The 57671-nt window shown below is 56.1% G+C and carries 52 protein-coding genes and 1 riboswitch (2 of these 53 cut by a window edge); of the genes, 19 read left to right on the top strand and 33 right to left on the bottom strand.

The window, feature by feature from the left end:
- A protein-coding gene (locus tag ACI1P1_RS19430; protein ID WP_416218229.1) for a sensor histidine kinase crosses the window boundary here: on the top strand, window positions 1-396 show its end. The gene continues 945 nt to the left of window position 1, outside the view; only the last 396 of its 1341 coding nucleotides appear in the window; its start codon lies off the left edge, out of view; it ends in the stop codon at window positions 394-396.
- A gap of 65 nt (window positions 397-461) precedes the next feature.
- On the opposite strand, the gene ACI1P1_RS19425 is transcribed toward ACI1P1_RS19430, so the two are convergent.
- The 13 genes from ACI1P1_RS19425 to ACI1P1_RS19365 form a co-directional block, all read right to left on the bottom strand.
- Window positions 462-866 (bottom strand): DUF3054 domain-containing protein, encoded by a 405-nt coding sequence (locus tag ACI1P1_RS19425; protein WP_416218106.1) that lies wholly within the window; start codon window positions 864-866, stop codon window positions 462-464.
- Between the two features lie 85 nt (window positions 867-951).
- Window positions 952-2298 (bottom strand): sensor histidine kinase, encoded by a 1347-nt coding sequence (locus ACI1P1_RS19420; RefSeq protein WP_416218105.1) that lies wholly within the window; start codon window positions 2296-2298, stop codon window positions 952-954.
- Window positions 2295-2975, bottom strand: coding sequence for a response regulator transcription factor (locus ACI1P1_RS19415; RefSeq protein ID WP_416218104.1), 681 nt, complete (start codon window positions 2973-2975; stop codon window positions 2295-2297). Before ACI1P1_RS19415 ends, ACI1P1_RS19420 begins: the two co-directional genes overlap by 4 nt.
- Before the next feature lie 159 nt (window positions 2976-3134).
- Window positions 3135-3809 (bottom strand): hypothetical protein, encoded by a 675-nt coding sequence (locus tag ACI1P1_RS19410; protein WP_416218103.1) that lies wholly within the window; start codon window positions 3807-3809, stop codon window positions 3135-3137.
- A gap of 127 nt (window positions 3810-3936) precedes the next feature.
- Window positions 3937-7068, bottom strand: a complete 3132-nt coding sequence (locus ACI1P1_RS19405) for an MMPL family transporter (RefSeq protein WP_416218102.1) — start codon at window positions 7066-7068, stop codon at window positions 3937-3939.
- Window positions 7065-7520, bottom strand: coding sequence for a MarR family winged helix-turn-helix transcriptional regulator (locus ACI1P1_RS19400; RefSeq protein WP_416218101.1), 456 nt, complete (start codon window positions 7518-7520; stop codon window positions 7065-7067). Before ACI1P1_RS19400 ends, ACI1P1_RS19405 begins: the two co-directional genes overlap by 4 nt.
- A 529-nt stretch (window positions 7521-8049) precedes the next feature.
- A complete protein-coding gene (locus tag ACI1P1_RS19395) occupies window positions 8050-8517 on the bottom strand; it encodes a GNAT family N-acetyltransferase (RefSeq protein WP_416218100.1) in 468 nt (155 codons plus the stop codon).
- Between the two features lie 35 nt (window positions 8518-8552).
- The gene (locus ACI1P1_RS19390; RefSeq protein WP_416218099.1) at window positions 8553-9653 is read right to left on the bottom strand and encodes an AI-2E family transporter; all 1101 of its coding nucleotides are present in this window, start codon (window positions 9651-9653) and stop codon (window positions 8553-8555) included.
- Between the two features lie 72 nt (window positions 9654-9725).
- Window positions 9726-10091, bottom strand: coding sequence for a winged helix-turn-helix transcriptional regulator (locus ACI1P1_RS19385; protein WP_416218098.1), 366 nt, complete (start codon window positions 10089-10091; stop codon window positions 9726-9728).
- 136 nt (window positions 10092-10227) lie between these two features.
- The gene (gene thiH / locus ACI1P1_RS19380; protein WP_416218097.1) at window positions 10228-11355 is read right to left on the bottom strand and encodes a 2-iminoacetate synthase ThiH; all 1128 of its coding nucleotides are present in this window, start codon (window positions 11353-11355) and stop codon (window positions 10228-10230) included.
- 37 nt (window positions 11356-11392) lie between these two features.
- Complete coding sequence (locus ACI1P1_RS19375; protein WP_416218096.1) at window positions 11393-12163, bottom strand: thiazole synthase; 771 nt, start codon at window positions 12161-12163, stop codon at window positions 11393-11395.
- Window positions 12164-12215: 52 nt separating this feature from the next.
- Window positions 12216-12419, bottom strand: coding sequence for a sulfur carrier protein ThiS (thiS, locus tag ACI1P1_RS19370; protein WP_416218095.1), 204 nt, complete (start codon window positions 12417-12419; stop codon window positions 12216-12218).
- Window positions 12416-13036 carry a thiamine phosphate synthase gene (locus ACI1P1_RS19365; protein ID WP_416218094.1) on the bottom strand — a complete coding sequence of 207 codons (621 nt, stop codon included), beginning with the start codon at window positions 13034-13036 and terminating at the stop codon, window positions 12416-12418. Before ACI1P1_RS19365 ends, thiS begins: the two co-directional genes overlap by 4 nt.
- Before the next feature lie 162 nt (window positions 13037-13198).
- Window positions 13199-13299, bottom strand: a riboswitch (TPP riboswitch).
- Between the two features lie 143 nt (window positions 13300-13442).
- Between ACI1P1_RS19365 and ACI1P1_RS19360 the strand changes: the two genes are divergently transcribed.
- From ACI1P1_RS19360 to ACI1P1_RS19340, 5 genes are all read left to right on the top strand, one after another.
- The gene (locus ACI1P1_RS19360; RefSeq protein WP_416218093.1) at window positions 13443-13745 is read left to right on the top strand and encodes an iron-sulfur cluster assembly accessory protein; all 303 of its coding nucleotides are present in this window, start codon (window positions 13443-13445) and stop codon (window positions 13743-13745) included.
- On the top strand, window positions 13745-13969 hold the full coding sequence (locus ACI1P1_RS19355; protein ID WP_416218092.1) for a YuzB family protein: 225 nt from the start codon (window positions 13745-13747) through the stop codon (window positions 13967-13969). Before ACI1P1_RS19360 ends, ACI1P1_RS19355 begins: the two co-directional genes overlap by 1 nt.
- A 736-nt stretch (window positions 13970-14705) precedes the next feature.
- On the top strand, window positions 14706-15494 hold the full coding sequence (locus tag ACI1P1_RS19350) for a hypothetical protein (RefSeq protein WP_416218091.1): 789 nt from the start codon (window positions 14706-14708) through the stop codon (window positions 15492-15494).
- A 50-nt stretch (window positions 15495-15544) separates the two neighbouring features.
- A complete protein-coding gene (locus ACI1P1_RS19345; protein WP_416218090.1) occupies window positions 15545-16573 on the top strand; it encodes an ABC transporter substrate-binding protein in 1029 nt (342 codons plus the stop codon).
- On the top strand, window positions 16570-18717 hold the full coding sequence (locus ACI1P1_RS19340) for an iron ABC transporter permease (RefSeq protein ID WP_416218089.1): 2148 nt from the start codon (window positions 16570-16572) through the stop codon (window positions 18715-18717). The genes ACI1P1_RS19345 and ACI1P1_RS19340 overlap by 4 nt, the downstream gene beginning before the upstream one ends.
- A gap of 6 nt (window positions 18718-18723) precedes the next feature.
- Here ACI1P1_RS19340 and ACI1P1_RS19335 read toward each other — a convergent pair whose 3' ends face one another.
- Entirely contained in the window at window positions 18724-19617 is an 894-nt protein-coding gene (locus ACI1P1_RS19335) for a cation diffusion facilitator family transporter (RefSeq protein WP_416218088.1), read from the bottom strand.
- Between the two features lie 213 nt (window positions 19618-19830).
- On the opposite strand from ACI1P1_RS19335, the gene ACI1P1_RS19330 reads away from it, so the two are divergent.
- The 3 genes from ACI1P1_RS19330 (at window position 19831) to ACI1P1_RS19320 (ending at window position 23320) form a co-directional block, all read left to right on the top strand.
- Window positions 19831-20646, top strand: a complete 816-nt coding sequence (locus ACI1P1_RS19330) for a hypothetical protein (protein ID WP_416218087.1) — start codon at window positions 19831-19833, stop codon at window positions 20644-20646.
- Window positions 20647-20789: 143 nt separating this feature from the next.
- The gene (locus tag ACI1P1_RS19325) at window positions 20790-22007 is read left to right on the top strand and encodes an MDR family MFS transporter (RefSeq protein ID WP_416218228.1); all 1218 of its coding nucleotides are present in this window, start codon (window positions 20790-20792) and stop codon (window positions 22005-22007) included.
- A 269-nt stretch (window positions 22008-22276) separates the two neighbouring features.
- Window positions 22277-23320: a potassium channel family protein gene (locus tag ACI1P1_RS19320; protein WP_416218086.1), complete on the top strand. Its 1044-nt coding sequence runs from the start codon at window positions 22277-22279 to the stop codon at window positions 23318-23320.
- An 86-nt stretch (window positions 23321-23406) separates the two neighbouring features.
- On the opposite strand, the gene ACI1P1_RS19315 is transcribed toward ACI1P1_RS19320, so the two are convergent.
- The gene (locus ACI1P1_RS19315) at window positions 23407-25581 is read right to left on the bottom strand and encodes a DNA topoisomerase 3 (protein WP_416218085.1); all 2175 of its coding nucleotides are present in this window, start codon (window positions 25579-25581) and stop codon (window positions 23407-23409) included.
- Window positions 25582-26733: a THUMP domain-containing class I SAM-dependent RNA methyltransferase gene (locus ACI1P1_RS19310; RefSeq protein WP_416218084.1), complete on the bottom strand. Its 1152-nt coding sequence runs from the start codon at window positions 26731-26733 to the stop codon at window positions 25582-25584.
- Window positions 26734-26872: 139 nt separating this feature from the next.
- Here ACI1P1_RS19310 and ACI1P1_RS19305 point away from each other — a divergent pair, with 139 nt between their 5' ends.
- Window positions 26873-27505, top strand: coding sequence for an O-methyltransferase (locus ACI1P1_RS19305; RefSeq protein WP_416218083.1), 633 nt, complete (start codon window positions 26873-26875; stop codon window positions 27503-27505).
- A gap of 39 nt (window positions 27506-27544) precedes the next feature.
- Here ACI1P1_RS19305 and ACI1P1_RS19300 read toward each other — a convergent pair whose 3' ends face one another.
- The 4 genes from ACI1P1_RS19300 to ACI1P1_RS19285 form a co-directional block, all read right to left on the bottom strand.
- Entirely contained in the window at window positions 27545-28891 is a 1347-nt protein-coding gene (locus tag ACI1P1_RS19300) for a hypothetical protein (RefSeq protein WP_416218082.1), read from the bottom strand.
- Complete coding sequence (locus tag ACI1P1_RS19295; RefSeq protein ID WP_416218081.1) at window positions 28878-29456, bottom strand: RNA polymerase sigma factor; 579 nt, start codon at window positions 29454-29456, stop codon at window positions 28878-28880. The genes ACI1P1_RS19300 and ACI1P1_RS19295 overlap by 14 nt, the downstream gene beginning before the upstream one ends.
- 515 nt (window positions 29457-29971) lie before the next feature.
- Window positions 29972-30796, bottom strand: a complete 825-nt coding sequence (locus ACI1P1_RS19290) for a helix-turn-helix domain-containing protein (protein ID WP_416218080.1) — start codon at window positions 30794-30796, stop codon at window positions 29972-29974.
- A 38-nt stretch (window positions 30797-30834) separates the two neighbouring features.
- Window positions 30835-32046: an MFS transporter gene (locus ACI1P1_RS19285; RefSeq protein ID WP_416218079.1), complete on the bottom strand. Its 1212-nt coding sequence runs from the start codon at window positions 32044-32046 to the stop codon at window positions 30835-30837.
- Between the two features lie 171 nt (window positions 32047-32217).
- Here ACI1P1_RS19285 and ACI1P1_RS19280 point away from each other — a divergent pair, with 171 nt between their 5' ends.
- Window positions 32218-33147 (top strand): ABC transporter ATP-binding protein, encoded by a 930-nt coding sequence (locus ACI1P1_RS19280; RefSeq protein ID WP_416218078.1) that lies wholly within the window; start codon window positions 32218-32220, stop codon window positions 33145-33147.
- Window position 33148: 1 nt separating this feature from the next.
- The gene (locus ACI1P1_RS19275; RefSeq protein WP_416218227.1) at window positions 33149-34099 is read left to right on the top strand and encodes an ABC transporter permease; all 951 of its coding nucleotides are present in this window, start codon (window positions 33149-33151) and stop codon (window positions 34097-34099) included.
- A gap of 76 nt (window positions 34100-34175) precedes the next feature.
- Here the strand turns inward: ACI1P1_RS19275 and ACI1P1_RS19270 are convergent, their stop codons facing one another.
- The gene (locus ACI1P1_RS19270) at window positions 34176-35804 is read right to left on the bottom strand and encodes a sensor domain-containing diguanylate cyclase (protein WP_416218077.1); all 1629 of its coding nucleotides are present in this window, start codon (window positions 35802-35804) and stop codon (window positions 34176-34178) included.
- 528 nt (window positions 35805-36332) lie between these two features.
- Between ACI1P1_RS19270 and ACI1P1_RS19265 the strand changes: the two genes are divergently transcribed.
- The 3 genes from ACI1P1_RS19265 (at window position 36333) to ACI1P1_RS19255 (ending at window position 39415) form a co-directional block, all read left to right on the top strand.
- The gene (locus tag ACI1P1_RS19265; RefSeq protein WP_416218076.1) at window positions 36333-37631 is read left to right on the top strand and encodes a CapA family protein; all 1299 of its coding nucleotides are present in this window, start codon (window positions 36333-36335) and stop codon (window positions 37629-37631) included.
- A gap of 111 nt (window positions 37632-37742) precedes the next feature.
- Window positions 37743-38726: a polysaccharide deacetylase family protein gene (locus ACI1P1_RS19260; RefSeq protein ID WP_416218075.1), complete on the top strand. Its 984-nt coding sequence runs from the start codon at window positions 37743-37745 to the stop codon at window positions 38724-38726.
- A 59-nt stretch (window positions 38727-38785) separates the two neighbouring features.
- Entirely contained in the window at window positions 38786-39415 is a 630-nt protein-coding gene (locus ACI1P1_RS19255) for a fumarylacetoacetate hydrolase family protein (RefSeq protein ID WP_416218074.1), read from the top strand.
- Window positions 39416-40348: 933 nt separating this feature from the next.
- Here the strand turns inward: ACI1P1_RS19255 and ACI1P1_RS19250 are convergent.
- The 4 genes from ACI1P1_RS19250 to ACI1P1_RS19235 all read right to left on the bottom strand — a co-directional run bounded on the left by ACI1P1_RS19250 (window position 40349) and on the right by ACI1P1_RS19235 (window position 45989).
- A complete protein-coding gene (locus ACI1P1_RS19250; RefSeq protein ID WP_416218073.1) occupies window positions 40349-42823 on the bottom strand; it encodes a beta-propeller domain-containing protein in 2475 nt (824 codons plus the stop codon).
- 86 nt (window positions 42824-42909) lie between these two features.
- A complete protein-coding gene (locus ACI1P1_RS19245; protein WP_416218072.1) occupies window positions 42910-43638 on the bottom strand; it encodes a DUF362 domain-containing protein in 729 nt (242 codons plus the stop codon).
- A gap of 163 nt (window positions 43639-43801) precedes the next feature.
- Window positions 43802-45595 (bottom strand): oligoendopeptidase F, encoded by a 1794-nt coding sequence (gene pepF, locus ACI1P1_RS19240; RefSeq protein WP_416218226.1) that lies wholly within the window; start codon window positions 45593-45595, stop codon window positions 43802-43804.
- A gap of 211 nt (window positions 45596-45806) precedes the next feature.
- A complete protein-coding gene (locus ACI1P1_RS19235; RefSeq protein ID WP_416218071.1) occupies window positions 45807-45989 on the bottom strand; it encodes a hypothetical protein in 183 nt (60 codons plus the stop codon).
- 364 nt (window positions 45990-46353) lie between these two features.
- Between ACI1P1_RS19235 and ACI1P1_RS19230 the strand changes: the two genes are divergently transcribed.
- The gene (locus ACI1P1_RS19230; protein WP_416218070.1) at window positions 46354-47160 is read left to right on the top strand and encodes a TerC family protein; all 807 of its coding nucleotides are present in this window, start codon (window positions 46354-46356) and stop codon (window positions 47158-47160) included.
- A 211-nt stretch (window positions 47161-47371) separates the two neighbouring features.
- Here ACI1P1_RS19230 and ACI1P1_RS19225 read toward each other — a convergent pair whose 3' ends face one another.
- A complete protein-coding gene (locus tag ACI1P1_RS19225; protein ID WP_416218225.1) occupies window positions 47372-47563 on the bottom strand; it encodes a hypothetical protein in 192 nt (63 codons plus the stop codon).
- Between the two features lie 321 nt (window positions 47564-47884).
- Here ACI1P1_RS19225 and ACI1P1_RS19220 point away from each other — a divergent pair, with 321 nt between their 5' ends.
- The gene (locus ACI1P1_RS19220) at window positions 47885-48853 is read left to right on the top strand and encodes a right-handed parallel beta-helix repeat-containing protein (RefSeq protein ID WP_416218069.1); all 969 of its coding nucleotides are present in this window, start codon (window positions 47885-47887) and stop codon (window positions 48851-48853) included.
- 9 nt (window positions 48854-48862) lie between these two features.
- Here the strand turns inward: ACI1P1_RS19220 and ACI1P1_RS19215 are convergent, their stop codons facing one another.
- The 4 genes from ACI1P1_RS19215 to ACI1P1_RS19200 form a co-directional block, all read right to left on the bottom strand.
- A complete protein-coding gene (locus ACI1P1_RS19215) occupies window positions 48863-49708 on the bottom strand; it encodes a GGDEF domain-containing protein (protein ID WP_416218068.1) in 846 nt (281 codons plus the stop codon).
- Window positions 49709-49890: 182 nt separating this feature from the next.
- Window positions 49891-51090: an ATP-binding protein gene (locus ACI1P1_RS19210; RefSeq protein ID WP_416218067.1), complete on the bottom strand. Its 1200-nt coding sequence runs from the start codon at window positions 51088-51090 to the stop codon at window positions 49891-49893.
- Window positions 51091-51140: 50 nt separating this feature from the next.
- On the bottom strand, window positions 51141-51695 hold the full coding sequence (locus ACI1P1_RS19205; protein WP_416218066.1) for a response regulator: 555 nt from the start codon (window positions 51693-51695) through the stop codon (window positions 51141-51143).
- A gap of 290 nt (window positions 51696-51985) precedes the next feature.
- A complete protein-coding gene (locus tag ACI1P1_RS19200) occupies window positions 51986-52171 on the bottom strand; it encodes a hypothetical protein (protein WP_416218065.1) in 186 nt (61 codons plus the stop codon).
- 1014 nt (window positions 52172-53185) lie between these two features.
- Between ACI1P1_RS19200 and ACI1P1_RS19195 the strand changes: the two genes are divergently transcribed.
- Window positions 53186-54601, top strand: coding sequence for a sensor histidine kinase (locus ACI1P1_RS19195; RefSeq protein WP_416218064.1), 1416 nt, complete (start codon window positions 53186-53188; stop codon window positions 54599-54601).
- Window positions 54602-54731: 130 nt separating this feature from the next.
- Window positions 54732-55442, top strand: coding sequence for a class I SAM-dependent methyltransferase (locus ACI1P1_RS19190; RefSeq protein ID WP_416218063.1), 711 nt, complete (start codon window positions 54732-54734; stop codon window positions 55440-55442).
- 386 nt (window positions 55443-55828) lie between these two features.
- On the opposite strand, the gene ACI1P1_RS19185 is transcribed toward ACI1P1_RS19190, so the two are convergent.
- The 3 genes in view from ACI1P1_RS19185 to ACI1P1_RS19175 are tightly spaced (at most 25 nt apart) and all read right to left on the bottom strand, a layout consistent with a single transcriptional unit that may run on beyond the window.
- Window positions 55829-56332, bottom strand: coding sequence for a CYTH domain-containing protein (locus ACI1P1_RS19185; protein ID WP_416218062.1), 504 nt, complete (start codon window positions 56330-56332; stop codon window positions 55829-55831).
- Window positions 56329-57507, bottom strand: coding sequence for an MFS transporter (locus tag ACI1P1_RS19180; protein ID WP_416218061.1), 1179 nt, complete (start codon window positions 57505-57507; stop codon window positions 56329-56331). Before ACI1P1_RS19180 ends, ACI1P1_RS19185 begins: the two co-directional genes overlap by 4 nt.
- A gap of 25 nt (window positions 57508-57532) precedes the next feature.
- A protein-coding gene (locus ACI1P1_RS19175) for a multi antimicrobial extrusion protein MatE (RefSeq protein WP_416218060.1) crosses the window boundary here: on the bottom strand, window positions 57533-57671 show its final stretch. The gene runs 1220 nt beyond the window's last position; the window shows 139 of its 1359 coding nt (coding positions 1221-1359); the start codon falls outside the window, past its right edge — the gene reads right to left on this strand; it ends in the stop codon at window positions 57533-57535.

Here is a 57671-nt window from a genome sequence, read left to right as displayed (position 1 = left end):
CCCCAATGGAGCCAAAAAAAGCTTAAGGTGGATGCTTTACTGGACAGTATCACGGTCACGGCGGATGAGGATATGATGAGTCAGGTATGGATGAACCTCATTCACAACAGCATCAAGTTCACACCGGAGGGCGGCAGTATTCAGGTGGTTTTACAAGGACACGGGAAGACCGTGGAATGCAGGATTTCCGATACGGGTGTTGGAATTGATGAGGAAACGCTGAAGCATATTTTTGAGCGGTTTTATAAAGCGGATCAAGCAAGGGAACGCTCCAAAAATGGAAGCGGTCTGGGGCTTGCCATCGTAAAGAAAATTGTGGAAGCACACAGCGGCAAAATCACGGTGCAAAGCGGGATGGGAGAGGGAACGGTCTTTACGGTAACCTTGTCCGCATAGTGCAGCGTAAATAAAAGAAAGACATCTCTCCAAAAATGGGAAGATGTCTTCTTTGAGTTTTGGGGTTAAATATTGCGGATCAGCCAGGTATATGCCCAACGCCACAGCGTCATAAACAGCAGGACGAAAAAGAAAGCCACCAGTCCGAAGGTCCAGCTGGGAGGTTTGTCTCCCGCCAGCCAGCGCAGTATCAGAGCCGCGGGTACGGCGATCACGGCGTTCACAAGGGTGTAGCCGAAGGCCTGGAGCATGGTGGAGTATGCTTTGCTGCGGTAAGCTCCTGTCAGAAGCCCTGCCAGAATCCACCCTACAATAAAGGGCAGGGTAATCATCCAAATTTCCGCAAAGCCGGAATCCATCTGGTGCTCCATGGTGCCGAAGAAGGTAAACAAAAGCAGTGCCAGTATATCCCCCACACCCAGCAGTAAGGCGCCGAAGATAAAATACTGGTTTTCAAAACGTTTCGTCATGGTTCTCTGTCTCCTACGCGTTATTACAACTCACTTCGAACCATTATACCATAAATTGCGCCGGGTCCAATACCTTCATCCGAATTCAGGATTCTGAGGCAGACGGGGAAAAGGAGATGCGGAATTCAACCCCCCCGGCAATATTGCGCGCCAAAAGCTGTGCATGATGGAGACTGGCAACACGCTGAACGATGGTCAGGCCCAGCCCGAATTGGCCTCCGGGTCCGCTGCCGAAGGCGCTGAATTCCTGCCCGGCCACTTGGGGTGGCAGGGGAGGGCCGTCATTTCCCAGAACCAGCAGGGTTGGCCCCTCCGTCCGGATTAGCACCCGGGTTTGAGCATATCTGATTTGGTTATCCAGCAGGTTCTCCACGGCGGTTGTCCACTGCTCCTCATCCCCAACCACGCTCAGCGGCTCCATAACGGCTTCATAGACCAGCTCAGGCCGCTTCCAACGGAGCTTCTCCAGCACAGCTCCGACTGTCTGGTCCAAACGGAAGGTTTGGTGCCGCTTCGCCTCCGCCGCCACATAATCGAGCTTCGTGAGATAGAGGAGCTTGTGGACCAGCTTCTCCAGCCGCTCCGATTCCTTGCTGATGACATGGACAGAACCCGCCAGGTCACCTTGGGGATAGATGCCGTCCTCTATGGATTGGGCATAGCTCCGGATGATCATAACCGGGGTTTTCAACTCATGGGAGACATGCTGGAGCATCGTTTGCTGGTATTCATCCTGCCGCTTCAGACGATCGCGCATCACTTCAATGGATCCAGCCAGCTGGCCGATTTCGTCTTTGCGCTCCAGTGTGAGAGGTTCTCCCCAGCTGCGGCCTGCAATCCCCCTCACAAACCCGCTTAGCATTACCAGCGGCCGGGATAGTGAACGGGACAGCCATAAGGCCGGCAGCAGGCTGAACAGCAGCACAGCCGCGGACACCCATATCAGCTGCTTCATCATCCCTTTCATCAGGTCATGGTAATACGTATCCCACATATAGGACACTACGGTGAATTGGCGGTTCAGAATCCGGACATGCCGGATGACATAAAAAAGCCGCTCCCCCTCCACATTGATCTGATATCGTCCGGATAAGGCAGTCTGCAGGGCGGAATGTCTGCGCGCGTCCTCCAGCAGGACCGAGGGGATATTGCGCAGCGGGGCTACCTGCCGGCCGCTATCCAACAGCAGGAAAGTTTTCACCGTACGTTTATCCTGCTGTTCAATCTGCCGTTCCGCCATATTCGGGTCGGACAGACCCGCTTCCCCCTTGCGGATTCCGGTTTCCTGCTCACTTTCAATGGACGCGTATATTTCCCGGGAGACATACCGGTTCAGGATCACAGGCATCAGCAGAAAAACCAGCACAAGGATAGCGGTGGTGAGCAGAACCAGCCCCGTCCAGATCTGAAAAGCCAGCGGGCGGTTTTTCATGGCCGCACCAGCCTGTATCCGTGGCCATACAGGGTCTCCAGCCTAAGCCCGGGCAGCTTCCGCCGGACACGCCGGATCAGATCATCCACTACCCGGTCCGATCCGAAATAATCTTCCCCCCAAATTTGCCGGAGCAGCTGCTCACGGGTAAAGGCTTGTCCGGGATGTGAGAACAGCAGGGCGGCCAGGTCAAATTCCTTGGAGGTCAGGTCAATGGGATTTCCTTGGCTGAACAAGGTGCGCCGGGCCACATCCAAGGTGAAAGGGGCCATATGGTATAAGGGGGAAGGCAGCTGTCCGCTTCCGGCATCGCGGTACACTCTCTCCAGAAGCTTCCTGGACCGGATCACCAGCTCTCTCGGCAAAAAGGGCTTGGGCAAATAATCGTCGCTGCCCATCTCCAGCCCCAGAATCCGGTCCAGATCCGCATCCCGGGCCGAAATGAAGATAACAGGGACGGCGGGATCATGCTGCTTGATCTCCTTGATCAGCTGATACCCGTCCACGCCGGGAAGCATAATATCCAAAATCCACAAATGGGGCTTTTCGGGTATGGCTTGCCTGGCTGCTTCCCCGTTGGTGAAAACCTCCACCATCCATCCTTCCCGGGCCAAATAAGCAGCCAGCACCTGGCTCAGGCTGGGTTCATCCTCCGCCAAATATAATAAATAGCTCAACGGCATCCATCTCCGTTCGTCCTGTCCATGGGTTTGGGTTCATCATATAGCAAGCGCCGGACTGCTGCAATGAAAAAAGAGGCTTGCAGTCCTCCGTATGGAAGCTGCAGAGCCTCTTGACAATGCTGACTGCTATTCTGGAGCGGCCGCCGGTTTGGATTATTGCGCCAGTTCGGCTTGCAGCTTGGCCACCAGTTGGCCCAAAGCCGTGTTCTCCCCGCGGGTTTGCTCCAGCAGCTTGGGCAGCACAGTGCTGATCGCCCCGGCATCGCCGGCTTCAATTGCAGCGGTAAAGCTTTGCTGAAGCTCCTTGCGGCCGGTCAGCACGCTGTCCCAATTTTCTGCTTTCAGAGCCTTAAGCCCCCCGAAACTTTCCTTCAGCCCCTTGATTTGGTCCTGGAGCGATTGTTTATCCAGCGTACCTGCCTTGCGCTCCTCGCGCAGCTTCTCCAGCCCGGCGGAAAGCTTTTCCTTCATGGCTGTTTTTTCCTCCGCGGTGGGTTTGATAGCCTTCAGCTCCCCAAGCAGACGGTCCCGTTCCGCAAAGGCCGCTTTCCACTGCTCTGTATCGCCGGGTGTGTATTTTTCCGACAGCAGCGTGTAATACATTTGTTTATTCACACCTAACGAAGCCGACTCCCGGAGCACCTTTTTGGCGTTGCTTGCGGCTGTTTGGGCGGTATTTCCGGCTTTGGAGAGGCTGCTTTGGGCCAGCGGGGGAATAGAGGCATGTCTGGAGAGTGCAGGCCCCCCCTCCTGAGCGGCCAAAGCGGCCACCGGCAGAGCCAAAGCGGATATGCCGAGTACGATCAGGCTTTGTTTCCAGTATTTCATGGTTATCCCTCCTTGAAAGTGGGGGAGGAACTGTCCTCCCCATCCAAGGATTACTTTACCGGAGGAAAACCGCAGGATTGCGGCGGAATGATGTGAAATTGTGGGAAAAGAATAGACGCTGCCGTGGCTATTTGCGCTTGGGCATAAACGGCCACCAATTGCCGCGGCCGAAGAGCTTCACCATGACGGGCACCACAAATTGCAGGAACAACAGCGTGTAGAGGAACAAACCGGCCAAAACCACGGTTGCGATCTGCAAAAGCGACATCACACCGGACGGGTACATGGCGGCGAAGGTGCCGGCCAGAATAATCACGGCGGACACGATGACGGTGCCCATCTTTTTCATGGCGGTGAGAATAGCGGCTTCCGCAGTTTCATCATCCTTATGCTCATTGAACCGGTCCATGAGGAAGATGCTGTAATCTACACCCAACGCCATCAGCATAACAAATCCGAAGAAGGGGATGGCCCAGCTTGTGCCCGTATGGCCCAGAATGCGGACGAAGATCAGCTCGTTTACCGCCAGGGACGAGAAGTAGCAGACCGCCAGGGATGCGATCAGGTAGATGGGCATCACCAGGGAACGCAGCAGGATGATGAGAACCAGCGTGATGCCGATGAGCATCAGCAGCACGGTGCGTTTGTAGTCGGAGCTGGACATGTTGTCCAGGTCATGGTACACCGAGGTAACGCCGCTTATGCCGATTTGGCTGCCCTCCAGAGCCGTGCCCTGAATGGCTTTCTCCGCTGCCTCCCGGATGCCGTCAATCGAGCCCATCGCCTCGGCCTCGTAGGGATTGGTAGCCAGCACCAGCTCGAAGCTGGCCAGCTTCTTATCCGGAGACAGGTAGGTGGCCAGCACATGCTGGAACTGCGGGTTCTGCGCCGCCTCCTTGGGGAAGAACCAGCCGGAGGTTTCCTTGTCCTGGGCGGCGGCCAGCTCGTTCAGATAAGCCTGTGCCGCGGTTAGGCCGGTTTGAACCTGGCCGATGCCGCCTGCGCTTTGGTCCAGGCCGCTGACCAGCTGCTGCAGCTGTCCGCCTACGGAGGAGAAGCCGTTGGCCAGCTCGCCCTGGCCTTGGGCCAGTTGGGTCAGCCCTGCCTGGATGGCGGGCAGGTTAGCTACAGCCTGGCTTTGGCCGTTGGCGGCGGCAGTCAGGCCGGCTTCCAGGCTGCCGGCCCCTTGGCCCACCTGCTTGATGCCGCCGGCGACGCCGGATTGGCCGGCCACAAGCTGGGACAGGCCGGCGTTGGCCGATACCAGGCCGGCCTGGACATTGCTGAGCTGGGCGGTAAGCTGGCCCAGCCCGGCTTCCAGCTCGCCGATCCCCTTGGCGGTCTGGGCCACGGTTTGGCGGACAGCGATGAAGTCGCTGTCCTCGGCCAGGCCCGGGAATTTGCCGTCCAGCGCGGCAAACCGGGCTTCCAGTGAAGCCAGCGCGGCGGCGGAGTCCTTCAGTCCGGCCTGCACGGCATTGTACATGCCGGATAGCTGGCCCAGCCCGTTTTTGGCGGCTTCATAGCCGCTCAGCAGCTGATTGCCGCTGTCTGCCAGCTGCTGGGCGCTTTTCTCCAGAGCAGCGATGCCGTTGGCCAGATCTCCGGCGCCGGTAGCGCCGCTGCGGACACCCTGCTCAATGCGGCTGAGCCCGGCTTGCAGCTCCTCCACGCCGTTTTTCAGCTTGCCTGTGCCATCAACCAGTTGGTTGATGCCGTCTGTAGCCTGCGCCATTTGGGGGGCGGAGCCGCTTAAGGACTTGGAGGCTTCGGCCAGCCCGTTCTTGATGGTTTCCAGCCCTGCGCTGCCCTGTCCCAGTCCGTCGCTGACGGTTTTGGCCTGGCTGGCTACGGCGAATTCCGGCATCTCCTCCCCAAGAGGGCGGGTGAGGCTGCGCACCTTGGCTACACCGGGAGTACGGAGCAGCTCGCGGGAGACCTTTTCGATGACGCCGAAGGCTTCTTCATTATCCATCGTCTTGTCACTTTCCAGTACCACCTTGGTGGTCATGGCTTCCCCGGGACCGAAGCTGTCGGCTACCAGGTTGAAGCCCTTCACGGAATCGTAGTTTTCGCCGATTTCATTCAAGGAATTGAAGGACAGAGTGCCCTTGTAGCTGAGCAAAAGGGGCACAACAATAACCGCTGCCAACAGCAGAGCAGCCCAGGGCTTGCGCAGGGAGAAGCTTCCGGTTGCCGCCCACATGCGGCTTTCGTGATGCTCACTGGACCGTTTGGAGGGCCAGAACAGCCGTCCGCCCAACAGCGCCATGAAGAAGGGCACGATGGTAAACAAGGCAGCCAGCAGCACGGCGACGCCAATGGCTACAGCCGTGGCGGATTGATACAGCTTGAAGCTGGCCAGACCGATGGTGGAGAAACCAACCAAAGCGGCCAATCCGCTGAAAATAACGGTCCGTCCGGCAGTGGAGTAGGTTCTGACAATAGCCTCGTGAACCTGCCCGGGGTTATGGGCCAGCTCCTCTTTAAACCGGCTGAGCAGGAGAATGCAATAGTCCGTACCGATCCCGAACAGCACCGCCACCAAGAAAATCTGCGTAAAGTTGGAAATCGGGAAATTCAGCTGATCCACCAGGAAAGCGACGATGGATTGGCTGGCCAGATAGGTAATCCCCACGGTTACAAGCGGGATCAGAGGGGCAACTACCGAGCGGAATACCAGAACCAGCACGATCAGAATGAAAAAAACAGTGATCAGCTCCGTACGCTGAAGCCCTTTCTCCGAGCTGATGACCACATCCTCATCAATAAGATGCTGGCCGGTCAGATAATGCTCCACGGGCAGCTTCTCCATGGGCTTTTGCAATGCCTCACGGATTTCTGCGGTGTCCCGGCCATTCTGCTTCACATTCACCATGGCGATCATGGTTTTGTTGTCCTTGGCCGCCATCTGGGACTCCAGCTCCTTGCTGTCGAAGGCGGACATGATGCCGGTGATGCCCAGGCTCTGGGCAGAGGACTTCAGCTGGCCCAGAGTGGCGTTGATGGCTTCCTTGTCAGAGGCTGTCAAGCCAGCAGCATTATGGAACACCGCGATAATGGACAGCTCGTCGGGATCCTTGGTCTGATGGCGCTCCTGCATCTCGGCGGCCAATACGGAAGGGTAACCTTCAGGAAGGGCGATCCCGCCCTTTTCCCGGACGAGATTGGCCATGCTGGGAGCTGTCATCAAAAGCGCCACAAGGCCGCCGATCCAAATGGCCATAATGAGCCAACGGCTTTTCAAAATCATTTTCATGACTGTTCTCCTCCATTGTTTACGGAAATAATGTTGCCGATTTTTTCGTAAATCCGGATAAAGGCCTCCGCTTCCTCCTCCTCCAGCTGCTGCAGATAGAATTCCACAAACTGGCGGATTTTTTCCTGAGTGGCGTGATAAACGGTTTGGCCGGCCTCTGTGGTTTCCAGATAGACCACACGCCGATCCACTTCATCACGGATGCGGGTCACATATCCTTTGGTAACCAGCCGGTCGACCATAGCGGTAACCGCGCTCCGGTTGACCCCGCAGGCCTCGGCCAGGCGGGAAGCGGGACAAGGCCCGTGCTTGGACAGGAAACGGACTGCAAAATACTGCTCCATGGTCATTTCCTGCACCAGCTCCGCCACAATGGACCCGATCATCCGGGTGGCGAAGAGATACACGTCCTCGTACCGTGAAATCAGGGCATCAAGCTTTTTGGGCTCCATAATCCATCTCCTAACTCTCCCGACTTAGGTCAGCTTCATTCGGGCTTGACCATTTAATTCAACACGTGAACTATTCACTTGGGTAATTATAAAAAAATGGCCACGCTGCTGTCAACAGGAATCATTAAGGCAAGGGGATGTGTGCAGGGAATGGACAAAGCCGCACAATTGTCCGTCGGAAAGTGGACATTGTCAGATAGGCGGAGGTGGAAGTGGGTCTTTCTATATGTTGTGGTAATAGTTATTTTTTTGTTCTATATGTTGTGTTTCGTGGCAGCGAAAGCCCCGGGCATTCACTATTTCTGAATGTCCACCTTATGAAAGACAAATTACGATAAATGTCCATATCCCGTAAACATCCGAGAAGCTTCCTCTTATATAGCTGGCACTTCGGTCTCTGATTTCTTTATTGTGGCAAAAATAGCTGGTTTTCTCTCTAAAAACGAAAAAAAACAAGCCCGCCTGATCGGTGGGCCGTTTATTGTATGTGTGGAGGTATCAATCTTGGCAGCAGCTTATTCGGGCGCTGTCAGCAGGTGCGGCTGGAGTCGGAGGAACAGCAGGTGTCTGCCTGGTCGGCTCCAATGTCTTGGGAATAGAGCAGGATATTGCCGCGCCTGAGCCAGCCTTGCCCGCTCCAGAACGACTGTCCCAGCTCATTGTCATCCAGCACCATAATGTGGCACTTCATGATGCCTTGGCCGCCCAATGCGTCCAGAGCCGCCAGGACCAGCTGTCTGCCTATGCCCTGCCCGCGGCAGGCGGTGCTGACGGCGAGATGATATAGGAAGCCGCGGCGTCCGTCATGGCCGGCCAGAACCGTACCCTGGACACCGCCGGTATTGTCCTCCGCCACAAAGCTTAGGCCGGGGTTCCGCTCCAGGAACCGGCGGATATTCTCTTCGCTGTCGGAGGCGCTTAGTCCCATGCCGGGAGTACGGCACCATAAATCATACGCCAGATGGTAGTCCTCCATAAGGAAGGGGCGAATTTTCATAGCGGAGGCTCCTTTTTGCTAAGGATGGTCGATAATCAATCAATGTACTCTGGCTGGTAGTCATCCTCCGGCTTGCGGATCCAGCGCTTCAGGTACCCCTGCTCATTCAAGGCCTTGATGGTGATGATGAGCACCGGGGACAGAATCAATCCCGCTACCCCGAACAGGGAGAGGGAAATAATCATAAATGCCAGCATCGTAAAGGCGGACACTCCCAGGGAGTCGCCGGTGATTTTGGGCTCCAGAATCTGCCTGACCAAGAGCACAATGGCGGTAAGGATGGAGATTTTGATCGCCAGCACCGTCTCGCCGACAATCAGCAGGTAAGCGATCCAAGGAAGGAAAAAGGTGGATACACCCAGAAGCGGCAGCACGTCGAAGAAGGCGCACAGCAGGGCCACCGAAAACGCATTACCCACATTAAACAGCAGAAGACCGATGAAGACCAGCACCCCTGTAATGGACACCAGCTTCAGGGTGGATTTTATGTAGGTCACAATCCCACGGAGCACATTTTCCCGGAGAAAATTAAACGCCACCTTGAAGGTGCCCGGGGTATGCTCCCTGGCCATCCGCTTCCAGGTCTCGATCTCCACACTCAGGAAATAGGCCAGAATGGTGCCAATGAAGAAGTTCGCCAGAAAGCTGGTGAAGGAGGTGAACTTGCTCATTAGCCATCCCAGGACAATGGTGGTGAAGGAGGAGATGTATTTGGCCATGGTGGAGACATATTGCACGATCTGGTCCGCCAAGTCGGGAGGCAGATTGTCCCAGCGCTGCTTCAGGTCATTGATATCCTGGTACACCTGATCCTGGAAGGTGGTGCTGAAGGTGGGAATCAGGCCCTTGATATTGTCCAGCTGGGTAATCAGAATGGCGCTGAGCCCTACCAGAATGGCCAGGATAATGATAATGAACAGCAGCAGGGAAATGGCCGTTGCCAGCGACTTCTTAACACCCTTCCGGTTCAGGGAGCGGGCCAGCGGCTCAATGGCGGCGAAGATCAGAAGGGCCCAAAATATCGGTGCGCCAATCTTGTACAGGTAGCTGAACAGGAGCATAAACAGATACACAGTAAAAATCATTAAGGCAATGTCAAATGCCGTTTTATAGTATTTTTTATAAAAGGACATCATGGTCTGGCGGGTTCCCTCCCCGGTTAGTTTGGACAAGCTGACAAACAGGTGTGCGTTACGGCTTCACACCCATCAGGTCCACTTGGCCGCCCACAGCTTCATTTCCTTCAAAATTTGGTGCAGATCCTGACCCTTGGGGGTGAGGCGGTATTCCACCGTAACCGGTACGGTAGGGAATGCGTGGCGCTCCAGCACACCCTGCTCCTCCAGATGCCGCAGCGTGTCGGTTAAAGCCTTGGGGCTGATGCCGGAAACGGTCCGCTGCAGCTCGCCAAAACGCTTGGTTCCGCAGAACAGCTCCCGGAGCACGAGAAATGCCCATTTGCCGCCGATCACGTGTAAGGTCTTTTCGATGGAGCATTCAATCACCGCCGGTTGCTTCGGAATGTAGTTGCTGATATTAGAGCGTGCAGCCTTGGCGAGTTTAGGTTGACACATGTAAACGGCCCTCCTTGTCCGATAAGTAGTAGGATATTTACACCTTACACAATGGAGAGAGCAGAAGCAATACTAACCGGTTCTTTTCCCAAAAAAAGGGCCCCCTCCGCATGGAGAAGGCACTTGAAGATTGAATTTACAGACGGATGGCCTGTCCGGCCGGCTCCGCCAGGCAGTCCCAGTCCTTGAACACCGGCTGGAAGCCGGCCTTATACAGCATCAGCCGGATGTCCTCTACACTGCGGTCATCGGAAATTTCAAATTGCGGTGTGCCTTCCCCGGTGTGGCCGCCCACCTCCGTAGAGACTCCCGCAGACATTTTGGTAATGCCCAGATGCACCAGATGATCCCGCAGCTCCCCGTTTTCCCGGGTGGACAGGGTGATTCCGGCCCGGGGCATAAACAGGCGGTAAGCCAGCAGAATCTGGACCAGGTTCCGGTCCGAAACAAGAGACTGGGGATCATATTCGCCCAGATACGGACGGAACCGGGGGGCGGACAGGCTAATTTCGCAATCCCGGTACTTGTCCTGCAGATAACGGGCGTGCATGCAGGCATGGAAGGCCTCCCGCCGCCACTCGTACATCCCCAGAAGCGCACCGATATTCACATTCCGGAACCCGGCCTGACACGCCCGCTCAGGGGCCTCCAGGCGGTTGCGGTACACCCGTTTGGGGCCTTTGACGTGGATCTGGCTGTATGTCTCCCGGTGGTACACCTCCTGGTATAAGGTGAGCCCGTCCGCACCCGCCTCCACCAGCTGGCGGTATTCCTCGGTACGGAGGGGGAAGATTTCGATGCTCACAGACGGGAAGAACTCCCGCAGGACATGGACACAATCCACCAGGTAGTCCATGGGCGTCGCCTGGCGGGATTCCCCGGTCAGCATAAGCACATGCTTGAGGCCAGTGGCGGCGATGGTTTCAGCTTCCTTCCGCAGCTGGTCCATGGACAGCCGTTTGCGGGGGAATTCAAAGTCGGCGCTGAAGCTGCAATACGTGCATTTGTTGATGCAGAAATCGGACACATACATCGGGGTAAACAGCTGCATGGCGTATCCGAAGTGGGTTCGGGTCAAACGCTGGGCCTTCTGTGCCATTACCTCCAGAAACGGCTCGGCGGCAGGGGAGAGGAGCGCCAGAAGATCCCGCTCCTCTAGCCGGTCCCGGGATAAGGCCCGGCGGACATCCTGCGGGCCCAGCTCTTTCCATAGCTCTTCATAGGGATAATGCTCAAGCCGTTCCAATATGGGGCCAAAGCTCATGGCCGTCACCTCCTAGAATAATTGGTGGGGAATGCTGTCAGGCCCCCAGGAATCCGGTGAGGGGGGAGGAGGCAGAGGCTGCTTCCGTTACAGGACCCAGTCCGGACAGGTAAGCCTGGCGTCCGGCCCGGACGGCGTCGCGGAAGGCCGCCGCCATTCCCATGGGATCGCGGGCGGTGGCAATGGCCGTATTCAGCAGGACGGCGGAGGCCCCCATCTCCATGGCTTCTGCCGCTTCGGAGGGTCTGCCGATGCCGGCATCCACAATAACGGGAATGTCCATTTCCTCAATCAGGATGCCGATGAGCTCCTTGGTTCTAAGCCCTCTGTTGGTCCCGATGGGGGAGCCCAGGGGCATGACGGCAGCCGCTCCGGCATCACGCATCCTGACGGCGGCGGACAGATCGGGGCTCATGTACGGCAGCACCACAAACCCCTCCTCCGCCAGAATTTCCGTCGCTCTCACCGTTTCCGCATTGTCGGGCAAAAGATGCTTCTGGTCCTTGATCACTTCAATTTTGACCCAGTTGCCCATTCCCGCCGCCTTGGCCAGACGGGCGATGCGAACCGCCTCCTCCGCTGTACGGGCTCCGGAGGTATTGGGTAAGAGCACCATTTCCTTGGGAATATGAGTGAGAATATTCTCCTCCTGGGATGAGGGGTCGACCCGCCTCAGGGCAACGGTAATGACCTGTGCGCCGGAATTGGCGACTACCTCGGGAATGAGTGCGTTCCGGCTGTATTTGCCGGTGCCGATGAACAAACGGCTGGACAGGGCCTGGCCTCCGATATGAAACAAATCCTCCATGGATAAAAACCTCCTTATAATGGGTGGAAAAGGACAGGGCGAAAAAAGGGTGTTACCCGCCGCCTACAACTTGAACCATCTCGATGCAGTCGCCTTCGGTCAAAGCAGTGCCGTCATACTGCCGGCTGTTCAGCACAGCTCCATTCAGCTCCACAATCACCATCGCCCGCCGCCATTGCGGCAAGGCCAGCAAGTCGGCCATACTGGAGCAATCCTCGGGAGTGTGGAAGGGTTGGCCGTTAATCATCAGCATCATGGGAGATCACCTCCTTTTAAAGCTGCGTCGCGGTAGTCCCGGGCGGCCTGTGCAGGATCGGCGGCTGCTCCGATGCCGGAGAGCACTGCATAACCGGCTGCCCCGGTACGCAGCAGCCCGGGAATATGGGCGGGCTGGATGCCGCCCAAGGCTATGACAGGATGATTCCCGCTTAGACGGACGGTTTCCTCCAACAGGCGGAGACCTCGGGGAGGGACACCCGGTTTGCTGGCGGAATCATATACATGGCCAAACAGCACATAGTCGGCGCCCTCTGCGAATGCCTCGGCCGCCTCCTGGGGGGTATGTACAGAAACCCCCACCAGCAGATGGGGCCACCGGGTTTTGACCGTGGAGGGGCGCAGGCTGTGCCAGGCCAGCTGGACTCCGCAGGCTCCCACTGCCAGCGCCACATCCACCCGGTCGTTAATCACAAGCTTGCCCGGGGACACGCCACCCTGCAGGAGATGCAGGGCCCAGGATTCCATTTCGCGGGCGGAGGCAGCTTTATTCCGCAGATGGATGTAATCTACCCACGGGGCAGCCTGGGCGGCCGCATGGAGGGAAGCGCCGAAGTTTCTGCCTCCCGTGATCATATGCAGCTTCGGGGAAGTCACCGGAATCACCGCCTTTCTTTTTGGAGTAGGGAAAATAAAAAAACTGTCCCCTGGAAAAGGGACAGTTTGGAATCGGTGGAATCGGCTCGCCGTTGGCGGAGGACGGTGCGCAGCATCCTGAGAGGATGGTGTTGCTGCCGCAGTCGCGTCGTCGGGTGTAGCCCAATCTCGTTCCCACTTCCCTACGCTGGAATTGCCCAGATCAGGTTCAAAGGGTCCGGATCAACATCCGTCTCAGCCTTGCGGCCCCCCTAGTGTGAATAACTTATGAACTTTTGCTGCACCCATCATAACACAAGGCAGGGCAGGTGGGAAGGGGAACCGGACAACTCCAGTTGCTTCAAAAAAGCATTATCATATACAATGGGGGATGTACAAGCGGATTGCAAAGAAGGAGATGTGGAAGATGAATTGTAAAATTTCCCGCAACGCGGCCAAAAAGATTCTTGAAGAATTGGAGAAGGAAGAAAATAAAGAGCTGAAGCTGAGGGTGTTCGTTACCCATAAGCACGGGGATCATGCCCATTACGGCATGGACCTGGATACACCCAAGGAAAATGATGCGGTGATTGAGACCGACAAGGGAATCACTGTGCTTCTGGACAAAGATGAGCCCCTTCTGGACGGGATCCGCGTCGATTATTTCTACGTGCCTCAGGAAGGCTTCGCCATCACCAATCCCTCCAAAGGAAACACCGGGGATCACTAATGTCCAAGAACAACATCCAAATCTGCGACAAATGCAAGCATACCCGGGTCAAAACACTTCTTCCCAAGCTCGAGAAGCTGTCGCCGGATGCGGATATTAAGGTGGGCTGCAAATCCTATTGCGGCCCCTGCTCCCGCAGCGCCTTTATATTCGTCAACGGGCGGTATGTCACCGGTGCGACCGAGGATGAAGCGGTCGAGAAGGCCAAAAAATTTATTAAATAGAACAAACACTTCAGAATAGAACACACACTTTACAAAAGAACACACACCCAAAAAGTTCTTGTCACCACAGGCGTGGTTGGCAGGGGCTTTTTTGTGTATTCGAAAGTGGGGGGGCCAATCCGGATGTCTGGTTAGGAGGCCAAGCTAATGTTTTTGGGCCGGCACTTGGCGGCAATCGGCGGAAATCCCTCCGGCCCAGCAGCCGCCATCGCTAACGGAACTGTGCGACGCTTAGAGGCCGGAATCCGCCGCTTTGGCGCGCTAACGGAACTGAGAGACTCTTAGCTGGCTCCGGGGGTGCAAATGAAGGGCAAAATGTGCGCTAAGGGACGTTGAGTTCCGTTAAAAATCAAATTGGTCCCTTTTCAGCCGCTAAGAGCTTTTGAGTTCCGTTAGCGGTTGGAGGGGGGGCAAGCCGTTAGCGGTTGCTGAGATCTGGTTTGAGGTGGGTGACCATTAGGGACTGGAGGGGCTGATTTAGACGGCCAAAACATTTTGCGGTTGAAGGGGCTGGTTCTGGAGAGGAGGCCGCTTCTTTCGATCGTCAATCAGAGGCAAATTGAGTCTATCCGGCAATCAAACATCGGCAATCGGCCGCCTCGAAGTGCGCAGCTGGATTTTTTCGGGCCGGAGGGCATCTTTTTATTGACACGAGAGAGTGATAGGCATTATCATTTGATTTGTTTAAATGATAATAATTATCAACCATAGAATGTGGAGCGGAGGTAGGCGATTCATGCAATCCATCGAGCTGTCTACGTACGAGACGATGTTTGGCGTGACGGACAGACGTGCGGACAAGCCGCTTTTGATGCTGGAGCTGGCATGTCTGGCATCCACGGTAGGGGCGGAGGAGTTTGTGGAGGTATATGGCCCCCGGATCAAAGCGAAAAGCCCGGATGTGTGCGCTACCTATTTTGCCTCGTGGCTCGGGCGCTTGGGTGCAGCTGTGGCATATGCCATGTGGCATGACCGGCTGGACCTCCGGCTGACGCCGGAGGGTGTGTTTCTCCAGATGGAAGAGGCCTCCTATGGGGCATCCATGTCCTTCCGGCTGGTTTGTCCCGATCCTGTGACACTCCCGGCCGAAGGGGATGAGGAGCAGATGCTGCAAGGGCTTGCCGCTTTTTATGGCCAAAGCCTCCGTCCGGTGGTGGATGCCGTTGCGGCAGCGGGAGGGGTGTCGCCTGGTGCCATCTGGGCATTGATGGGCTCCGGGCTCCATTATATTCTGGACAAGTGGCGCTCCGAGGAGACAGATCCGGTGCTGAAGGCCAGACTGGAGACTGTGGCGGATATTCTGGTTAACCGGCTGCCGCCGGAGGTGTTCGGGCGTCCGGGTAACCCGTTCCAAATCAAATTCCGGCTGACCCGCAATCTCAAGGGGGACGGCCAGGTGAGGCTGAAGGCCTCGTGCTGTCTTGCCTACAAGACGGATACGGGACACGGTTATTGCTTTGCCTGTCCGAAGATAACCGAGGAGGAGCGGGAGAAGAGACGCGGTGCCGCTGCCAATCATGCATAAATAGCAAGATCACCCGGCGTACGGGTTACATAAATGGGGAGGAATCATTCATGTCTATTTCACTGAAAAAACAAGGGATACTGCTGTCGGCGTTGCTGTCGTTTGCGCTTCTGGCAGCCTGCGGCACATCCAATAACGCTTCACCGGAGCAAACGGGCTCCGCCTCCGGGCAATCTCCGTCTCCGGCTGCCTCCGCTTCAGTGCCTGCCACCAAAACCGTTACACACGCCATGGGCAGCACCGAAATTACCGGTACACCCAAGCGCATTGTGGTGCTGGAATGGACCTATGCAGAGGATTTGATCGCGCTGGGCATTCAGCCTGTGGGAGCAGCGGATACGGCGGGCTACAAGAAGTGGATTACCACCAATGCGGCATTGGGCAATGACGTTGTGGATGTGGGCACCCGCCAGGAGCCGAACCTGGAGGCCATCGCCGCATTAAAGCCGGATCTGATCATTGCCGCCCAGTTCCGGGTTACAGGAAGCTACGACAAGCTGAAGCAGATCGCGCCTACGCTGGCGTTTAATTCCTACCCGGCGGAAGGAACCATGGACCAATACACGGAGATGGAGAATACCTTCAAAACCATCGCCGATCTCACCGGCAAATCCGCCGAGGCGGAAAAGGTGCTGCAGGGCCTTAACCAGGCGTATGACGCAGCCAAAACGAAGCTGAAGGCTGCCGGCAAGGAAGGGCGCGAGTTTGCCCTGGCCCAAGCGTATTCCAATCAAAATGCGGCGGTGCTGCGGATTTTTACGGATAATTCCACAGCGGTAAAAATCCTGGAGCGTATCGGGCTGAAAAATGCTTACCACGCGCCGAAGTTCGAAATGTACGGGTATACGCAAACCTCTGTTGAAGCGCTGCTGCCGCTGGAGAAGGCGGACTTCCTGTACGTGGTGCAGAAGGAGGACAACGTGTTCGAGAAGCAGCTGAAGGACAATGCGGCGTGGAAGGGGTTATCCTTCGTCAAGGAGAACCGGACCTATGGTCTCGACCCTGCTACCTGGCTGTTCGGCGGTCCCCTCTCCGCCAAGGCATTTGTTGAACAAACTGCGGAACTGTTGGCCAAATGATGGAGCGGCGGTCATCTTTCCGCAGACCGGCGGCGGTGATGGCCGCCGGTTTTTTGCTGCTTATGGCCTGCATGCTGGCCGGACTGGGCCAGGGCCAGGCCGGCATCGGCTTCAGCCAGGCCATAAGGGCTTTACTCCACACCGCCGGAGGAGGAGCGGCGGAGGAGTTAGTCCGCGGCGTACGCCTGCCGCGGGCGGTGATTGGCGCGCTGGCAGGCAGCGCCCTGGCGGTGACCGGGGTGCTGCTGCAGACGGTGACTCGCAATGCGCTGGCCTCCGCCGGCACCATGGGGATCAATGCCGGTGCGTTTTTTGTGGTGGTGGCGGGAACGGTGTTTTTCCCGTCGATGGCGCAGCTGGCGCCTCTGCCTCTGGCGTTCGCCGGAGGCTGCCTGGCGGCGGTACTCTCGTATCTTCTGGCCGGGGGCAGGAAAAGCACCCCCGTCCGGATGGCGCTCTCCGGCATGATCGTCACGCTGGTGATTTCCTCCTTCACCGGCATGCTCCAGCTGCTGTTCGAGAATGAAACCGGCGGCCTGTTTGTGTGGGGCTCCGGTCTGCTCCAGCAAAATGACTGGAGCGGCGTCCGGTACGCCTGGCCCTGGATTGTCCTGGGGCTGCTGGCGGCGTGGATGTGTTCCCGCAAGCTGGATGTGATGAATTTGGGGGAGGACACGGCCCGTTCCTTGGGTCAGCATGTGGGACTGGTGCGCGGTGCGGCGTTAGCCTTGGCCGTGCTGCTGGCGGCTGTCACAGTGAGTGTGGTGGGACCCATCGGCTTCATCGGCCTGATGGCGCCGCATCTGGTGCGGCTTCTGGGGTTGAAGCGGCATGGTCTTCTGCTCCCTGCCGCAGCCGTGTGGGGAGCCGCCCTTCTAAGTGCGGCCGACCTGGTGTCCCGATTGTTCATCAGCACACTGGGTGAGCTTCCGGCAGGTGCGGTTACGGCGGCGCTTGGGGCGCCCTGCCTGATCGCCCTGGCCCTGCGGGAAACCCGGGGCAAGGGCGCCGCCGAAGGGCAGGCCGGCATAAGCGCCGGCGGCGGCAGATGGCAGCTGCCCCTCGCCGCCTGGCTGGCGGGCAAGGCAGCGCGCCGGGAGGAAACGCTCCACCCGGGCGGAGCCTACATTCTTCGCTCCCGGCTGGAAGCGGCCTATTCCTTCCGCCTCTGGGTGCTGCTGGCGGCGCTGCTGCTTGCGGCCTCCCTGGTGGCCGGCATCGTATTCGGCGCCGTCCGGGTTCCACCCGCAGAGGTGCTGCGGGTGCTGGGCGGGGGCGGGGAGAGCCTCTCCCGCCACATTGTGCTCCAGCTGCGGCTGCCCCGTGAGCTGGCTGCCGCAGCGGCGGGTGCGCTCCTGGCCGCCTCGGGAGCTCTGCTCCAAGGTGCCGTGCGCAACCCGCTGGCAGACCCGTCCGTGGTCGGCATCACCTCGGGAGCAGGCGCCGGGGCGCTCCTGCTCCTCACGCTGTGGCCGGCAGCAGCCGGAGCGGCGCTGCCGCTGGCATCCGCGGCCGGGGCCTTCGCCGCAGCGGCACTGGTCTGCGGCTTCGCGTACCGGAGCGGCCTGGCGCCCACCGTGCTGACGCTGGTGGGCATCGCCGTCTCCGCCGCAGGCGCAGCGCTGGTCCAGCTCTTGGTCATCCGCTCCGCCATGGGAGCGGCTCCGGCCTTGGCCTGGCTGGCGGGCAGCACCTATGCCCGGGGCTGGGAGGCCTTCGCCGGGCTGGGCATCGGCGCCGCCCTGATCCTGCCGGCGGCCTGGCTTCTGGGCTGCCGCTGGGACCTGCTGGCCTTCGGCGACTCCGTCGCTACAGGCCTCGGCCTCCGGCTGCGCCAGACGCGGCTGCTGGCTGCGGCGCTGGGGGTGGCCGCTGCCGCTGTGGCGGTGGCCTATGTAGGCACCGTCGGCTTCATCGGCCTGCTGGCCCCCCATGCCGCCCGGCTTGCCGCGGGGCAGAACCAGCGGCGGCTGCTTGTGCTGGCGCCTCTCCTGGGCGCTGTGTTCCTGGTTCTGGCCGACCTCATCGGCAAAACCATAATAGCCCCGAAGGAAATTCCCTCGGGGCTGGTGACGGCACTGGTGGGTACGCCGTATCTCTTGTTCCTGTTATGGAAAAGCGCCGGCTCAAGGCGCGGCGCATAAATCCTTTTAAACGTAGCAGTGCTTTTCGTCATCCTCATCGTGGGGTTCGATATGGACATGGGCATTAAAGATCCGGTGCTCCTCCAGCATCCGCCGTTCTATTTCATCGGAGATATCATGGCTTTGGGCCACGCTTAATTGCGGGTTCACCAGCACCACCATATCTACCATCACATTGCTGCCGAGGAACCGGGCTTTAATATCCTTGATATCCAGCACACCCGGTGTAGCGGCGGCAGTTTGGCGGAAGGAGTCCAGCTCGTTCTCGTCAAAGCCGTCGGTCAGGTTGTAGGCGGCTGTTTTGAAAATCTCCACTGCCGTTTTGGCAATCATGACGCCGACCACCAGGGCGGCTACCGGGTCCAGCCACGGCAGTCCCAGATGGGAGCCGGCTACACCCACCACAACCCCCAAGCTGACCATGGCATCCGACAGATTGTCCTTGGCGGCTGCCATCAACGACTCGCTGCCCGATCTGGCGGCGAGTTTTTTATTGTATGAATAAACGCCGTACATGACAGCGGCTGACGCCAATGCGATCCAGGAGGCCCAAATATCCGGGGTATCGTAGGTGTGGGCCATCAGATTGCGCCCGGCCTGCACCATAACCTGCAGGGCTACGGTAATCATTATGAAGGAGGCGACCAGCGAGCTGATGGACTCTGCCCGGAAGTGACCGTATGTATGGTCCTGATCCGGGGGCTTGCGGGAAATTTTCAGGCCGACCAGCACCGCCAAGGACAGGATAATGTCGGTGGCATTGTTGAAGCCGTCGGCTGTCAGCGCCTCGGACCCGCTCCAATATCCGATGGCCGTTTTGATCACGGACAGCATGATATACGCGAAGATGCTGACCCACGCGCCCTTTTCACTTTCTTTTAACTTTTCATAGGTTTCCAAAACAGTGACCTCCAAGCTGAACAATGGAATGCTTTTATCTTACCCGACCAAACTCGTGTGGGTCTAGAGAAACAGTGTTTCCCCCATCGTGAAAGTGTGCACAAGGGCAAAACGTTTTTCATCCGGAAACTTCCTAGTCATAATCTGGAAGCGGCTGTTGTATACTAGGATCAATAGATTTAGAGACTTCGCGATCCTATGGAGGTAACCCACGTGAACATCCAGCTCTCCGGAAAACGGCCGCTACTGAAGCTTCCCAAGTACCCGGGCTACACGTTTTTTTTGGCGGGAATTGCTATTCTATCATTTTTGATGACGGTTTGGCTAGGGTGGATTCTGATGTCGAAGCCGGACGGGCTTGCGGCCAGAGGCTACCGTAGGCTGCATGCGGATAACGGGGTCGTTCTCCATGCGGTTAGGGCTTCTCCCAACAAAATCGGGCTCAAGGCCATAGAGACCAATGTGACAGATGACCCTGCGGACGGAATAAACGGAGGCTTCTTCTGGGAGGAGCAGCTGCTGAGCATTGCAGTGACCAATGACCGGCCTGTCAAAGGAGCACCGGGGGATTACGGCTCCGGCTGGTTTAACATTGACCGTCCCCGCGGGACGCTGGTATGGGACGGGGTGACCGGAGGCCTGTCCGTTCAGGTGACGGACAGGGCGGAGGAGCTTATGGTAACCGACCGCTCCCGTTACTGGGCGCAAGGAGGCGTCAGCATGGGGCTGCACAATGAGAAGTATTGGCAGGAGCAGGCGCTTCTGGAGGAATTCCCGGTGATGGAGGAAAAGCGGCTGCGCTCCGCAATGGTCTACGATACGGACCGGCAGGTATGGCTCCTGCTGTCGGACGGGCTGTGCACCGGCCCGGAATTCCGCACGGCTATCAAACAAACCGTGGCTCCCGGCAAGCTGGACGATGGTATTTTTCTGGACGGGGACGGCTCCTCCCAGCTGAAGCTGGGGCAGTTCAAGCTGCCCGGCGACAGAAGAACGGTCTACCAAATGATTACGCTTCCCAACGGGTAAGGGAAAAAAGGGATAGGCAAGCCGCTCCGGTTCCGGTATAATGGGCAGAAAATTGCATTTGTCCAGAATTTTTTAGCCGCAAACGGGAAGGACCTAAGACCATGCCGCAGCCAGCTTATACCACGTCATATTTCAAGCGCAGAATGAATGCCGCGCGAGCGTTCACCAAGGATTATCATCCGATTGTGCATTCCATATTGCTGGGCACCATCCTGGCTAGAGCAGGCTCTTCCATGAGTTTGCCTTTTCTCGCTCTATACCTGGCCAAAAATACGGATATGAATCCCATTATGATCGGCTTCGTCAGCGGAGCGGGGGCCCTCGCCGGGATGGTGGGCGGTTTCTTCGGCGGCGCTTTGTCCGATGCCTTCGGGCGCAAGCGGGTGATGATGGGCGCTTTATACCTCTGGGGAGCGGTGTTCATCGGCTTTGGTCTGGCGACGGCCACCTGGATGTTCCTGGCTCTGAATCTCTTAAACGGCCTGTGCCGCTCCTTCTATGAGCCGGTCTCCCAGGCGCTTATGGCCGACCTGACTCCGCGGGAGAAGCGGTTCCGGGTATTTTCCCTGCGTTATCTGTGCATCAATATCGGGGTGTCCGTCGGACCGCTCCTGGGTGCCTTGTTCGGCATGATGTCGGGCCGGCTGCCCTTTATCATTACCGGCTGCATCTATCTGTTTTATGCCATTGTGCTGTACGCTCTTCTCCGGCGTTTCGGCATCCGCGATATTGAAGGGGATAAGAAGGAGCAGGTGTCCATCGGGTCGGCCTGGCGGGTCATCCGCAAGGATACAGTCTTCCGCTGGTATCTGGCGGGCGGTGTGATGGGAGGCATCAGCTATTCCCAAATGGGCGTCACCTTGTCCCAGTATATTGAGCTTAAGGGGCTGAATGAGGGGATTAATCTGTTCGCCGTGCTGATGAGCATCAACGCCATTGTGGTGGTGCTGCTGCAGGTGCCCCTGTCCCGCTGGATGGAGAAGCACAAGCCTATCGTTTCCATTGCCGTGGGCAGCGGCATGTATGTGCTTGGCAACCTGGGGTATGCTGCGGCAGACGGGTGGGTTCTGTTCGTAGCGGCTATGATCGTCTTTACCCTGGGGGAAATTCTGACCTTCCCCTCCACCAATCTGCTGATTGACGGCCTTGCCCCCGATGGGCTCCGGGGAACCTATTACGGTGCCCAGTCCTTTAATAATCTCGGACATTTCCTGGGCCCCTTTATTGGCGGCTGGATGCTGGACGTCTGGAACGGCTCCGTGCTGTTTACGCTGATGGCGGCTGTCCCCGTTTTCGGCGCAGGCTTTTATTCCTACGGTCAGAGGGTATTTCAAAGAAAAAAAATGTTTACAAATTTGTAAATACGGTCACAAACGGTCGATTTTGTGGTACGCTTGCTTTTGGAGACGCATTTTGGTTTACCTGCTTGAAGGATTAGGAGGAAGAAACGTGGCAAAGCGCATTAAAGGCATTTTCCGTAAGCTGCTTCAACAGCCCTGCATTCCGTTTTAAAGATGATTTTCTAACCGACACCGACACATAATGGCGGCACAAGCTTTACAGGCCTTTCCCGAAGAAGGGCTTTTTTTGTTGGCCGGGGAATGCCGGTTTATGCCGGGAGGGGATCCGTATGTTTTTCTTCAGCAAGTTTTTTTGGCAGATGATCCGGATGAAAAGCGGTCATATTATCGCATTCGGCGGTATCTTTATTCTAGTCAGCTCCTTTCTGGCCTACTGGCTGGAACCGGATACATTCGGAAATCCGTTTAATGGCTTTTGGTGGGTGATGACCACGGTAACCACAGTGGGCTACGGGGATTTTTATCCGCATACCGTCCCGGGAAAATGTCTGGGTGTGGTGCTGTACGTATTTGGGATCGGCTTGATTTCCATTGCCATCAGCAAGGTGGTGGACAAGCTGTTTATCTATCAGCGGAAGAAGGAGGAGGGCAAATTGAAGTATACCGGCCGGGGTCATTTTGTCATCATTGACTGGAACAGGCAGGCGGAGCATACCATCGAGGAAATTTTCAGAACCGATCCTGCCGCGGAGGTGGTGCTGATTGCGCAGCTGCCCAAAACGCCCTCCTACCATCCGCAGGTCCATTACATAAAAGGAAATCCCGTCCGGGAGGAAACGCTGGAGATGGCGAATCTGGGTGAGGCGCGGGCAGTGTTTATTTTTTCGGATGATACCATGGGCCAAGGGCCCGGTGCGCAGATCATCACTGATCCGGCCTTCATTGACGGCAAAACGCTGCTGGTAGCCACCGCCATTGAGCGGAATTACGCCCACGTCTATTCCATCGCCGAAATTCGGGACCGGCATAATCTGGGCAGCTTCAAGCATGTAAAAATCGATGATTTTGTGTTCGGCAATGAAACAATCTCCCATATGGCCGTGCGCTCCGCCTTTAACCCGGGGACAACCTCTATTTTTAACCAGCTGCTGACCCGCGATGAGGGGGAGGACCTGTATGAGGTATGCAAAAAGCCCCATTGGCTGACCTTCCGCCATGCCTTCGAGGACCTGCTAAACCAGGGGGCCACGCTGATATCCGACGGTGTCCATCTCAATATCAACCAGCGTCTGAATGAGCCGATTCCCGAGGAATCGCGGCTGTTTGTCATTTGTACGGCGGAGGTTTTTGAAAAGGTAAAAAACAGGGTGTAAACAAACCCGCTTGAGTTTGCTCACACCCCTAATCCCACAGCTTCTGCATATTGAGTGAACAGGGCGCTTTCCCTAAAGGGATGCGTCTATTCTTTCTTTTCCAAGGCGGCCTTCAGAGCGTCCGCCAGGCCGGAATTCAGGCTGACGTTGTCGCTGTATTGCTCCACCGCCTGTTTGTTGGCCCGGGCTGCGCCCTTACGTCCGCCTTTAGGCCCGCCGCCACCACCGCCACCGCTTGCGCCGGAATCCTCCAGCTTCTCCACCACATTGCAGCGGCGGCACTGGAAGAACTTGCCGGCTTTGCCCTCCCGCAGCTCCATCTTCTTGTGGCATTGGGGACAGCGGTGGTTGGTAAGCTGAGGCTCACCGGCACGGCGGTAGCCGCATTCCCGGTCGCTGCAGACCAGCATAAGCCCGCGTTTGCCCTTGATCTCCTGCAGCAGCTTGCCGCAATCCGGGCATTTGCTGGTGGTGAGGTTGTGGGGCTTGTATTCGGTGGAGCTTGCAACTACCTGACCCACCAGCTGCGCTGCCTGCTTGCGGATGGAGGCCAGGAACTGCTCCATGCTGCCCTTGCCCAAGGCGATCCGCTCCAACTCACCCTCCCAGCGGGCGGTAAGCTCGGGGGAACGCAGCTCCGGCGACGCAAGCTCGATGAGCTGTTTGCCCTTGCCCGTGGGCTGCAGGGCATTGCCCTGGCGTTCGATGGTATCGGTTTTCACCAGCTTCTCGATAATGTCCGCCCGGGTGGCGGGAGTACCCAGCTTATGCTTCTCCATGGCGGTAAGCAGGGAGGCTTCGGTGTAGCGGGCCGGCGGTTTGGTCTGCCGGGACAGCTCCTTGGCCTGCTTCAGTGGCAGGGAATCCCCATCCTTGAGCTCAGGCAGACGCTGCTGGGCCAGGGTATCCTCCGCACTGTTCTCCTCCTCGTCGGGATCCGCCGTGTCCGTCAGCCCGTAGGCTTCCTTCCAGCCCTGCTCCTTCATGATGGCTCCCGTGGCAACAAATTTCTCGCCTGCCAGCTCCACGGTTACGTTTGCCTGCTGGAACACGCAGGGGCGCAGGAACAACGCCAGGAAACGGCGTACGATGAGATCATAGAGCTTGCGCTCCTCATTGGAGAGAGCGGTGAGATTATTGAATTGCTCCGTCGGGATGATGGCATGGTGATCTGTCACCTTGCTGTCATCCACAAAGCGTTTGGTGACGGCAAGCGGCGCCTTGAGAATCTGCCGCGCCAAAGCCGCATATGGTCCAACCGCCACGCTTTGCAGCCTGCCCTTCAGCGTGGGCACCATATCCTGGGTCAAATGCCGGGAGTCCGTCCGGGGATAGGTGACCAGCTTATGCTGCTCATACAAGCGCTGCAGCAGGGAGGAGGTTTGTTTGGCGGAGAAGCCGTACCGTTTGTTGGCGTCCCGCTGGAGCTCCGTCAGGTCGTAAGCCAAGGGCTGGGGGATGCTTTTGTCGGCCCGCTTCACCTGCAGGACACGGGCTGTTTTGGCTGCCGACATCCGCCGTATCAGATCCTGGGCGTCCTCGCGCTTCCAGAGCCGCGCTTCGCCGCTTTTGTCCGCGCGCCACTGTGCCTGGAAGCTGCCGAAATCCGCCTGAACCAGCCAATAGTCCACCGGGCGGAAGGCGCGGATTTCCTTATCCCGCTCCGACATCAGCTGCAGCGTCGGGGTTTGTACCCGGCCTGCCGCCAATTGGGCGCTGTACTTGCTGGTCAGCGCACGGGTCACATTGAGGCCGATGAGCCAGTCGGCCTCCGCCCGGCAGACGGCGGATTGGTACAGCCGGTCATAGTCCTGCCCGGGCTTCAGCCGGGCAAACCCCTCCCGGATGGCCTGGTCCGTCTGTGAGGAGATCCACAGGCGCTTGAAGGGCTTCCTCCAGCGCACCAGCTCCATGATCCAGCGGGCCACAAGCTCCCCTTCCCGGCCCGCATCGGTGGCAATGACCAGCTCCGATAGATCAGGGCGTTTGCACAGCTGCTCGATGGCCCGAAACTGGTGGGAGCTTTCCTTGATCACCTTCAATCGCATCTTGGGAGGGATGATGGGCAGATCCTCCAGATTCCAGGTTTTATACTTGGGGTCATAATCCTCCGGCTCTGCCAGCTCCACCAGATGCCCCAACGCCCAGGTGACCACATATTTGGGGCCTTCCATATGGCTTTTATGCTTCTGCCCGGCACCCAGTACACGGGCTAATTCCCTGGCGACACTGGGCTTTTCGGCCAACACTAAGGTTTTCATTTACGGTTCCTCCTTCCGGCTGCGGGGAGGCAGGGGGCCCAAATACTGATGCAGCGCACATTCGATCCGGCCGTTGAAGAGCTTGCGTTTTTTGCCGGCGGGACGACCGAAGTAGTGGTCCATTTGTTTGCTGGGGGACAGCACAAAGGATGACCAGCTGGGGTTGCCCGCCGTCAGTGCGCCCAGCTGCCGCAAAGCCCGCTGGACTTCCTCGGGATCGCCGATCCGTTCGCCGTAAGGCGGATTGGTGATGACGCAGCCGTAATCCCCGGTAAGCCGGACCTTGGCCACGGGCAGAGTGGCCAGCTGTATCTCGCCGGTGAGGCCGGCAGCCTTCACGGAGGCTTCGGCTACGGCGATGGCGTCCGGATCAATGTCGCTGCCGCTAATTTGCAGCGGAATATCGTCCCGCACGGAATCGATGGCTTCGTTGCGGGCATCCTCCCACAGCTGGGCCCCGATAACCGGCCAGGTTTCGGAAGGGAAGCTCCGGCGCAGTCCGGGGGCAAGGTTCCAGCCGATCATGGCGGCTTCTACGGGAATGGTGCCCGAGCCGCAGAAGGGATCATAGAGAGGACGATCCGGTGTCCAGCGGCTTAAGAGAATCATGGCGGAGGCCAGAGTTTCCTTCAGCGGCGCTTCGGTCACAAGCTTGCGGTAGCCGCGTTTATGCAAACTGGGTCCGGTGGTGTCCAGCGTCAGGGTGGCGATGTCGTTAAGCAGGGACACCTCGGCCACATATCTGCCGCCATCCTCCGGAAACCATTCCCGGTGATAACGTTCCTTCATTTTTTCCACCATGGCCTTCTTGACGATGCCCTGGCAGGCCGGCACACTGGACAGCTGAGACTTGTGGGAACGTCCTTGGGCGGGGAATTCACCGTCCTCCGGAATCCATTGATCCCAAGGCAAGGCCTTGGTGCCCTCGAACAGCTCATCGAAGGTGGTGGCCTTAAATTCCCCCATCTTAATGAGCACCCGGTCGGCGGTGCGCAGCCACAGATTGGTCCGGCAGATGGCTAATTCATCTCCGGTGAAGGTGACACGGCCGTTTTCGGTCATTTGATCCTCATAACCCAAGAGCTTCAGCTCCCGGGCGACAACAGCCTCCAGACCCATGGGGCAGGTGGCGATTAATTGCAGCTTCGGCATTGTAGAGACTCCTCATTTCAGATAAAGCGGACAACCGCTCCGTTGCTTTTCGGCCCGGTATGTCCGTATAATACCTTTTAGTATAGGCGATAACGGCTTGAATGCCAAACCGCCCTCCGGAAGGCAGGTATAAACAAAGATGATGACCCAAGAAGAAGCGTATATTGAATCCCTGTATCCGTCAGACCCCCATCTGGAGCATGTGAAGGAATCCCTCCGTGAGCTGGGGGTGCACGATATATCGGTAGCTCCCGGCTACGGGCGGCTCTTAACCCTCCTGGTCCGGCTGAGCGGAGCCAAAGCTGCCCTGGAAATCGGTGCCTTGGGCGGCTATAGCGGCATTTGCATCGCAAGAGGGCTGGCGGAGGGAGGGAGTCTTTGCTCCCTGGAGCTGGAGCCGGAATATGCCCGCTTGGCCCAGCGGAACCTGGGATTTGCGGGATTGGGGGAGAAGGCAGAGTTCCGGACAGGGGAAGCGCTGGACCGGATGAAGGAGCTATTGGCGGAGGGGAGACGGTTCGATTTTATCTTTATTGATGCGGACAAAGGCAATTATCCCGAATATCTGGAGCTGGCAGTTTCCCTCAGCAATTCCGGCGGCCTGATCGCAGCGGACAACCTGTTCCTCCGGGGCAAAACCTTCAAGGAAACCAGCCAAGGCCGCTCAGCTACCCAGGTCAGGCTGTTCAACCAACTGATCGCAAACGACTCCCGGCTGGAGTGCGCTGTGCTGCCGGCCTTCGACGGCTTCGCTATCGCCCGGGTGAAATAATCAAAGAAAGGACGGCGGACAACATGGGTCCGGCCGTCCTTATTCATATCCGCTTTGCAAATACTTGCGGGCCTTGGTAACCCAGTCGCTGACATAGCTCCCGGTAGCCCATTGGGCCGAAACCAGCGCTTCGCCGGGGGCTAGCGGCACCTCAAGGGCCAGCTTGCTCTCTATAGCGGAGCTGTCAGGGGTATATACGGCCAGCTTCTGGTCGGTGATAACCACGGCCAGATCCTCCAACGGTGACACTAGGAGATCCTTGCGCTGCTCCTGCAGCTGTGCATCACGGACCCACGGGGCGTCGGACAGCTTGTCATGGGAGGTGACCAGCTCCGGGAGACGGACCGGGTAAGGATACAGCTTGAAGCCGATGACACGGGATTCCGGCTCATAATAGCCTTCCGCCACCTGGGCGGTCCACTTGCCGGGTTTGCGGACGATTGCCCAGTTGTCCCCAGTGCTGTAAGTCCATGTGCCGCTTTCCTGAGCCAGCATATTCTCAGCGGGATACCTGCCGCTTTGACCCGTTCCATTGCTCCTATTATAAGCTAGCGTGGTAAGGATCTGCTGGGCGCCTTCGCCATAAATCTCCTGCAAGGTAACATGTGCCAGCCCGGCGGCCGAAGCAGACCGGGGCACAGCGGCATCACTAAGCTGGCTCAGCTTCCGCACCCACACCTTGCTTTCCTCGGCAGGCAGGCTGCCGTCCCGCCATATTTCATTCTCCTCTACGGATACATATTGGTTTCCGGCAAACAGCAGCTTTTCCCGCAGCACAATGCTTTCCTCGGGGTTATCATAGATTTGCCGGGCATCCGTTTTTTTGTCGGCGGGATACGCCACCAAATAATGCAGCTCATCCGACTCGGTAGCCACATCCTTGGATTCGATCTTCCAGAATTTCTGGCCATACGGCACGAGGACCCCATCGCCCTGGGCGGCAACCTGGAGCTGTCCGTCCACTTGGGCAAGCATGAGCGTCCGGTAGCTGCTGGAGCTCCCGGACGCTCCGTTTGCGGAGGTATCCGTACCGGCATCCTGGCGCAAGCCGATGAGCAGCCCGGACTTCACATTGATTTCCTCCAGCAAACGGGCCTGCGCGGCCGTAGCTTCCGGAGTGGACTGAACGGCGGACGGGCTTAAGTCTGCAGCCAGATCGGCTTGAACGCCTTGGCCCGGCAGAAGGGAGAGCCCGCCCAGAAGATACAGCGCACAGACACCGGCAGCTCCGCAGAGGCCGGCAGCAGGCCACAGCCACCGGCGGCGTCTGCGGTCCCTTTGCTCCACCTGGTCCTCGATGCGGCGCCGGAGATCATCACTGAACCCTTTGCCGCTACGGGGCTTGTCGCCCAACTCCTTTTCCCAGTCGGAATCATTCCGGCTCAATCAGGTCACGCTCCTTCAGCTTGAGCACCCTGGCCCTGGCATGGAACAGCCGGGACTTGACGGTACCTTCGGACAGCTTCAGAATTTCCGCCATCTCCCGCATGGACAACTGGTAATGGGCATACAGAATCAATACCTCCCGGTACTTGACGGGCAGCTCCATCACCTTCTGCCAGATGTCGTTAATCGAGAACCGTTCGATGGCCTCATGTTCGGCGGAGGGCTGGACTGCCGCTGCGGTGAAAATATCCGAGCTGGTAATCCGTTTCCAGAAGGAGCTGCGCTGCATGTCGAAGGCTGTATGCCGGGTAATGGCAAGGAGCCAGGTTTTAATGGAGGATTCGCCCCTGAAGCTGCCCAGCTTGCGGTACACCTTCAGAAAAACCTCCTGGGTGATGTCGTCGGACATGTCGGAATTGCGGCAAAGGCTGAACGCATAATTCCAAACATCGTCTCCGTATGTAGTCATCAGATCCCGCAAAGCGGTTCTGGTATCAGTCGTTTCGGCTGCTGCTTGCTGAAGATAATCATAATTGGCCGTGCTTGCTTCCGTATTGGCATTCATTTGGTTTATACACCCTCCTCTACCCACTTTATATAGACGCTTCGGGTGTGGAAAAAGTTCATGTTCCGGCAAAATCAATGAATATTTGTCAAAATCACGCCCTGCCATTCAACAAATTATGGCGAAAAATGGGTGTTAGGCTGTCCCGGCGAGTTCTGGTGAGTTCTGGTGAATTCTGGTGAGTGCCAGTGAGTCGCGCTAGTCCCTGCGGGCGCTAACGGAACTGAACGGCTCCTAGAGGCTGAAATCTGTTGCTCCCGCGCGCTAACGGAACTCAAAGGCGCTTAGCCAGCTCAATTAGGCCAATTGGAATGCAAAATGGGCGCTAAGAGGCGCTGGGTTCCGTTAAAAACCAAACTGGCTGTTTTACAGGCGCTAAGCGTCTCTAGGTTCCGTTAGACGCTTCAACCCATCCGGTTTGTAAGTCAAAGCCGCCCCTTCCCCCAACGGCAGTCGAGGGCACATTCGTATAAGCTGATCGCTGCTTCCGCGTTGCTTCTTCCTCCAACCAAGCCCTAAATCCGGTATGCCTTCCGGTAGGCGGAGGGGCTCATGCCCATCTTTTTGGTGAAAATCCGGCTCAAATAAAAGCCGGTTTCGTAGCCGCACGCTTCTGCTATAGCGTCAAGACTAAAGGTGGTGCCGGTGAGCAGGCTGCAGGCATGCCGCATCCGGAGCTCCAGCACATGCTCGGACGGGCTTAACCCGAACACCGCTTTGTAGCGGCGGGTCAGCTGCACCGGCGTCAGCTCCAGCCGTTCCGCCAGCCCGGCCAAGCTTAGAGGGGTACACGCCTGCTCCTGAATGATCCGGCCCGCCACATCCATAACGGGGTCATCGGGAAAACGGTGCTTCTCCTGTCCATAGCCGGAGGAAACGGGCTGGAGGCGCTCGAAGGCTACCTGCTTCCAGAGATCCTTCAGCAGATGATCCGACCAAGGCCCCACCCAAGTGCCAGGGGACATGGCGGCGCTCCTGAGATGTCCGAAGGTATTGAAAAGCCGCTGCGTATCCGCTACCTCCAGCTTATATCCCTCCAGGCCCGGCAGTTCCGTCACCTTGGTCCCGTCCGGTCCGCTGAAGGAGAAGGCCAGGAAGTGAAAGCTCAATATCTCTGTAACCCGTCTGCCGAAATCCGTCTCCGGCGGGCAGAGGACCAACTCCGCCAGCTTGGCGGTGCCCCGGTTGCCAAGAATGTCGTATTCAAATTTTCCACCGGTGACGGCAAACATGGTCCAGTGGGGATAACGGTCCGAATCCAGCAGGAATTTCTCCTTCTGGTGCCAATAATAATGATGCTCCAGCACCGGCGTAAGCTCCCACCAGCTTTCACTTGCCATGGCTATGTCCTCCTTCCGCCACTTCCGTTTGGCTCTGGTCAGCTCCGACCGCCAGCGGCGGCTTTTCTCCAGCTGAGGGCGAGCACCGCCGCACACAGCCCGATGCTTCCCCCCAGATAAAAGCCTGCGTCCAGGCCAAAGCCTTCATTGAGCCATCCGGCGATAAACGGTCCGGCGAACATGCCCAAGGCGTATACAGCCTGATAAAAGCCCATTGCCGTGGCCCGTTTGGCAGGCTCAATCTCCTGAATAGCCAATCCCAGCAGTAGCGGCAGGTGCAAGCCCTGGGCAAAGCCGTTTACCGCCTGAGTCACGCAGAGCATGCCGAAATTGGGGACGAAGGGAATCGCCAAGGTGCAGACGGCGCTTAAGGCGAAACCTGTAAATGCCATATTCCAGGGTCCGAAACGGGGGGCAAACACCTTCCCCGACAGAATGGAGGTGACGGCATGGGGAATCATGAAGCACACGCTTAAGAAGGTGAGCCCGCTTTTGCTGGCGCCGAGAAGCAAGGCCTGGGACGGAGTGAAGCCAAACATGGTAATAAAAAGGATACTATGGGCCAGAATGGATAAGGCGGACACCTTCAGCAGCATAGGGTTTGTGATGACGCTGCCCAGATCCTTCACCCGCATGGGAACACGGCCTTGCTGGGGAGGTGCTTCATACACAGCGAAGGCCAGCACCAAACCGGCAATCCCCGCCGCACCTCCGGCCACAAACACAGAGGGCCAGCCCAGCCCGTCGGCCAAAAAGCCGGAGAGGGCCATGCCGATCAACTGGCCGGTGACAGTCAGGAAGCTGATGGTGCCCATGGCGCGGGTTGCCTGCTCGGGCGGGTAATAGGCGGCGAACAGCACCGTAAATCCTACCCATGCGGAGGCGGAAACGCCCGCCACGGAGCGGGCCAGAAGCGGCCACAGCCAATGGCCGGGAATAAGAAACATAAAGCAGCTGACCGTAGCTGCGGCAAAACCGAGAAACAGAAACGGCTTGCGTTTGCCCAGCTTATCCGAATAAATCCCCAGCGGCAGCCGGATAAGGATCTGCATAAAGCCGTAGCTGCCCAGAATGATGCCGATCACGCTGAAGGAATAGCTTTTGCTTTCGAGGTAAGGGGAGAGCACGGGTACATACGTATACATACTGATCCAATACAGGATGGTTGCAGCGCAAAAAATAGACAGCCTGCTGCGGCTGACGGTGCTGTGCGGTTGGTTTTGCTCCAGCCGTGAGGCGGTTGCGGACATCGGTTTGCGGCTCCTTCTTGATGAATGTGGTTTGTTTCATTTTAACATGGTTTAAGGAAAAGATAAGGAGAAATTCCTTTTCACCTTAAGAAAGGTCTACTAAAATGGAAGAGGCTTACCAACACACGGCCGTAATGGCAGGCGGCACTGTAATCCTATGAAGGAGGCACTATGTCCAATTCTGCACCGATTCTCGAACTGCGCAATGTAACCAAGCGCATTGGCGGCAAGACCATTGTGGACCATCTGAGCTTCGATATTCCACAAGGAGTGGTTTTTGGCCTGCTGGGTCCCAACGGGGCCGGCAAAACCACCACCATCCGGATGATTACCGGTTTGATTTCCATGACCGAGGGCTCTGTAAAAATCGGCGGGTTAGATGTGAACTCCCGCTTTGAGGATGCTATGAAGCTGATGGGCGGCATAGTGGAAAATCCGGAGATGTACAAATATCTGACCGGCTACCAGAATCTGATCCACTTCTCCCGGATGCATGAAGGGATCAGCAAGGACCGGCTGAAGGAAGTTATCGATCTGGTTGGTTTGGGCAACCGGATTCATGATAAGGTCAAGCGGTATTCCCTGGGCATGAGGCAGCGTCTGGGTGTGGCCCAAGCGCTTATGCACCGCCCCAAGCTTCTGATTCTCGATGAACCTACGAACGGATTGGACCCGGCAGGGATCCGCGAGCTGCGGGATTATCTGCGGCGGCTGGCCCGGGAGGAGGGGATTACCGTGCTGGTCTCCAGCCATCTGTTGTCCGAGATGGAGCTGATGTGCGACCGCGTAGCGGTCATCCAAACCGGCAAGCTGGTCGGTATCCAGGAGATGGGCGACATTACCCGGGCAGATGGGGCAGGGCATGTCCGGTTCGATATTTCCCGGCCTGTGGAAGGGGCGGAGATTATCGGCCGGCTGTATCCCGAGGCGAAGGTGCTGGCGGATACCTCCGGATTCGAGGCGATTCTCGAGCGGGAGGAAATTCCGGTGATTATCGAGCAGCTGGTGAAGGAAGGCTTCCGCGTATACGGCGTGAAGGCCAGCGGCAGATCCCTGGAGGATAAATTCTTGGAAATGACGGGGAGTGGACAAATTGAGTAGAATGCGCCCTTTGGTGATGAATGAAAATATGAAAATTTACCGGCGTGCGCGGACCTGGGTCATGCTGGGAATTGTGCTGGCGATCCTGCTTGCCTCCGTGGTGATCAACAAGATTTATGAGCGTCCTTCGCCGGATGAGGGGGATTACCGCCAACGGCTGGAGCAGCGGATAACCAGTATGGAATCCCAGCTGAATGATCCCAATATGGCTGCGGATCAGGAATATGGGAAGTATCTGAAGGAAACGGTAATGGTCTCCCGTTATGCCTTGGAGCATAATTACGATACGGAGAAGCAGACCCTGTGGAGCACGGTCATGTTCTCCTCCAATCTGATTACATTGCTGTCCATTTTTACCATCGTGATCGCGGCGGATATTGTTGCAGGGGAATTCGCCGGAGGAACCATCAAGCTGCTGCTGATTCGTCCGGTACGGCGCTGGAAGATTCTGCTGTCCAAATATCTGTCCACGCTGCTCTTCGCCATATTCGGCCTTCTGCTGATGCTGGTGAGCGCCATGATCATCGGGGCGGTAGCCTACGGTGTGGACGGCTTCAGCATCCCGTTCCTGGCAGTGAAGGACGGAGCGGTAGTGGAAAGCAGCATGTTCATGCAGAGTCTGGTGAATTACGGGTATGAGTGCGTCAGCCTGGTGATGATGGTGACCTTCGCCTTTATGATCTCGTCGGCCTTCCGCAGCTCGTCCATGGCCATCGGCCTGTCCCTCGGCTTGATGTTCCTGGGCAACATGATCACCGCTGTGCTGCAGCGTTACGATTGGATCAAATATTTCCTGTTCTCCAATCTGAACCTTCGGCAATATACGGCAGGAAGGGAGCCTGTGGTAGAAGGAATGACCATGGGATTCTCCATCGTCATGCTGATCTTATATTTCGCGGCGTTTGCCGCGGTGGCCTGGAGCCTGTTTACCAAACGGGATGTGACGGCATAGCATCATGAATGCATAAAGGGCCGGATGTCTTCCCCCGTCGGGGAGAATCCGGCCCTTTTTGTTTGCGGAAACCCGTTTATCCGTTATGGAGGGTTACGCAGTTTTTGCCTTTATGCTTGGACTTGTAAAGCGCCGCATCGGCAAGCTTCATCACCTCTTGAAGGTCTGCCCCGTCCTCGGGCCACGCGGCGGCGCCAATGCTGATGCCCACAGTGGCTTCCCTGCCGTCCAAAAGATAGGGCTCGCGGATGGCGTCGAGAATCCGTCCTGCCGCAGCCATGGCTACCTTTCTGCTGTCGGCGTGGCCGTGGCGCAGCACGGCGACGAATTCGTCGCCCCCAAGCCGGGCGGCCATATCGCCCTCCCGCAGCTGGCCAAGGAGACGCTGGGCCACAATTCGCAGGAGCTCATCCCCGGCAGCGTGGCCGAGGGTATCATTTACTTTTTTGAACCCGTCCAAATCCATGTACATGAGAATGGCGCCGCTTCCCGGGGAATTCCTCCGGTCCGCAATCAAGCGGGTGTATTCCTCGAAGCCCACCCGGTTGGGCAGGCCGGTAAGCCGGTCATGATGAGCCAGGTTTTCCATATGGCCAAGTGCCGCTTCCGTCGAGGTAAGATTGCGCAGCAGGTTGCCCAGGGAATCCGTGAGGTTCTCAATATCGGCGATCCCCTTGTGCCGGGGAAGCTCAATCCGTTCGCCGGACTGGATCCGCCTGGCGGCAGCGGCAATATTGGTCAGCGGCTTGGCTACCAGACCGGCCACCAGCCAGCCCAACAGAGCGAACACGGCCGCTGCCGCAAATCCGATGATGAATATGTACCGCTGCATGTCGTGAACAGACTGGTAGGCAATGTGCTTCGGCTCCCGGACCAGAACCGTCCACTCCAGCCCGCCATAATTCATATATCCGTCGCCGTAAGCGTATCCGGTTACGTAGCTTTTGCCGTCCGGCCAAAACTCCAGAGCCCAGCCGCCCTTTTGGGAGGAGGCCTTTTGGATGCTGTCCAGCTGCAGGGATTGTCCGACCAGCTCACCGGGTCCCAGCAGCACCACATTATCCCTGCGGCTGACCACGATAATGTCCACATGCTCCTTCAGGGAGGAATAGGATTCCAGCAGGGAATTCTCCATTTCCTTGGACCATTCCCAGCTCAGATGGGCTGCCAGCACACCGCTGAATTGTCCGGCAGAATCTGTAAGGGGGACACTGATATCCACAAACTGCATGGCTTCTCCCGTAGGATTGGGCAGCAGCTTGGCCAGCAGCACGGCTTCGTGGACGTCGCCGATAAATTTTCCCTTGGAGCCTTCCTTGAACACCGGCCGTTGGCTGATGTCCACCCCCTGGAGCAAATTCTCTGTAGAGGCGGTTACTACACCCTTGGCATCCGTCAACCCGATCCAAGTAAAGGAAGGGATATTGGCCTTCAGCTCCTGCAGAAGCTCTTGTGCGTCTGCACGCTCCTCCGGGTTGCGCAGCACGTCAAGCTTGCTGACCACATCAACTTCACCAGAGCGGGACCACATGAAATAGTCCAGCTTGTCCGACATTTGGTAGGCGATGCCGCCCAGGGTATTTCCGATTTCCTTCTCAATATTATTGCTGGATATGCGGTTGATCACCACGCCCAGCAGAATCGTCAGGAGGATCATCAGCAATCCGAATACAAGAGAGAGACAGGTCCTCAGTTTGATGGACATTCCCCAATCAACAACCTTTCACATTCGATACACCTATTATAAAATGTCGAAATATAAGCTTCAATGTCGATTTATATTCATTCTGTGAAAAAAGACGTAAATCCCGCAATCTGTTACGCATTTGATATAATAGGAGAATCCGGCGTCAGCCTCCAGCCCGTTTGGTGTGCCGGGGATGTTGGCGGGGAATAGGGGAAGGGGATCTTCTCTTATTTCTTTATTTAGGCGAGAAAATAGGTGATTGCGGAAGGGAGACTTCCGTTATGGGGCCGCTTTAGCTCTATGCTCATCAGGCGGCGGGGAATAGCGTAAGGTTGGGTACCGTTATCCGTTATAACAGGCCGTACCGTCGTGTAATAGAGGAAGCTGGCATTCCTCTATTGCGGCTGAGAACAGTGGGAACACCTAAGCGTACCGTGAGCATCTTGCCTGCCGTTATCTTCACGGAAAGGGCAGCGGCAGGAAGCTCTGCGGCATAAAGTTGCACAGCATCCATGCAGTGTTTGGCAAAAGGAGTTGGAACCATCAATGGAAAATTCTCGTCTTGAACAGCAGCGCCGGCTGCGTAAATCACGGAAGAAACGGATGAAGCTTGCGGGTGCGGCCTCAGCAGTGGTGCTTGTATGCGCTGCCGTTTGGCTGGGGCAGGAATTGCTCCGGGATAGTGCGGATAGCAATTCCCCCACGGTTGCTTCGGTGGCACCCGTTCAAACGGCGGGAGGCGGCGGGGGTTCACCCTCCGTTCAAGCTACACAGTCGCCGAAGCTAAGTCCGTCCCCGTCGGCAGCGGCGTCAGGCGCAGGAGCGGGAGTGGGCGTGCCGCCTGTATCCACCACCATTCCGGGTAAAAGCACAACGTCCCCTTCCGTCCCTTCAAGCGGTGCCGGGGATAAAGTGAGCATGGCCTTTACGGGAGATGTAATTTTTGCGGGGAATGTAGAAACCATTCTCAAAACCAACGGTTATGATTACCCGTACCGGGAGATTGCGGAGCTTTTGCAGAAGCCGGATTTCACCATCGCCAATCTGGAGACCCCGATCACCACCCGGGGTGACCAGCAGCAAAAGCAATACACCTACCGTTCCAGTCCAGACGCCCTCCCTGCTTTTAAGGCGGCAGGCTTCGATATCGTCAATTTGGCCAACAACCACATTCTGGATTACGGGCAGGATGGTCTGTTGGACACGATCAAGGCTTTGGATGCAAAGGAAATCTTACATACAGGTGCGGGTAAAAATCTGGAGGAGGCTTACCGCCCGGTGATCGTGGAGAAAAACGGCATCAAGATTGCTTTTTTGGGCTTCAGCCATAAAGTGCCGGACAACTCCTGGAAGGCCGGTAAAAACCAACCCGGCACCACGCAGCTTTATGATCCCAAGCAGGCAATCAAGACTATCGAGGAAACCCGGGACAAGGCGGATCTGGTGGTGGTGATGGCCCATTGGGGGGAGGAAAAGGCGGAGAAGCCATTGGACGAGCACCGCAAAATGGCCCGCTCCTTTATCGATGCAGGGGCGGATTTGATTGTCGGGACCCATCCCCATGTGCTGCAGGGTTTGGAGCACTATCAAGGCAAGTGGATTGCCTATAGTCTGGGTAACTTCCTGTTCACTACCAATGACCATGCCCCCTCCTGGGAGACGGCGGTGCTGCAGGCGGAATGCGGCAAGGACGGCGGCTGCGGCCTTACCCTTGCGCCTTTGTGGAATCAATATGCCCATCTGAAAAAAATGGAGGAGGCCGACGCCCAAAAGCTGTTCCAGCGGCTGGAGAAGGTCTCCTATGGGACCGGTATCGGTGCAGACGGGCGGGTTTCCGCCAAGTAGGAGGCAAACGTACCCTCGGGCTGATGGCAGAGCTTGCATGATTTGGCAGCCATATTCCGCAACCGGTAATCCATACTAACAGCAAAACCTTCATCAAGAGGAGATTCGCCGATGTGGACATCACGATTCCTGAGGATTGCCGTTAGCGTGGGTTTATGCGCCGCCGCTGCCGCCGGCTGCGGGCAAGGGGGAGCCGGGCGCAGCGCCGGCTCCGGTACAGGGCCGGCCGCGGCTTCGCCGTACGCGGCCATGCCCGGGCCATCGCCCGCCTGGTTCCGCGCAGCGGGCGGGCCCGGGGGTGCGGTCCGGTCCGTGGAGGCGGACCGGCTGGTTGAACCGGCCCGGCCGGCAGCGGAGCCTGGCCGGCCGGGCGCGTTAGCCGGGCCCCCCGTGGCCGGGCCCGGGGCAGTGCAGGGGCGGGCGGGGGCCGAGCCCGCCCCTGAACCCGGCAGCGGTGCGGCTGCTCCGCGCACCGCCTATCTGACCTTCGACGACGGCCCTTCGGGCCTGACGCCGCAGGTCCTGTCCATTCTGCGCCGCGAGAATATTCGCGCCACCTTCTTCGTGACCGGTTCCGGGGTTGAGCAGCACCGGGAGCTGATCCAACAGATGGCGGCAGAGGGGCATGTGCTGGGCAACCACACCTATTCCCATGATTACCGCCTGTACCGGAGCGAGGCTGCCTTTATGGAGGATGTACATAAGCTGGACCGGGCGCTCCAGGAGCTGACAGGCTCGGCCACGGAGCTGCTCCGGTTCCCGGGGGGCTCCAACACCAGGCTGGGCCGGGCCAAGGGGAGCCCATGGATGCTGCCGCGGCTGGTCAAGCGGGTGCGGGAGGAGGGGTACCAGTATTTCGACTGGAACGTCTCTTCCACTGACGCTGCGCAGGCGGTGCAGCCCAAGGAAGAGATTGTAGGCGCAGTGCTGTACGCCGCGGCCAACAAAAACAACGCCATCGTGCTGATGCACGACGCCCGGGGCAAAATCACCACCGTCGAAGCCCTGCCCGAGGTGATCCGGGGGCTGCGGGAGCTAGGCTTCCGCTTCGAGGTGCTGCACAAGGACAGCCGTGCCGTTCATTTTTTGGAATAATCGCAGGTAATCTGGGTATTCCAGGGGACATACCGAAACAGATAAAGGAGAGGAAGCCAATGTTCGCATCAATCCGCAACGTATACTGTGTAGGACGCAATTATAAGGCCCATGCGGAGGAGCTTGGGAATGAGCTGCCCAAGGAGCCAATGATTTTCATGAAGCCCAGCCATGCTCTGACGCCTGCTGATGGAGGCGCCATCGGGCTGCCGGGGCTGCGGGGAGAGCTCCACTTCGAGACGGAGCTGGTCATCCGCATCGGACGCAGCTACGAGCCGGGTCTGTCTGCCGATGAGCTTATCGACGGCATGGCCTTCGGCATCGACTTTACGCTGCGGGATGTGCAATCCGGCATTAAGGTCAAGGGGCTGCCCTGGCTGCCGGCCAAGGGCTTCCGCCGGTCTGCGCCGTTAGGCCCGTGGCTGGATTTCCCGGGTACGGCCCGGCTGGCCGAGCAGGACTTTACGCTGCTGAAGAATGGGGAGGAGGCCCAGCGGGGCAATGTTTCCCGCATGATCTTCGACCTGCAGCGGATCATTGACTTCTGCGCCGCGGAGTATGGGTTGGGCCAAGGAGATATTATTTTCACCGGAACCCCCGAGGGAGTCGGCCCGGTGAAGGACAATGACCGGCTGGAGCTGTTCTGGGGCGAAGAAGCGGCAGGAGCCTTTACAGTAAGCCTGCAATAACCCTCCGTCCAGTCGCAAACATGTGCAAAAAAAGGGCAATCCGGCAGAGTTAATCTGCCGGGACTGTCCTTTTTTGCTGTCTCTATTGGGTGGGGCAAATACTCTTCCTGTTACATCCCAAGGTTCCATCCGTTAAGCCTCTTCCACCACTTACAATCTTTAGTTACTTGGCATACTGCCATTATCCGCAGTCTCCAGTCACTGACACACTACCATCATCCACAGTCTCCAGTCACTGACACACTACCATCATCCGCAGTCTCCAGTCTCTGACACACTACCATCATCCACAGTCTCCAGTCACTGACACACTACCATCATCCACAGTCTCCAGTCACTGACACACTACCATCATCCACAGTCTTCGAGTCCGCGGCACACTACTATTATCCGCATTCCCCCAGTTGCCTGGCTCCTTCCGCCATTATCCCCGGTTTTTCGGTCCCATCTGCACTCCCGTGCATCCCGCGCCACGTCTTACGGAACTCAGCGACCCTTAAAGGCCAATAATTGGTGTGTTAGAAATGTAACGGAACTCAGAAGCGCTTAGCTGCTCTAGGCGGTGGCAAAACAGTAAAAATTGTGCGCTAAAAGCGTCATAGTTCCGTTACCGCGCCAAACCCCTAATTTTAGACCGCTAAGAGTCGGATAGTTCCGTTAGAGCGGGGTCAGTGGTGCTAACCCCCATCCGTTACCCCGCCACCAACCTGAATTCAGGCTGCTAAGTGTCCGAGAGTTCCGTTAGAGCGGGCCAGAGGTTTCAATCCGTATGTTACCGTCCCACCAACCTGATTCTGACCGGCTAAAAGTCTTATAGTTCCGTTAGAGCCCAGGCCGGTGAGCCGGGAGTAGAACTGATGTCGGTGAACCGGGAGTAGGGCTGATGCCAGTGAGCCAGTAAGCCCGGCCGATGCCAGTAAGCTCTGCCCACCCTTAAGGCAGCTCAAGCCGTCCTGTCTCGGCCAGGGTCTCCAGATTCTGGGCCCGGATCTGGCCGGGAGACAGACTGTACAGCGTATCGCCGATATAGAGCAGCCGCCCAATCTGGTGATTGCTCTCGTACAGGCTTCCGCCTGCTTTTTTCAGCTCGTCCTCACCGAGGTGGGTGACAGTCTCCCGGAGGCGGAAGCCCTCCTGCAGGTCCACATGGTACACGTAAGCGCCCTGGAAGGCGAATTGGCCGTACGCCATCGGATTGTTCTTCTGGCCCGCAGGCACCTCCGCTACCGTGACGGGGAAGGCCAGCAGGTTTTTGTCCCGGGAGAACAAGAGGGCCTTATGGTTGCGCAGAAGCTCCGAATCCGTCCCTCTGTCCCCAATGACGGTCTGGAATAGCTCCTTGGGGCGGGACACGTCGGTGACGTCGAACATGGAAATCTTCATGCCTTGGTAATAGGCCGTGCCGTCTGTGGGCTGGGGGCTTTTTTCGTAGCGCTCATCTGTGACCACCACCGCATCCTTGCCGAAGCCGATGAGATGGTTTTCATCATACGGGTGCAAATAGTCGCTGTACCCGGGGATTTTCAGCTGGCCCAGGATCGAGGGGGAGGCGGGATTGGAGAAATCCAGCACAAACAGCGGGTCCACCTTTTGGAAGGTGACCATGTAACCCCGGTTGCCCATAAAGCGTACGGAATAAATGCTTTCCCCAGGTGCAATTCCTTCGATTTGACCGCTGATGCCCATATCCTCGTTGAGCACATAGACATTGTTGGTCAGCTTCTCGCCGGCTCTGCCCCATTCCTTGCCCTTGGTGGTGGCGATGCGGAAGTAGCCGTTATGTTCATCCATGGAGAATTGGTTCAACACCGTTCCCGGCACCTGACCCTTGGCTGCAAAGCTCGCCTTGCCTTTGTCCAGCCGGAATTTGTATACCTGAGTGGTTTCATCCACGTTAATCCGGATATATTCGGCTGCAACATCCGCAGAAGTGCCTGCTGCTGGCTTTACCCGGTCCTCACTCACCTGGCGTCGAGGGAAGGCCGCATATAGATGATCCGCTGAAGCAAACACATTTTCCGCCGAACCCAGGTATATGGAGACCTCCGCAGGTACAGACGGAGAGGCTGTGCTGATCCCGGCTACAACCAGATATGCACTGTAGAGGGAGTCAGGGAAGTAGCGGATATCCTCGTACTTGGCCTCCGTCCATTGTCCGGACATGGCGGTATCCCGGTAAGCAGGCACTGCGGCCGATTCCCTGTTGTCCTGTATAATGCCGTACCTGTTCAAATACCGGTTGGCAATCACATACACTTCACCGCCGATTCGGCGGGAGGAGACATAGCTGCCCTCCGTCTCCACCTCCCGCAGGAGTTTGGGTGCCTTGCGGTCTGCGATATCGTAGACGAGGGTTTTGACCGTGGAGGGGGCTGCAGGGGCAATCCGGCGTTTAGCGGCCGTTCCCCCAACAGACAAACTTTCCTTGGCGGAAGATACGTCGGGGTTCTGCGGCTCCTGCTTCCTGCTGGAGGACCCAATGACCGTAAGGCGGTCTCCGTCCACATACAGCTCCTGAATGGCAAAAGTCTTTTCCTCCAATTGGAGGACAGACTCCAATGTCATCTTGTCTTCCGGCGCAGCCCGCACGATCATGACCCGGCTGCCGTTTACCTGATAAATAAACTCCCCGTCGGTTTTCACCACATCGCCTTCATCCACCCCCTGAACCTGTACATTGGTGGCGGAAAAATCCCCCTTCGGGGCAGCGCTGGCGTTTTGCTTCTGGGCAGCGCTTGTGGCAATTTCAGACCGGGCGACAGCTGAATCCTCCATCACAAATACCTGCATTCCGTGTCCTGGCCCGATGGTAATTCCTTGATCCTGCGCGCTAGCCAACAGCTCCTTCAGCTTCGCGTAACTGCCGATAGCTGGCAGCAGATAGTCCTCCGACTCCACCGTCACCCGTTTGGCAGCGCCATCCCACTTCACCGAGGTGCCGAAGGCTTCGGCAAAAAACCGCAGGGGCACCAGCACTACATCCCCATCTCTTACGGGGGCGGCGGCCAACTGGACGGGTGTACCATTTTTCGTGGCAATGGAGTCACCGGGTATAAGCACAATGCTGCTTCCGTCCTTGACGGCTATGATGGAACCGGCAGTTTCATTATAGCTAACGACAGCGCCCAATGCCTCGGTCAGAGCCCGCAAAGGCACCAGCATCGTATCCCCGGCAAGATACGGAAGGGCATCCGGCTCCAGCAGCTTTCCATTTACGGCGATGGTGAATCCGGTGAGCGGGACCGGCGGCAGATTGGCGTCATTCGCGGGTACGGTGGCGGTTGGCTGGGAAGCGGCTGAGGTCTGCTCACGGGATTCGGCCGGAGCCGCGCCAAGTGCGATACTGCCTGCAATGACTGCTGCCAGAGTGATAGCCGATGCGGCAGTGATAATAGAGAAGCGTTTCATAAAAGTGCAATCCTCCCCCTGGAATTTTCCAATATCAGCCTGTTTCCATCCAGACGTGACGGGAGGAGAAAAGGTTGCACCCTTCATCAGGCCAGCCGGTTCAAATAATCTGGCTTTTCCAAGTCGAAAAAATAACGCTCCTGGACATAAAGATCAAGCTCGGCAGCATCATTGCCGACAAGAATGCCATCCAGCATAAACTCACCGCGGCTCTCGTGCATGGCTAAGCCGCCGTTAATAAACCAGGTGAAGGGAGCATACGTCTGCACTGCCTTGAAAATATTGGCCACAGAGCGGTGGAGATCCACATGTACGCGGGGACGCCAGTCCACCACCTGCTCATCAAGCTGATACATGCTCCTGGGCACTGCTCCTACGAACAATTTAATATTGTTGGAATAGATCATTCCAGGCCGTTTGGAGGTGGCGGGCAGGCCGATTCGCAGGCTATAATTCCTGAAGCACTTCGGGATATAGTGCTTCTCGCCATCAATGATAACTTGCTCAGCCTCCTCTAAATCCAAATCGATTACCCGGACCTTGTGCTTTTGGATCAAACCCGTCAGTCCGGCCTGCTCCAGATTCTCCCGTAAATAGCCGTTGGCGCTTTCCGCAATGGCGCAGCTTCCTCCGTAAGCGCTAACGTATTCGATCATCTTGGCAAGCAGCCCGGCATCTGTGCGCGGATGGTTGGGCTTAGCCGGACGGGCCAGGTTAATCTTCAACAGCACCGTTTGCTCCCGCAAAACCTTCTCTTGCAGTCCCACTTTATCCAGACAGGCAAACAAACCTTCATCATCACAGGAAACGAACATTAGCATTCCTCCCAAATAGGAAAAGCCCCATTAAGCCTTTCCTCAACAGGTAAACGTTTATGAATAGCATCCCGATTCTTTTTCATAAAAAAAGCTGTCTGCCCTTAAAGAAGGAACAGACAGCGACAAGTCAGAAGCAAAGGGGGCCAGTTAAGCAGGGATATTACTTCCCGGTAAGCTCTTCCATTTGCTCGATCAAACCTTTGAATACGTCCATGGCTTGGCGGATCGGCTCAGGCGAGGACATATCCACACCGGCCTTCTTCAGGATGTTCAGGGAGAAGTCGCTGCCGCCGGACTGCAGGAAGCCCAGATAGCGGTCCACCGCAGGCTGGCCTTCATCCAGAATCTGCTTGGAGAAGCTGGTGGCCGCAGAGAAGCCGGTGGCATATTTGTACACATAGAAGCTGTTGTAGAAATGGGGGATCCGCGCCCATTCCATCTCGATGTCCTTATCCACCGCCATCTCTGTGCCGTGGTACTTCACGTTCAGATCATAGTAGATTTTGCTGAAATCCTGTGGAGTCAGGGACTCGCCGGCTTCGGCACGGGCATGGATCAGCATTTCGAATTCGGCGAACATGGTTTGCCGGAAAACGGTGGTCCGGAACTGGTCGGCATAATAGGTCAGCAGGTACATCTTTTCCTTGGGGTTGGTGGTTTTCTTCAGGAGATAATCCATCAGCAGCGCCTCGTTCAGCGTGGAGGCCACCTCGGCCAGGAAAATGGTGTATTGGGCGTACCGGTATTCCTGATTCGTATCGGACAGGTAGCTGTGCATCGCATGGCCCATCTCATGAGCAAGGGTGAACATGCTGTTCAGGTTGTCCTTGTGGTTCAGCAGCACATAAGGATGGGTGCCGTAAGCGCCCCAGCTGTATGCGCCGCTGCGTTTGCCCTCATTTTCGTAGATGTCGATCCAGCCGTTGTTGAAGCTGCCCTTCAACACTTCCAGATAGTCCTGACCAAGGGGCTTCAAGGCGTCAGTGACGATTTCCTTGGCTTCGTCGTATGTAATTTTCATATCGAACTCTTCTACCAGCGGGGCAAAAAGATCATACATATGCAGCTCATCCACCTTGAGCAGCTTCTTGCGCAGGGTCATATACCGCTGCAGCAGGGGAAGGGCTTCATGGATGGTGTCGATCAGGTTGGTGTAGACAGCCTTGTCGATATTGTCGCCGAACAGGGACATTTCCAGAGCGGACGGATATTTTCTGGCCCGGGAGTAGAACAGGTTCTTGGTTACATTGGCAGATAAGGTCGCGGCCAGCGTGTTCTTTTGCTTGCTGTAGGTTTCGTACATGGTTTTGAAGGCGTTCCGGCGCACATCCCGGTTTTTGCTCTCCAGGAAGGTGATGTAGCTGCCGTGGGTGAGCTCGACTTCATCGCCGTCTTCATTCTTCACCTTCGGGAACTTCATGTCCGCATTGTTGATCAGCGAGAAGATGGTGCTGGGGGCGCTGGAAATATTGCCAACCTGGGCAAGCAGGGCTTCTTCGGCCTTGGAGAGCACGTGGGCCTTCTGCCGCAGCATTTCCTCCAGGGTCAGCTTGTAAAAGGCCAGCTCGGGAGCCTGAATCAGCTTGTTCAGCTCATCGTCGCTTAAGCTCAGAATTTCCGGCGTAATGAAGGATAAGGCCTCGCCCGCTTCAACCGAAAGCTTCTTGGATTTCTCCGACAGGGCTTGATACTCCGGCTCCGCCGTATCCTCGTGATGCTTCATATTGGAATAGACATATAGACGTTCCGTATGCAGGGAGATTTTGTCCTCCAGCTCGAAGCAGGCTTTGACCGCGTCGGGGCTGGACAGCTTTCCCTGGAAATCCTCCGCCTTCTTCAGCAGCTCCTTGGTGTCCTGATACTCCTTGTCCCACGCCTCCTGGCTGGGGAAAATGTCCTCCAGCTTCCAACGGTGCTCAGGAGCGGTTTCCGTACGTTTTTTTACCTGGCTCATGGGAATCCTCCTATCGGGTTTGAATTGGCTGTCCAGGCGGACAGCGGCTCCTGCCGCGGGAGCAGTGCTTGATGCCAGCAGCCCGGCGCACAGGATGAGGGACAGCAGTCGTAAAGGGGACAAGGCACTAACCTCCGCAACCTTTTGGCCCAAAAAGAGACCAAAGTTTGCCTATTAGTATGTGCGGCTGTCCCCGCGGCTTATTCTGCCTTTATCGTCCCATTGTAAAAAAACTGTACAAAATCAGAAAGAATGAAAAGCTGACCATCACGACGGCCATAATGGCAAGACCGCGTTTAAAGCCGGGGGCGATGGTGTCCTTCTTTAAGAGTAGCACCAAAGCGAAGCAAAAGGAAATAATTACAAAGGTTGCAATGACCTGCGGATCAGCCATACCGAAAAACCACCTAACATATGTACTTGGCAGCGGGAAGAGCTGTTTGATTCATTATTTTACCACAAAGCCCGTTTCATTGTAATTCCGTCGGAATTGTTCATTTCGTATTGACAATATCCCCGTGCTTCGATTATGCTCTATTCAAGAGCCTTACCGCAATTCCCAACTGAATACCTGTAAAGGGGAGTAGCTGTACAATAAAATCGTCATTACGAGGCATTCCTGCTCCGGTTTTATTGGCATTATTACACCTGTTAGCGAGACCTTTACCCTGAAGTATTACTTCTTCGACGAAGAGGGATACTTTTGCGGTAGGGGTCTTTATTATTTTCAATGTATAGATAATAAGGAGGAGTGGAGTTTGGAATTATTCTTGGAGTATGGATGGGTGCTGCTGGTATTGGTGGCGCTGGAGGGTTTGCTGGCCGCGGATAATGCGCTGGTGCTGGCGATTATGGTTAAACGTCTTCCCGAGGAAGAGCGGAAACGGGCATTGTTTTACGGTTTGGCTGGAGCCTTCGTGTTCCGTGCGCTTTCCCTGTTCGTGATTTCGTTTCTGGTGGACGTCTGGCAGATTCAAGCGATAGGCGCGCTTTACCTGCTGTTTATCGCAGCCAACCACATTTTCCGGAAGGTCATGTTCAAGAACAAGAAGATTGAGGAAACCACAGGCGTTGTAGTGGAGGATAAAAAACCCGGCTTCTGGATGACCGTACTGAAGGTTGAATTGGCGGATATCGCCTTTGCAATCGACTCCATCCTGGCCGCGGTAGCACTGGCCGTAGCCCTTCCCGCCAGCGGACTGCCCAAGATCGGCGGTATGGACGGCGGACAATTCCTGGTGATTTTCGCAGGCGGCTTCATCGGACTGATCATTATGCGTTTTGCGGCTAACCTGTTCGTTAAGCTGCTGCAATCCCGTCCCAACCTGGAAATCGCCGCGTTTGTCATCGTGGGCTGGGTAGGCGTCAAGTTGGCCGTTATTACGCTGGCACACCCGGATATCGCGATTCTGTCTGAGGATTTCGCCCACAGCACAGCCTGGAAGCTCAGCTTCTATGTCGTCCTGGTGGGAATTGCCGCGGCAGGCTGGTTCCTGAGCGGTGGCAAGAACAATGATTCCAAGCCCACACCGGGCGCCAAGGAATTGGAAAAGCAAATGGGCTGATTATGGTAACATGCAGGCTGGGCGCCAGGCGGTTTTGGGCCAAGCCTAAATAAAAACCAGGGGGGACATGATGTCCTTCCTGGTTTTTTTGATTTTTATGGCGCTTACATCAGGGTGGCGGCGGTAGCAGGGGAGGAATGCCTCTCCACGCCAAAAAAACGGACATTCCACTTCGGGAAGTCCGTTCCTTGTCCACCGCTCATCTCACCGGTCAAACTTTGCGGAAATTCTCCAGGATCTGCAGCCGCTCCTCTTCCGTTCCCTTGAAGCGCTTCGGAGAAAACCGCTCCTCCGCCCAGTGCATCATGGCAGGCCGGCTCAGAAAGGTATGGCATTCCTCGCCCCATTCTTCGGAGATTTCCCGGAGGATGAGGGTTTTTCCGTTGATCTCTACGTTTAACATGTTCCATTTGTCGCGTTTATAGACTTCTACCGTCTTGATTCTGTTGCTTTTCACCGTATTTCCCCCGCTTAAGTGGTTTATCATTGCTTCCTAACACTTTAGCATGAAGCGGGGCATTAATCAAAAGGAGGGTTATTGTTCATCCCGGTGGATGCCCTTAAAAAACAACAAAAATACCTGTGAATACCACAAGACGGGAAAAGGGAAATCCTGTATGTTAATTTTGTAAGCGCTTTAATAAATGAGTGAATCTCTATTAAGAAGGAGGTTAACCTGTCTGCTTAACATCAAAACCAAATCTATCTAAGGAGTGTGTAATTTATGTTCAAATGGTTTAAGCTCGCAATTGCAGCGGCCATGCTGGCTGCCGCGTCCTTGTCCGTACCCGCACCGTCTCAGGCGGCGTCCGTAACCTGCAGCACAACGTCGTGCTTGACCACAGCCCTTGCCAATGCGCAGCCTGGGGACGTGATTACGCTTGCAGCGGGAGTGACCTTCACAGGGAACTTCGTAGCATCCAAAAACGGCACCTCATCCGCCAAAATCACCATTAAGGGAGCAAGCACCACGAATAAGCCGGTTTTGAACGGGGGCACAACCTCCAGTGGCTACGCCTTGTATATTACCGGCGACTATTATGATGTGCGCAATGTGAAGATAACCAACGCCAAAAAGGGCATTATGCTGGATCACGCCAACAACAATTGGCTGGAGTATCTTGAGGTATACAACATCGGGGAAGAAGGAGTACATTTCCGGGACGGCAGCTCTAATAATGTAATCAAAAGCTCCAGCGTGTATGATACAGGAAAGCTGAATCCGGAATATGGGGAAGGGGTATATGTCGGCTCGGATGTAGGCAAATGGGGGAGTTACAAGAAAGAAACGGACCATAACCGGATCTCCGGGGTATCCTTCGGCCCCAATGTCCGGGCTGAGCATGTGGATATTAAGGAGGGATCAACAGGCACCGTGGTAGAGAATTGTACGTTTGACGGAACGGGCATTTCGGGGGCCAATTATGCGGACAGCTTTATGGATGTAAAGGGGAATGATGACATCATCCGGAATAACACTGGCTACCGCAATGGAAACAGCAAGATCGTAGATGCCTTCCAGGTCCATGAGCGTGCAAGCGGGTGGGGACAAAACGCCTCATTTACCGGAAACACGGTGTATCTTGACAATGCTACAGCTTATGTTGTGAACGCAGATAGCGGCGCGACGGCTGCAGCATCCAACAATACGCGCAGCCCGTCGGGCAATATGTACAAAGGAAGCGTGAATTAACCTCTCGGATTAGTCAAAAAGGGGGACCTCCTTCATCCGGTACATGGCCTTGTCCGCCCGGTTCAGCAGAGTGGCGGCATCCTCGCTGTTCTCCGCATACAGGCTTGCCCCGAAGCTTGCTTCCACCCGGATGGTTTGGCCCTTGTAGGGGATGTCCATGGCGCGGATGGCATTGGTCAGCTCCAGCAGGGTTCCGCTGATTTCCGTATAAGAGGGGACAGGGTGCATGAATACGGCCAGCTCATCGCCGCCCAAACGTCCCACAGCACCTTTTCTGCCGACAATCCGCGCAATGATCCGGGCAACACCGGCCAGGACGGCGTCTCCCCCTTCATGGCCGTAAGCCGTATTGATTTCCTTGAACTCGTCGACGTCGATGTACAGCACAGCCAGTGTGTACCCTTCTTGCTCCGCCAGAACAATGGCAGCCTCCAGCTTTTCCAGGAAGGCTCCGCGGTTCCAAACTCCGGTGAGGGAGTCCCGGGTCGCTTGGTGGCGCAGTCTCCTCAGATGCCGGCTGGATGCCGTCACATCCTGGACAGACAACAAAAAAACGGGACGGAACAGGCCCCGGATAAGGCTGCTGTCGATCCGGAACTCCCGCCGTCTTCCCGCCTGATAAACCGAGATATCGAGACCGCCGAAGCTTTTGTTCTCTGCAAGCTTCTCCAGAAGCCGGCTGTTCTCCAGAAGGGCGGACGCCGCTGTCCCATCCCGACCGGCTTCCAGCAGAGCTCTGGCTTGGGCGTTGGCCAGCAACGGGCGGCCCTTTGCGGTTATAGTCAGCATAGCAAACGGATGATGCTCGAACAGCTTGATATATAGAGAAGGCACATAACGCAGCAAAGCAATCAATTCGTTACCCCCCGCAGCGTATAAGGAAGCCGGCCTCCCTCCTGAAGGGGCGGACCGGCATCTTCTTCTTTGCTGTAGTAGGACGTTTGACCCCCGTCCCGCTTTATTAAAAAAATCATACCGCACCAACCATCCGGTTGGAAACGAAGAGGAGGGGAGGTCCACGGCTTTATCCGGTTCTTCTACATCTGGTTTATGTAAGAAATCCCATTCGTTCGAAGTGTTTCGTGCTGTATCGGCGTTTTGCTTCGGGATTCGCTTCCCTGGGATTGTCGGTAGTCTGCGGGAAGGATAAAAGTGAACAGCGTTCCCGATTCAGGACTGGAAATAAACCGGACTTCCCCTCTCAAATACCTCTCTCCGAACAGCTTCATACCATACGTCCCGTAGCCGCGGCCCTCTCCCTTTGTGCTGAAGGAGCGTTTGAAAACCTGGAGCTGTATCTCCGTAGGCATACATATCCCGTTATGTACTTCAATGGCGATGCTGTTCCCCTGTCTGCAAGTGCTGATGCGGATCGGTTGCTCCCCGGCGGCTTCGGCGGCGTTCTTCACCATATTGGTGACCACTCTGCGAAGGAGGATGGGGTCGCTCACCGCAACAAGCTTCTCCTCACAATCCAACCGGATATCCACCGCATGCTCCGCCGCATTCTGCACCGAATCCGCAACGGCACGGATCAGGCCATTCAGGTGGACGGGCTCCGGGCTCACGTCCAACTCCCCTTTTTCCGCATGGATTAGGTCCCGGTGGTTTTCAATTTCCCCGATAATCACTTCGACGGCATCCTTGGCACAGCCGCACAGCTCCTGGAGCTGGGGCAGGTCCTCTGTCATATGGGTCAGCTCCATAAATCCCCTGGCTGCACCTGCACTGTTCAACAAATCATGAAGAAACAGCTGCTCCAGCACCTTCTTGCGTTTTTCCTCGCTGATGTCGCGGATCATAAAAAGGATGGCATCCGGGTTGGACTGGCCTGCCGGCATAGCATGAACCGAAAGCTCATGGCTCTCTGTATGCTGTCCGTCTGCAGAGGTAGTCAGGAGACATTCCCGGTAGACGGGCTGTCCGGTCTGCTGCACCTCAAGAATAGCTGTGTTGGCCCCGCATACTGTGCAATAGGCGGTTGTGCCGCAGCCCCCTGGGGTTTTGCAGGAATGGATGCAGCGGAGCATCTCGCCGGGCCGGCAGCCCAACCGTTCGTGAAGCGGCACAATCCCCAGCACCTGAAGCAGGCCGTTGTTGGAATAAATAATCTGGCGTTGTTTATTGAGGACCAGCACCAGGTAGGGCAGAAGCTGGAATATCCCTTGCAGTGCGCTGTTCCGGGCCAGTTCCTCCGCCTGCCGGACAACACGCTCTCGCGGTAAACGTGAATCCATAACAGAAACTCCTTTTCTAGTTGCTTACACCCAATCTGTAATAGGGGTGGCTATTTCATGATTTCGTAGGTCTGCTGGAACTTGTCGGCCTGCTCCACACGGCCGGATTGACGGTAGGCCAGTCCCATCAGCCGGTAAATCTCCGGATTGGCGGGAGAAACGGCCAGGGCAGAGGAGAGCAGGGGCAGTGCTTTTTCCCAATGGCCCCCCTCCAGCAGCTGACTGGCCTCTTGAGTGGCATTGGAACGCGGGGGCTCCAGCTCCGCCAGCAGGCGGTGTATTTTTTCAACGGTAAACGGCTTTTGCAGATAGGCGGATGCGCCCAGCCGGGTGCATTCCACGGCGTTCTTGACGGTACCAAAGGCCGTAATCACCACCACCGGTGTGGTGATGCCCCGCTGGACCATCCAGTTCAGCACATGCTTGCCGCTTAGACCGGGCATTTTCATGTCCAGAAACACAACATCATAGGGTTGAGCCTTCAGCATATCCATGGCCACAAGACCGCTGGCAGCCAGATCTGCTGAGAACCCCTTGTGCTCCAGCGCCTTGGTCAGAAGGACCCGGATGGATTTCGTGTCGTCAACGATCAGCGCCTGTTTCAATAGAAGTCCTCCCGGTTTAATAGATTCGATTTAATAAAATAGTTCTATTATAGGAGCGTTGGCAAAAGGAGGCAATCCGTACGTATACTAGCGGAAATATATAAAGGGGAAAAGTGATTGGGGTGGTATAGCGCCGAATTAAAGCTTGCGGGTTTCTATGAGGAGAGAAAAGTAATATAATACTAACGGCCTAAAAAATCTGCTGCAGGACTCTCCCCAAAAAGCACGAGGAGAGCCGCAAATTGGTCGATAGACATTTCCTTCAACGCTTGGTAAAATCAAGTGGGGGGCTAGGACCAATTGTCGCCTGCAGTTTCGTATTCATTTGTAATGAGAGTATGATTGTAGAATACTTTCGAAATTTGTTTCTTTTCCGCTGGAGTTACCGGCATATCATTTGCACGAGTCGCTAAACCACATTTTTGCGAATTGCGGACAGCCTTGGCCAAACTGGGTGTAACAGTAATAGATTGCATCCACAACAACTCCTCTGTAAAGGTATATAGTCCTTCATTTAGATTATCAAAAAATAGCGGATTTTGAAACAGGGGATGAGATGAATGAAGCTGAAAAATACAAAAAATTACGTTATCCTGTCTGCTCTTTTTATATTAATGGGATGGCTGGCGCTTGTGACGGTCAGCAAACCATATTTAGGTGTAACAGTAGAACAAAATGATTTACAAAAATGGATGGTCACAGAACTTTCCACAAAAGGGATCGGGCAGCACAGTCTTCGAGTCGGTGATGAAATTCTTTCATTAGACAATACATTACCCGGTGAAAACCAGGCGCTTCGGAATTGGGGCAGTCTTGCCGACCATAAGAATGTAGAGGTATTACGAGGGCAAGAAGTTATTCTGATCTCTTTTGAGAATCAAGGTATGACACTGTATGATGCTACCTCTATTATTGAAAGTCTAGTCTGCTTGTTGTTAGCAGGAATAATATTTATCCGCATACCCAACTCACCTTCAGCTGCTCTTCTTGCTATCGTGTTTTTGTCCGGTGCTGTTACTTATATGAGCCAGGGGGCATCCATCAGGGGAGAGGGCTTAGCTAAAATCAGCATCGAAACATCCCTGTCCATACTGCCGATTCTGTTTTTTCACTTCTTAATTGTTTTCTTCAAGGAAAAAGCCAATATCACTCTTTCCAAAAAAATGTTAATATTTTTCTATTCCATTGCATTTGCAGAATTTTTATTCAGATTGCCCTATCTGTTCTCCAACAAATGGACTTCATTCGTTCACGATATAGCGCCTACGGCATCTCTTGGATTATTCGTAATCACCGTATTTTACAACTTGGCCTTTTTGGTGTTCTTTTACTTTAAACATGGAAGAAATAGATCCTATTTAGCATCCATTATTAAATCGATTTGGTATGCCCTGTTTGTTTCTTTTTTGCCCATTGTCAGCCTTTCTTTCGCACCGATGATCGTAACGGGAAGTTCTATTGTTGACGCTGTTTACACCAGTGGATTCCTGTTGCTCTTTCCCGCTTCCTTTGCCTATTTGATCGCGTCCGACCAGCTTTACGATATCGGTCTGGTCTTCCGGCGGTTCTTGTTTGGCTGTTTGTTGGCTCTGGTGCCTGCCTCGATTGTCACCGGTCTATTTATGGCCTTTTTCCAGGAGACTGCAACCAACCAGATGATTGTATTTGTTTTTTTCAGTTGCCTGCTGGCTTTGGCCTTGATGCTATATTCCACCGAATACCTGACAACCCGGCTGGAGCCGATTTTCTTCCCGAGGAAGGCCATGCTCAATAATTCGCTCAAAAAGATATCCCGGAATCTGAGTACGGTATCCACCATGCGGGAAATGAAGGATATTTTTCTGGCGGATATCGTCCAGACCCTGGATGTTCAAGGTGGTTCCATTGTTTGCCAATACCCGGATAGTGTGGAAACCATTTCGGCAGGAGAGGTGAATGAAGAGGAGATCAAGGCGATTCTGGCCCAAAAAGAGTGGAGCGAAAGTGAACGTTATACGTGCATGGAGATCAGCCGGACGGAGGAGTCTACAAACTATCTGGTGATGACCCGCAAACGCACCAATGTTCTCTTGAGCCGGGAGGAACAGCAATGGCTGGGCTTGATTACCTCTTATCTGGAGGTCAGTCTGGAGAATGTGCATCTAATCCGGACTTTGACCGCCAAGCTGCAGGACCTGTCCTCCCGATTCAGCGATGATACGTCGGCGGTGGAGTTTCAATGGTTCCGCAAGGTCATGTTTGAATTGCAGGAGGAAGAACGTATCCGGATTGCTTCGGATTTGCATGATACGACGATGCAGGATTTATTTTTCTTAAAACGGCGGTTTTCCGGTTTAATGGACAAGTATGTAATGAACCGGGAGGATAAGGAGCATCTGGACAATATCCTCAAGTTTGTCGATCTGATTAACGCCAGCCTGCGCCAAAGCTGCTTTGAGCTGAATCCCCATCTGCTCCGTGAGATCGGGCTGATTGGCACGCTGCGGCAATATCTGGAGAAGGAAGCGTATGTAGCTGCGTTCCATATCCATTTTGAACCGGAGAGTGGAGCGGGACGGGTAGAGCAGGAGTCCTTGACCACCAAACGGCATCTGCTGCGGATTGTCCAGGAGCTGCTGAACAATGCCAAAAAACATTCGCAAGCCTCCAAAGTGAGCTTCCGGTTGACTTCTACGTCCCAGCACTTCCAACTCATCTACGAGGACGACGGTATTGGCATCCGGCCTATGGAACCGGGATCGCGGGAAATCGGCGGGTCCGGGATTGGAATGGAACAAATGAAAGGACGTATTTTGCTGATGCAGGGTTCGCTGAAAATGGTTGATCTCCCCCGTCCGGGTACCCAAATGGTTATTTCCATTCCTTTGCAGGAGCAGGAGCAAGAGGCGAGCCGCAAAAGCGTGTGATAGTCCCAACAAATAGGATCTTCCGCCTGCTGCTGTCTTATAGTAAAATGGAAGCAGCTTCCGGCACAGGCCGGGTGCTGCCAGGCCCCGAGGCAAAAGGGGCGGACAGACAAGGAGAGCTGAGCAGAAGATGAGTGGAGAGCAGAAGGAACGGTATCCTCAAGCCGGGGTCGCCATGACCTGCCGGAGCTTTGAGGAGTATGGACGTATGTTTTCATGCGGTTTTGAGCCGGGGGAAAGGGTGCTGGATGTGGCTGCAGGAGCATCATCCTTCGCGGCTGCTGCCCGCAAGCTGGGGATTCAGGCGGTATCCGCCGATCCGCTTTATAGCTTGGAGCCGGAGGCGATGGCCCGGCGCGGCTTGCAGGAGCTGGAAGAGGCCTCCGCCAAGCTGGCAGAGCTGCAGCATGTTTATACCTGGAGCTATTATGGCTCGGCTTCACAGCATGAAACCCTCCGCCGCCAGTCTCTGGAGCTGTTTCTGGAGGATTACGGGCGTTTGTACGGAACGGAGGCCTATGTATCCGCTGCCCTGCCGCGGCTGCCCTTTGCCGATGAAAGCTTCGACCGGGTGCTGTGCAGTCACTTTCTGTTTTTGTATGGGGAACAGTTCGGGGAGGACTTCCACCGGGAGGCGGTTCTGGAGCTGGCCCGGGTGGTCCGGCCCGGAGGCGAGGTCAGGATTTACCCGCTGCTGGATTTTAAGTGGGACCCGTTTACGGGACTGGAGGAGCTGATGGCTGTCCTGGAAGGCCATGGGCTGTCACCGGCACTGGAGGTGTCCTCGCTTTCTTTTATACCGGGTTCGCACCAGCTATTGGTGATCCGCAAGCCCTGGTGAAGCGGTACATGCTAAAGTAATCAGGTTTGTGTAAAAGAAAGGGACCTTCCTTCCGCAAATGTGCGGTTTGGAAGGTCCTTTTAAGCGTGGAGCGGCTTTGTATATTGCTGGAGAAGGGGGAGTGTTAGGAAAGGGAGCTATGGCAGAATGATAGCGAACAGCAAATGTATGCTATTCCGGAAAAGGGCTGCATTTTTGCCAAACAGCAAACCTAAAATGTACGCTATTGGCGAAAATGGACCGATAATTCAGTTGAAAACAGTGAATAGCGTACATTGTTTGGCGCTTACATTGGGCATACGGGAAGCAATAGCCCACCACCCGCGAGTGCCAGCCTGGCGGCGTTCAAGCTCCGCCCCGGCGTCTGCCTGCCCGATGGCAGCCCCTTAGTCCCCGATCCCCTGGACTTCCCGCCACAGGGTTTTGTTCCGGTATTCCTGCTGGCTGCCGACTTCCTCGCCGAACCACACCGGCGCAACAAACCCTTCCGCTTCCTCTACCGAAGCGAACTCCGCCTCCACCGTTTGAAGATTAAACTGGTGGTAATCGTCGATTTCGAACAACCTGCCTGAAGTGTCCAGGACCTTGGTGCGGGTTTTGATCAGAGGGAGACGTCCGGAGCCCTCCAGCAGCTGCTTGTAAATCTCCTCACTGATGTCATACTCTGCTTCGCCGCGGGAGAGGCCGTGGCCGCGTTTGTACGTATGGGTGTAATGGGCCGTCCCGCCATCAGCGGGAGCGAGCCGGCGGATGCGGATTTCCTCCGTTTCGGTCAAGGCCAGATAGGTCTGCTCAATGACCTCCCGTCCCGCCAGCTTCAGCTCACCGCTGTCCAATAACCCTTGCGGATACGCGGACAGAAAAAACTTGCGTTCAATTTCCTGGTTCATCGGGATGCCCCTTTCATCATCGTATCCATTTGCCCTTCCTTATTGCGTGTATACAGATGGGTCACCAAAAAGCCGACAAAAGCAATAAATGCGGAGACAGCCGCAACTCTATATAGGATGGCCCCGCCCCAGGCATCGTACACCCGGCCGCCTACGAAGCCGCTGACCAGCCCGGAGAAGCCGCTCCAGGTCATATTGAATACCGCCTGGCCGGTGGCCCGGTATTCATCCGGCACCAGCTGCTGCAGGTAACGCAGGGCGGTCACCAGGAAGATACCGAAGGACAGGCTGTGCAGGGACTGCAGCGGAATGATCCAGCCCGGACCGTTGACCAGGCTCATCAGGAGGAAGCGGACCACGTAAACGCTGCACGCTACGGCCAGAAGCGGCAGCTCCTTATATTTGTGCCCGTGTTTGTTCAGATAGAAGAACACCGGCACTTCACTCAAGGCCGAGGTCATCCATGCGATGCCCACCAGGTTTTTGCCGCCAAGGTCCTTTAGATAGGTGGACAGGAAACCGTCGTTGGCCCGATGGGCGATGGACATGAAGAAGATAAGCCCCAGGAACAACAACAGCTTCCGGTTGAAAATAACCTTCACAACCCCGGAGAGATCCATTTTCTTCATGCCTGCCCGGCTGTCCTTCAACAGAAAGGCGAGGCACAGCGACAGCGTGACGCTGCAGACGGCCAGGATGCTGATGACCCCAACACCCAGCTTGTTCAATACCAGTCCCACCATCACGGCCGCAAAGGCGAATCCCAAGGAGCCCCACATGCGGAAAAAGGCGTAGCTTTTGCCGCTCACCCGGGTGTACAGAAGAATCTGACTGTCATTCAGCCCGTTCAGCGGGGTCTGAAAGAAGTAAAAACCGGTGACAATGACGAACAGCACGGAGTATACGTCGGTGCTGAACAGGAGCAGGACCATGGCCAACTGGCCGAACAAAATGACAATGATGGTTTTTTTGAGAGTTTGGAACCGGTCGCTGATCAGGCCCCAGAACAGATTGGATATAATGCCTACCGCCGGGCCGATGGAGTACAGGGCGCCGATCTGCAGCTTGCTGTAGCCGAGGGAATCATAATACAGCGGGAAAAAAGAGACCACCAGGGCCATGGTCATAAAAAAGGAAAACGAAAAGGAATTGATAACGGCTTCTTGCTTCTTCAAGATCTGTCCTTCTTTCGTTCGGTATTCAACCCGGCAGGGATTTCCCGGGCGGTGCTGCGGACTTTTCTCCCCGGAGGGCGGAGCGCAGCGCCCACAGCACAAAGATAAGCTCGGCGGCTACTCCCAGAGATTGGGCCAACGCCCCAACCCGGCTGTTCAGGCCC

This window comes from Paenibacillus mesotrionivorans (assembly GCF_046098205.1).
Lineage (GTDB): Bacteria > Bacillota > Bacilli > Paenibacillales > NBRC-103111 > Paenibacillus_AR > Paenibacillus_AR mesotrionivorans.
The sequence above is the reverse complement of the archived record's forward strand: the minus strand, read 5'-3'. Positions and strand labels throughout refer to the sequence as shown.

What these genes read in the sequence shown, in the direction of transcription:
- ACI1P1_RS19425 (WP_416218106.1), bottom strand. Translation starts at nt 866, where the DNA reads ATGACGAAACGTTTTGAAAACCAGTATTTTATCTTCGGCGCCTTACTG.
- ACI1P1_RS19420 (WP_416218105.1), bottom strand. Translation starts at nt 2,298, where the DNA reads ATGAAAAACCGCCCGCTGGCTTTTCAGATCTGGACGGGGCTGGTTCTG.
- ACI1P1_RS19410 (WP_416218103.1), bottom strand. Translation starts at nt 3,809, where the DNA reads ATGAAATACTGGAAACAAAGCCTGATCGTACTCGGCATATCCGCTTTG.
- ACI1P1_RS19405 (WP_416218102.1), bottom strand. Translation starts at nt 7,068, where the DNA reads ATGAAAATGATTTTGAAAAGCCGTTGGCTCATTATGGCCATTTGGATC.
- ACI1P1_RS19400 (WP_416218101.1), bottom strand. Translation starts at nt 7,520, where the DNA reads ATGGAGCCCAAAAAGCTTGATGCCCTGATTTCACGGTACGAGGACGTG.
- ACI1P1_RS19395 (WP_416218100.1), bottom strand. Translation starts at nt 8,517, where the DNA reads ATGAAAATTCGCCCCTTCCTTATGGAGGACTACCATCTGGCGTATGAT.
- ACI1P1_RS19390 (WP_416218099.1), bottom strand. Translation starts at nt 9,653, where the DNA reads ATGATGTCCTTTTATAAAAAATACTATAAAACGGCATTTGACATTGCC.
- ACI1P1_RS19385 (WP_416218098.1), bottom strand. Translation starts at nt 10,091, where the DNA reads ATGTGTCAACCTAAACTCGCCAAGGCTGCACGCTCTAATATCAGCAAC.
- thiH (WP_416218097.1), bottom strand. Translation starts at nt 11,355, where the DNA reads ATGAGCTTTGGCCCCATATTGGAACGGCTTGAGCATTATCCCTATGAA.
- ACI1P1_RS19375 (WP_416218096.1), bottom strand. Translation starts at nt 12,163, where the DNA reads ATGGAGGATTTGTTTCATATCGGAGGCCAGGCCCTGTCCAGCCGTTTG.
- thiS (WP_416218095.1), bottom strand. Translation starts at nt 12,419, where the DNA reads ATGATGCTGATGATTAACGGCCAACCCTTCCACACTCCCGAGGATTGC.
- ACI1P1_RS19360 (WP_416218093.1), top strand. Translation starts at nt 13,443, where the DNA reads ATGAATTGTAAAATTTCCCGCAACGCGGCCAAAAAGATTCTTGAAGAA.
- ACI1P1_RS19355 (WP_416218092.1), top strand. Translation starts at nt 13,745, where the DNA reads ATGTCCAAGAACAACATCCAAATCTGCGACAAATGCAAGCATACCCGG.
- ACI1P1_RS19350 (WP_416218091.1), top strand. Translation starts at nt 14,706, where the DNA reads ATGCAATCCATCGAGCTGTCTACGTACGAGACGATGTTTGGCGTGACG.
- ACI1P1_RS19345 (WP_416218090.1), top strand. Translation starts at nt 15,545, where the DNA reads ATGTCTATTTCACTGAAAAAACAAGGGATACTGCTGTCGGCGTTGCTG.
- ACI1P1_RS19340 (WP_416218089.1), top strand. Translation starts at nt 16,570, where the DNA reads ATGATGGAGCGGCGGTCATCTTTCCGCAGACCGGCGGCGGTGATGGCC.
- ACI1P1_RS19325 (WP_416218228.1), top strand. Translation starts at nt 20,790, where the DNA reads ATGAATGCCGCGCGAGCGTTCACCAAGGATTATCATCCGATTGTGCAT.
- ACI1P1_RS19320 (WP_416218086.1), top strand. Translation starts at nt 22,277, where the DNA reads ATGTTTTTCTTCAGCAAGTTTTTTTGGCAGATGATCCGGATGAAAAGC.
- ACI1P1_RS19315 (WP_416218085.1), bottom strand. Translation starts at nt 25,581, where the DNA reads ATGAAAACCTTAGTGTTGGCCGAAAAGCCCAGTGTCGCCAGGGAATTA.
- ACI1P1_RS19310 (WP_416218084.1), bottom strand. Translation starts at nt 26,733, where the DNA reads ATGCCGAAGCTGCAATTAATCGCCACCTGCCCCATGGGTCTGGAGGCT.
- ACI1P1_RS19305 (WP_416218083.1), top strand. Translation starts at nt 26,873, where the DNA reads ATGATGACCCAAGAAGAAGCGTATATTGAATCCCTGTATCCGTCAGAC.
- ACI1P1_RS19295 (WP_416218081.1), bottom strand. Translation starts at nt 29,456, where the DNA reads ATGAATGCCAATACGGAAGCAAGCACGGCCAATTATGATTATCTTCAG.
- ACI1P1_RS19290 (WP_416218080.1), bottom strand. Translation starts at nt 30,796, where the DNA reads ATGGCAAGTGAAAGCTGGTGGGAGCTTACGCCGGTGCTGGAGCATCAT.
- ACI1P1_RS19285 (WP_416218079.1), bottom strand. Translation starts at nt 32,046, where the DNA reads ATGTCCGCAACCGCCTCACGGCTGGAGCAAAACCAACCGCACAGCACC.
- ACI1P1_RS19280 (WP_416218078.1), top strand. Translation starts at nt 32,218, where the DNA reads ATGTCCAATTCTGCACCGATTCTCGAACTGCGCAATGTAACCAAGCGC.
- ACI1P1_RS19275 (WP_416218227.1), top strand. Translation starts at nt 33,149, where the DNA reads ATGCGCCCTTTGGTGATGAATGAAAATATGAAAATTTACCGGCGTGCG.
- ACI1P1_RS19270 (WP_416218077.1), bottom strand. Translation starts at nt 35,804, where the DNA reads ATGTCCATCAAACTGAGGACCTGTCTCTCTCTTGTATTCGGATTGCTG.
- ACI1P1_RS19265 (WP_416218076.1), top strand. Translation starts at nt 36,333, where the DNA reads ATGGAAAATTCTCGTCTTGAACAGCAGCGCCGGCTGCGTAAATCACGG.
- ACI1P1_RS19260 (WP_416218075.1), top strand. Translation starts at nt 37,743, where the DNA reads ATGTGGACATCACGATTCCTGAGGATTGCCGTTAGCGTGGGTTTATGC.
- ACI1P1_RS19255 (WP_416218074.1), top strand. Translation starts at nt 38,786, where the DNA reads ATGTTCGCATCAATCCGCAACGTATACTGTGTAGGACGCAATTATAAG.
- ACI1P1_RS19250 (WP_416218073.1), bottom strand. Translation starts at nt 42,823, where the DNA reads ATGAAACGCTTCTCTATTATCACTGCCGCATCGGCTATCACTCTGGCA.
- ACI1P1_RS19245 (WP_416218072.1), bottom strand. Translation starts at nt 43,638, where the DNA reads ATGTTCGTTTCCTGTGATGATGAAGGTTTGTTTGCCTGTCTGGATAAA.
- pepF (WP_416218226.1), bottom strand. Translation starts at nt 45,595, where the DNA reads ATGAGCCAGGTAAAAAAACGTACGGAAACCGCTCCTGAGCACCGTTGG.
- ACI1P1_RS19235 (WP_416218071.1), bottom strand. Translation starts at nt 45,989, where the DNA reads ATGGCTGATCCGCAGGTCATTGCAACCTTTGTAATTATTTCCTTTTGC.
- ACI1P1_RS19225 (WP_416218225.1), bottom strand. Translation starts at nt 47,563, where the DNA reads ATGTTAAACGTAGAGATCAACGGAAAAACCCTCATCCTCCGGGAAATC.
- ACI1P1_RS19220 (WP_416218069.1), top strand. Translation starts at nt 47,885, where the DNA reads ATGTTCAAATGGTTTAAGCTCGCAATTGCAGCGGCCATGCTGGCTGCC.
- ACI1P1_RS19210 (WP_416218067.1), bottom strand. Translation starts at nt 51,090, where the DNA reads ATGGATTCACGTTTACCGCGAGAGCGTGTTGTCCGGCAGGCGGAGGAA.
- ACI1P1_RS19200 (WP_416218065.1), bottom strand. Translation starts at nt 52,171, where the DNA reads ATGCAATCTATTACTGTTACACCCAGTTTGGCCAAGGCTGTCCGCAAT.
- ACI1P1_RS19190 (WP_416218063.1), top strand. Translation starts at nt 54,732, where the DNA reads ATGAGTGGAGAGCAGAAGGAACGGTATCCTCAAGCCGGGGTCGCCATG.
- ACI1P1_RS19185 (WP_416218062.1), bottom strand. Translation starts at nt 56,332, where the DNA reads ATGAACCAGGAAATTGAACGCAAGTTTTTTCTGTCCGCGTATCCGCAA.